The 55,449-nt window shown below is 72.2% G+C and carries 51 protein-coding genes (2 of these 51 cut by a window edge); 18 read left to right on the forward strand and 33 right to left on the reverse strand.

Features of this window, described 5'->3' with window-relative positions; translation table 11 throughout:
• Positions 1 to 868 carry the 5' end (the start) of a glycoside hydrolase family 3 protein gene (locus ACFY1P_RS21375; RefSeq protein WP_390751562.1) on the reverse strand. It extends 1,607 nt beyond the left edge of the window, so 868 of the gene's 2,475 nt are visible here — the first part of the coding sequence; the start codon lies at positions 866 to 868; its stop codon lies beyond the left edge, outside the window.
• A 107-nt stretch (positions 869 to 975) separates the two neighbouring features.
• Here ACFY1P_RS21375 and ACFY1P_RS21380 point away from each other — a divergent pair, with 107 nt between their 5' ends.
• Complete coding sequence (locus ACFY1P_RS21380; RefSeq protein WP_361534200.1) at positions 976 to 1,734, forward strand: MerR family transcriptional regulator; 759 nt, start codon at positions 976 to 978, stop codon at positions 1,732 to 1,734.
• Between the two features lie 12 nt (positions 1,735 to 1,746).
• On the forward strand, positions 1,747 to 1,929 hold the full coding sequence (locus ACFY1P_RS21385; RefSeq protein WP_361534197.1) for a hypothetical protein: 183 nt from the start codon (positions 1,747 to 1,749) through the stop codon (positions 1,927 to 1,929).
• A 155-nt stretch (positions 1,930 to 2,084) separates the two neighbouring features.
• Here the strand turns inward: ACFY1P_RS21385 and ACFY1P_RS21390 are convergent, their stop codons facing one another.
• Positions 2,085 to 3,641 (reverse strand): serine hydrolase domain-containing protein, encoded by a 1,557-nt coding sequence (locus tag ACFY1P_RS21390; protein ID WP_390751563.1) that lies wholly within the window; start codon positions 3,639 to 3,641, stop codon positions 2,085 to 2,087.
• Positions 3,642 to 3,682: 41 nt separating this feature from the next.
• The gene (locus tag ACFY1P_RS21395; RefSeq protein ID WP_390751564.1) at positions 3,683 to 4,366 is read right to left on the reverse strand and encodes a hypothetical protein; all 684 of its coding nucleotides are present in this window, start codon (positions 4,364 to 4,366) and stop codon (positions 3,683 to 3,685) included.
• A gap of 108 nt (positions 4,367 to 4,474) precedes the next feature.
• Between ACFY1P_RS21395 and ACFY1P_RS21400 the strand changes: the two genes are divergently transcribed.
• Positions 4,475 to 5,116 (forward strand): TetR/AcrR family transcriptional regulator, encoded by a 642-nt coding sequence (locus ACFY1P_RS21400; protein WP_390751565.1) that lies wholly within the window; start codon positions 4,475 to 4,477, stop codon positions 5,114 to 5,116.
• Between the two features lie 188 nt (positions 5,117 to 5,304).
• On the opposite strand, the gene ACFY1P_RS21405 is transcribed toward ACFY1P_RS21400, so the two are convergent.
• The gene (locus tag ACFY1P_RS21405) at positions 5,305 to 6,723 is read right to left on the reverse strand and encodes an MFS transporter (RefSeq protein ID WP_390751566.1); all 1,419 of its coding nucleotides are present in this window, start codon (positions 6,721 to 6,723) and stop codon (positions 5,305 to 5,307) included.
• A 110-nt stretch (positions 6,724 to 6,833) separates the two neighbouring features.
• On the opposite strand from ACFY1P_RS21405, the gene ACFY1P_RS21410 reads away from it, so the two are divergent.
• Entirely contained in the window at positions 6,834 to 7,868 is a 1,035-nt protein-coding gene (locus ACFY1P_RS21410) for a GlxA family transcriptional regulator (protein ID WP_390751567.1), read from the forward strand.
• A gap of 37 nt (positions 7,869 to 7,905) precedes the next feature.
• Entirely contained in the window at positions 7,906 to 8,304 is a 399-nt protein-coding gene (locus ACFY1P_RS21415; RefSeq protein ID WP_390751568.1) for a carboxymuconolactone decarboxylase family protein, read from the forward strand.
• Between the two features lie 60 nt (positions 8,305 to 8,364).
• Here ACFY1P_RS21415 and ACFY1P_RS21420 read toward each other — a convergent pair whose 3' ends face one another.
• The 5 genes from ACFY1P_RS21420 to ACFY1P_RS21440 form a co-directional block, all read right to left on the reverse strand.
• Entirely contained in the window at positions 8,365 to 10,329 is a 1,965-nt protein-coding gene (locus ACFY1P_RS21420; protein WP_390751569.1) for an FAD/NAD(P)-binding protein, read from the reverse strand.
• Positions 10,330 to 10,425: 96 nt separating this feature from the next.
• Complete coding sequence (locus tag ACFY1P_RS21425; RefSeq protein ID WP_390751570.1) at positions 10,426 to 11,826, reverse strand: methylaspartate mutase; 1,401 nt, start codon at positions 11,824 to 11,826, stop codon at positions 10,426 to 10,428.
• Positions 11,823 to 12,269, reverse strand: a complete 447-nt coding sequence (locus tag ACFY1P_RS21430) for a cobalamin-dependent protein (RefSeq protein ID WP_361529146.1) — start codon at positions 12,267 to 12,269, stop codon at positions 11,823 to 11,825. Before ACFY1P_RS21430 ends, ACFY1P_RS21425 begins: the two co-directional genes overlap by 4 nt.
• Before the next feature lie 81 nt (positions 12,270 to 12,350).
• Positions 12,351 to 13,568, reverse strand: coding sequence for a stearoyl-CoA 9-desaturase (locus tag ACFY1P_RS21435; RefSeq protein WP_390751571.1), 1,218 nt, complete (start codon positions 13,566 to 13,568; stop codon positions 12,351 to 12,353).
• Positions 13,569 to 13,767: 199 nt separating this feature from the next.
• Entirely contained in the window at positions 13,768 to 14,049 is a 282-nt protein-coding gene (locus ACFY1P_RS21440; protein WP_361529140.1) for a LuxR C-terminal-related transcriptional regulator, read from the reverse strand.
• Between the two features lie 1,005 nt (positions 14,050 to 15,054).
• On the opposite strand from ACFY1P_RS21440, the gene ACFY1P_RS21445 reads away from it, so the two are divergent.
• Positions 15,055 to 15,741, forward strand: a complete 687-nt coding sequence (locus tag ACFY1P_RS21445) for a TetR/AcrR family transcriptional regulator (protein WP_361529137.1) — start codon at positions 15,055 to 15,057, stop codon at positions 15,739 to 15,741.
• A 25-nt stretch (positions 15,742 to 15,766) separates the two neighbouring features.
• Here the strand turns inward: ACFY1P_RS21445 and ACFY1P_RS21450 are convergent, their stop codons facing one another.
• Positions 15,767 to 16,054: a transcriptional regulator gene (locus ACFY1P_RS21450; RefSeq protein ID WP_361529134.1), complete on the reverse strand. Its 288-nt coding sequence runs from the start codon at positions 16,052 to 16,054 to the stop codon at positions 15,767 to 15,769.
• 187 nt (positions 16,055 to 16,241) lie between these two features.
• On the opposite strand from ACFY1P_RS21450, the gene ACFY1P_RS21455 reads away from it, so the two are divergent.
• From ACFY1P_RS21455 to ACFY1P_RS21465, 3 genes are read left to right on the forward strand one after another with little or no spacing between them, the layout of a single operon-like run.
• A complete protein-coding gene (locus ACFY1P_RS21455) occupies positions 16,242 to 17,657 on the forward strand; it encodes an MFS transporter (protein WP_361529131.1) in 1,416 nt (471 codons plus the stop codon).
• Positions 17,658 to 17,692: 35 nt separating this feature from the next.
• A complete protein-coding gene (locus ACFY1P_RS21460) occupies positions 17,693 to 18,664 on the forward strand; it encodes a quinone oxidoreductase family protein (RefSeq protein ID WP_390751572.1) in 972 nt (323 codons plus the stop codon).
• A gap of 41 nt (positions 18,665 to 18,705) precedes the next feature.
• Complete coding sequence (locus ACFY1P_RS21465) at positions 18,706 to 19,488, forward strand: EI24 domain-containing protein (protein WP_390751573.1); 783 nt, start codon at positions 18,706 to 18,708, stop codon at positions 19,486 to 19,488.
• A 13-nt stretch (positions 19,489 to 19,501) separates the two neighbouring features.
• Here ACFY1P_RS21465 and ACFY1P_RS21470 read toward each other — a convergent pair whose 3' ends face one another.
• From ACFY1P_RS21470 to ACFY1P_RS21480, 3 genes are all read right to left on the reverse strand, one after another.
• A complete protein-coding gene (locus tag ACFY1P_RS21470) occupies positions 19,502 to 19,918 on the reverse strand; it encodes a hypothetical protein (protein ID WP_361529124.1) in 417 nt (138 codons plus the stop codon).
• 286 nt (positions 19,919 to 20,204) lie between these two features.
• Positions 20,205 to 20,435: a hypothetical protein gene (locus tag ACFY1P_RS21475; RefSeq protein WP_361529121.1), complete on the reverse strand. Its 231-nt coding sequence runs from the start codon at positions 20,433 to 20,435 to the stop codon at positions 20,205 to 20,207.
• Positions 20,435 to 20,707 carry a hypothetical protein gene (locus ACFY1P_RS21480; RefSeq protein ID WP_361529118.1) on the reverse strand — a complete coding sequence of 91 codons (273 nt, stop codon included), beginning with the start codon at positions 20,705 to 20,707 and terminating at the stop codon, positions 20,435 to 20,437. The genes ACFY1P_RS21475 and ACFY1P_RS21480 overlap by 1 nt, the downstream gene beginning before the upstream one ends.
• A gap of 164 nt (positions 20,708 to 20,871) precedes the next feature.
• Here ACFY1P_RS21480 and ACFY1P_RS21485 point away from each other — a divergent pair, with 164 nt between their 5' ends.
• Complete coding sequence (locus tag ACFY1P_RS21485; protein WP_390751574.1) at positions 20,872 to 21,714, forward strand: helix-turn-helix domain-containing protein; 843 nt, start codon at positions 20,872 to 20,874, stop codon at positions 21,712 to 21,714.
• Complete coding sequence (locus ACFY1P_RS21490; RefSeq protein ID WP_390751575.1) at positions 21,698 to 21,922, forward strand: DUF397 domain-containing protein; 225 nt, start codon at positions 21,698 to 21,700, stop codon at positions 21,920 to 21,922. Before ACFY1P_RS21485 ends, ACFY1P_RS21490 begins: the two co-directional genes overlap by 17 nt.
• 85 nt (positions 21,923 to 22,007) lie before the next feature.
• Here ACFY1P_RS21490 and ACFY1P_RS21495 read toward each other — a convergent pair whose 3' ends face one another.
• Both ACFY1P_RS21495 and ACFY1P_RS21500 read right to left on the reverse strand, forming a co-directional pair.
• Entirely contained in the window at positions 22,008 to 23,873 is a 1,866-nt protein-coding gene (locus tag ACFY1P_RS21495; protein ID WP_390751576.1) for a BTAD domain-containing putative transcriptional regulator, read from the reverse strand.
• Between the two features lie 624 nt (positions 23,874 to 24,497).
• Entirely contained in the window at positions 24,498 to 24,929 is a 432-nt protein-coding gene (locus ACFY1P_RS21500) for a MarR family transcriptional regulator (RefSeq protein WP_361529112.1), read from the reverse strand.
• An 88-nt stretch (positions 24,930 to 25,017) separates the two neighbouring features.
• On the opposite strand from ACFY1P_RS21500, the gene ACFY1P_RS21505 reads away from it, so the two are divergent.
• Positions 25,018 to 26,037, forward strand: a complete 1,020-nt coding sequence (locus ACFY1P_RS21505; protein ID WP_361529109.1) for an NADP-dependent oxidoreductase — start codon at positions 25,018 to 25,020, stop codon at positions 26,035 to 26,037.
• A 43-nt stretch (positions 26,038 to 26,080) separates the two neighbouring features.
• Here ACFY1P_RS21505 and ACFY1P_RS21510 read toward each other — a convergent pair whose 3' ends face one another.
• Both ACFY1P_RS21510 and ACFY1P_RS21515 read right to left on the reverse strand, forming a co-directional pair.
• A complete protein-coding gene (locus ACFY1P_RS21510) occupies positions 26,081 to 26,647 on the reverse strand; it encodes an isoprenylcysteine carboxylmethyltransferase family protein (protein ID WP_361529106.1) in 567 nt (188 codons plus the stop codon).
• Between the two features lie 110 nt (positions 26,648 to 26,757).
• Positions 26,758 to 27,528, reverse strand: coding sequence for an MgtC/SapB family protein (locus ACFY1P_RS21515; protein WP_361529103.1), 771 nt, complete (start codon positions 27,526 to 27,528; stop codon positions 26,758 to 26,760).
• 114 nt (positions 27,529 to 27,642) lie between these two features.
• Between ACFY1P_RS21515 and ACFY1P_RS21520 the strand changes: the two genes are divergently transcribed.
• On the forward strand, positions 27,643 to 28,893 hold the full coding sequence (locus ACFY1P_RS21520) for a pyroglutamyl peptidase (RefSeq protein ID WP_390751577.1): 1,251 nt from the start codon (positions 27,643 to 27,645) through the stop codon (positions 28,891 to 28,893).
• A 289-nt stretch (positions 28,894 to 29,182) separates the two neighbouring features.
• Here ACFY1P_RS21520 and ACFY1P_RS21525 read toward each other — a convergent pair whose 3' ends face one another.
• Positions 29,183 to 30,613, reverse strand: coding sequence for a cytochrome P450 (locus tag ACFY1P_RS21525; protein ID WP_361535478.1), 1,431 nt, complete (start codon positions 30,611 to 30,613; stop codon positions 29,183 to 29,185).
• Positions 30,610 to 31,527 (reverse strand): SDR family NAD(P)-dependent oxidoreductase, encoded by a 918-nt coding sequence (locus ACFY1P_RS21530; RefSeq protein ID WP_390751578.1) that lies wholly within the window; start codon positions 31,525 to 31,527, stop codon positions 30,610 to 30,612. The genes ACFY1P_RS21525 and ACFY1P_RS21530 overlap by 4 nt, the downstream gene beginning before the upstream one ends.
• Positions 31,528 to 31,664: 137 nt before the next feature.
• Here ACFY1P_RS21530 and ACFY1P_RS21535 point away from each other — a divergent pair, with 137 nt between their 5' ends.
• A complete protein-coding gene (locus ACFY1P_RS21535; protein WP_361535484.1) occupies positions 31,665 to 32,144 on the forward strand; it encodes a nuclear transport factor 2 family protein in 480 nt (159 codons plus the stop codon).
• A gap of 56 nt (positions 32,145 to 32,200) precedes the next feature.
• Here the strand turns inward: ACFY1P_RS21535 and ACFY1P_RS21540 are convergent, their stop codons facing one another.
• The 11 genes from ACFY1P_RS21540 to ACFY1P_RS21590 form a co-directional block, all read right to left on the reverse strand.
• The gene (locus ACFY1P_RS21540; protein ID WP_361524359.1) at positions 32,201 to 32,620 is read right to left on the reverse strand and encodes an ester cyclase; all 420 of its coding nucleotides are present in this window, start codon (positions 32,618 to 32,620) and stop codon (positions 32,201 to 32,203) included.
• A 102-nt stretch (positions 32,621 to 32,722) separates the two neighbouring features.
• Positions 32,723 to 35,107, reverse strand: coding sequence for a KR domain-containing protein (locus tag ACFY1P_RS21545; protein ID WP_390751579.1), 2,385 nt, complete (start codon positions 35,105 to 35,107; stop codon positions 32,723 to 32,725).
• A gap of 2 nt (positions 35,108 to 35,109) precedes the next feature.
• Positions 35,110 to 41,070 carry an SDR family oxidoreductase gene (locus ACFY1P_RS21550; RefSeq protein WP_390751580.1) on the reverse strand — a complete coding sequence of 1,987 codons (5,961 nt, stop codon included), beginning with the start codon at positions 41,068 to 41,070 and terminating at the stop codon, positions 35,110 to 35,112.
• Between the two features lie 61 nt (positions 41,071 to 41,131).
• Positions 41,132 to 42,601: an acyltransferase domain-containing protein gene (locus ACFY1P_RS21555; RefSeq protein WP_361524351.1), complete on the reverse strand. Its 1,470-nt coding sequence runs from the start codon at positions 42,599 to 42,601 to the stop codon at positions 41,132 to 41,134.
• A 168-nt stretch (positions 42,602 to 42,769) separates the two neighbouring features.
• Positions 42,770 to 44,143 (reverse strand): NAD(P)/FAD-dependent oxidoreductase, encoded by a 1,374-nt coding sequence (locus tag ACFY1P_RS21560; protein ID WP_390751581.1) that lies wholly within the window; start codon positions 44,141 to 44,143, stop codon positions 42,770 to 42,772.
• 72 nt (positions 44,144 to 44,215) lie between these two features.
• Positions 44,216 to 45,673, reverse strand: coding sequence for an MFS transporter (locus tag ACFY1P_RS21565; RefSeq protein WP_361524345.1), 1,458 nt, complete (start codon positions 45,671 to 45,673; stop codon positions 44,216 to 44,218).
• A complete protein-coding gene (locus ACFY1P_RS21570; RefSeq protein WP_390751582.1) occupies positions 45,667 to 47,001 on the reverse strand; it encodes a wax ester/triacylglycerol synthase domain-containing protein in 1,335 nt (444 codons plus the stop codon). The genes ACFY1P_RS21565 and ACFY1P_RS21570 overlap by 7 nt, the downstream gene beginning before the upstream one ends.
• Before the next feature lie 187 nt (positions 47,002 to 47,188).
• On the reverse strand, positions 47,189 to 47,536 hold the full coding sequence (locus ACFY1P_RS21575) for a LuxR C-terminal-related transcriptional regulator (RefSeq protein WP_361524339.1): 348 nt from the start codon (positions 47,534 to 47,536) through the stop codon (positions 47,189 to 47,191).
• A 227-nt stretch (positions 47,537 to 47,763) separates the two neighbouring features.
• Positions 47,764 to 48,540: an IclR family transcriptional regulator C-terminal domain-containing protein gene (locus ACFY1P_RS21580; RefSeq protein WP_361524337.1), complete on the reverse strand. Its 777-nt coding sequence runs from the start codon at positions 48,538 to 48,540 to the stop codon at positions 47,764 to 47,766.
• A 198-nt stretch (positions 48,541 to 48,738) separates the two neighbouring features.
• Positions 48,739 to 50,451, reverse strand: a complete 1,713-nt coding sequence (locus ACFY1P_RS21585; protein ID WP_390751583.1) for a hypothetical protein — start codon at positions 50,449 to 50,451, stop codon at positions 48,739 to 48,741.
• Positions 50,448 to 51,152: an ABC transporter ATP-binding protein gene (locus ACFY1P_RS21590; RefSeq protein ID WP_390751584.1), complete on the reverse strand. Its 705-nt coding sequence runs from the start codon at positions 51,150 to 51,152 to the stop codon at positions 50,448 to 50,450. Before ACFY1P_RS21590 ends, ACFY1P_RS21585 begins: the two co-directional genes overlap by 4 nt.
• A gap of 84 nt (positions 51,153 to 51,236) precedes the next feature.
• Between ACFY1P_RS21590 and ACFY1P_RS21595 the strand changes: the two genes are divergently transcribed.
• Both ACFY1P_RS21595 and ACFY1P_RS21600 read left to right on the forward strand, forming a co-directional pair.
• A complete protein-coding gene (locus ACFY1P_RS21595) occupies positions 51,237 to 51,803 on the forward strand; it encodes a hypothetical protein (protein ID WP_390751585.1) in 567 nt (188 codons plus the stop codon).
• A 212-nt stretch (positions 51,804 to 52,015) separates the two neighbouring features.
• Complete coding sequence (locus ACFY1P_RS21600; RefSeq protein WP_361524326.1) at positions 52,016 to 52,588, forward strand: class F sortase; 573 nt, start codon at positions 52,016 to 52,018, stop codon at positions 52,586 to 52,588.
• A 39-nt stretch (positions 52,589 to 52,627) separates the two neighbouring features.
• On the opposite strand, the gene ACFY1P_RS21605 is transcribed toward ACFY1P_RS21600, so the two are convergent.
• The 3 genes from ACFY1P_RS21605 to trxA form a co-directional block, all read right to left on the reverse strand.
• Entirely contained in the window at positions 52,628 to 53,053 is a 426-nt protein-coding gene (locus ACFY1P_RS21605) for an OsmC family peroxiredoxin (RefSeq protein WP_361524324.1), read from the reverse strand.
• Positions 53,054 to 53,121: 68 nt separating this feature from the next.
• Positions 53,122 to 53,784 (reverse strand): histidine phosphatase family protein, encoded by a 663-nt coding sequence (locus ACFY1P_RS21610; protein ID WP_390751586.1) that lies wholly within the window; start codon positions 53,782 to 53,784, stop codon positions 53,122 to 53,124.
• Entirely contained in the window at positions 53,777 to 54,178 is a 402-nt protein-coding gene (trxA, locus tag ACFY1P_RS21615) for a thioredoxin (protein ID WP_361524318.1), read from the reverse strand. The genes ACFY1P_RS21610 and trxA overlap by 8 nt, the downstream gene beginning before the upstream one ends.
• A 317-nt stretch (positions 54,179 to 54,495) precedes the next feature.
• Here trxA and ACFY1P_RS21620 point away from each other — a divergent pair, with 317 nt between their 5' ends.
• Both ACFY1P_RS21620 and ACFY1P_RS21625 read left to right on the forward strand, forming a co-directional pair.
• Positions 54,496 to 55,128 carry a DUF4956 domain-containing protein gene (locus tag ACFY1P_RS21620; protein WP_361524316.1) on the forward strand — a complete coding sequence of 211 codons (633 nt, stop codon included), beginning with the start codon at positions 54,496 to 54,498 and terminating at the stop codon, positions 55,126 to 55,128.
• On the forward strand, positions 55,125 to 55,449 hold the 5' end (the start) of the coding sequence (locus ACFY1P_RS21625) for a polyphosphate polymerase domain-containing protein (protein WP_361524313.1). The gene runs 473 nt beyond the window's last position; only the first 325 of its 798 coding nucleotides appear in the window; the start codon lies at positions 55,125 to 55,127; its stop codon lies beyond the right edge, outside the window. Before ACFY1P_RS21620 ends, ACFY1P_RS21625 begins: the two co-directional genes overlap by 4 nt.

A 55,449-nucleotide genomic window follows, 5' to 3' on the forward strand; every position in this document is an offset into this window, starting at 1 on the left:
CACCGGCGCGCGCCGCGAGCAGCAGCACCCGGCGCACGGCGGCGTCCACGAGCGCCTCCGGCACCTCGCCCGCCCGCACGGCCGCCGCCAGCGCGGGGCCGTAGACCGTGCGCGGGCCGGGCATGGCGATGTCCAGGCCGCCGCGGATCGCCCGCACGGTGTCGCGGGCGGCGAGCCAGTCGGAGACCGTACAGCCGTCGAAACCCCATTCCCCGCGCAGCACTTCGTGCTGGAGGTGGTGGTTCTCGGTCATGGTGACGCCGTTGACCTGGTTGTAGGCGGCCATGACGGCCCAGGGCCGGGCGTTTGCGACGATGGCCTCGAAGGGGGCGAGATAGAGCTCGCGCAGGGCGCGTCCGGGGACACGGTTGTCGACGGTGAAGCGCTCGGTCTCGGCGTCGTTGGCGACGAAGTGCTTCAGCGTCGCGCCGACGCCGCCGTCCTGCACGCCCCGTACGTAGCCGGTGCCGATCTCCGCCGTGAGGTGCGGGTCCTCGCTGTACGCCTCGAAGTGCCGCCCGCCGAGCGGTGACCGGTGCAGGTTGACGGTGGGCGCGAGCAGCAGGTGGACGCCCTTGCGCCGCGCTTCCTGCGCGAGCACGCGTCCCGCGCGGCGGGCGAGCCCGGGATCCCAGGTGGCGGCGAGCGCGGTGGGGCTGGGCAGCGCGAGCGAGGGGGCCCCGGCACTCCACCGCACGCCGCGCACCCCGACCGGCCCGTCCGACATGACGAGCGCGCGCAGGCCGATGCCCGGCAGCGCGGGGAGCGTCCACATGCCGTCCCCGGCGAGCAGCCGGGCCTTGTCGTCGAGGCCGAGCGCGCGGAGTGCGGCGTCCACGGCGGGTATGCGGTCACGGTCGTCGGACATGGGTCCTCCGTAAGGTGTCGGGCGGCCCGGGAGGGGCGACGCTCCACTGCGGTCCTTCCCCGGGCCGCGCTTGAACCTCACGTCGCGTGAGGATGCATCGTTGATCCATGACCACTTGGAAAGTGGGTCCGCTCGCCGAGGCCGCCGGGCTGACCGTACGCACGTTGCACCACTGGGACACCATCGGCCTGCTCAGCCCCTCACGACGCACGGTGGGCGGGCACCGGGAGTACACCGAGGACGATCTCGCGCGGCTGTACCAGGTGCTGGCGCTGCGCGGGCTGGGACTCGGCCTGGAGAGCATCGCGGTGTGCCTCGACACCGGCGTGGACCCGGAGCGGCTGGTCCGCGACCACTTGGCGGAGGTGGAAGCGTCCATCGCCGCGCTCGACACGCTGCGGCAGCGGCTCGTACGGCTCGGCGACGCACTCGCCACGGACCGGCCGGCGGCGGGCGGGGAGCTCCTGCTCGACGCGCTGCGGGCGACGGGCGGCACAGGCCCCGAGGGCCGGCGGGCCCTGCGCGAGCACCTGGACGACGACCAGGTGCGGGAGTTGGACGCCCACGCCACCGCCGTGGGGCCCGCCCGGCACTATCTGCTGGAGGTCGAGTGGCCCGAGCTCTACCGCAGGGCCGAACGGCTCCGCACGTCCGGGGTCCCGCCCACCGACAAGAAGGTGCGGCGGGTCGTGGACCGCATGGACGAGCTGAGCGCGCTGTTCACGGGCGGCGACGCGGGGATCTCCGCCGGGGTACGGGGCGCGTGGCGCGACGACCCGGCGGCGATGTCGGGAGGACCCGCCCCCGCGGACGGCTGGCACGACCTGACCACCTACCTCGACGCGGCCCGCCGCGCCCACTCCTGAAGGAACCCCGACATGACTCCCAACTCCCGCACGGCCCTGGCGTCGACGCTTCCCGTGCTGCTGACGACCCCTTTCCTGTGCGCCCTGGCCGCGGCCGGACTGATCCCGTGGGACACACTGGTCGCGATACCGATCGCGCTGGCGGTGCTGGCCGTGCTGACTTCCTGGCGCTTGCGGCGGGGCTCGGCCGGCTGACGCTCGGCTACGCGATGGCCGCGGCGAAGCCGTGTTGCGGGGTCTGGGGCGAAGCCCCCCACGCGGCGGAGCCGAACATCAGACGCAGCCGGGAAGGGGCGGGGCTGGGGAACAAAGCCCCGCCGCAGGCGCAGCGAACCCGCACCCTCAGAAACTCACCCCCCACACCGCCCCGTGGCCCGCACCCCGAAGTGCACATACCGGCTCCCGTCCCCCAACGCATAGAAGACCACCGGAATCCACCCGTCCATCACACCGCGCCGCCCCGCGAACACCGTCTTCGACGGCGAGTCCGAGACCGGCGTCAGATTCCAGACCAGAGGGTCGAACGTGCCCGCCAGACCGTCCGCCCCCTCGTACGTCAGCTGGAGGACGCCGTCGTCGGAGGGGCGGTCGGTGATGGTCATGAGGAAGCCCTCGCGCTTGTACGTGCCGGTGAACGGGGCCGTGTTCACCACCGGCGGCCGCGCGGGCGGGCCGAAGGCCGGCATGGTGACACCGGCGAACTCGGCGGTCAGTTCGCGGCAGAGCGTCTCGAAGACCTTGGGCGCGGCGGCGCCGCCGTTGGTCAGGAGGGCGATGGCGAGGCCCTTCTCCGGGATGGCCCGCAGATAGGCGAGCTGCCCGAACGTAATGCCGTCGTGGCCGAAGCCGCGCGCGCCGTCCCACTCGAACAGGCCCCATCCCAGGCCCCAGTGGGCACCGAGGAACCACTGGTCGGGCACCTCCACCTCGCGGTCGAGCATGGCCGCCACGGCGGCGGGGGAGAGCACCCGCGTGCCGTCCGCCGCCGTGCCGCCGTCGATGAACATCCGGGCGAACCGCACCACGTCGGCGGCGGTGGCGCTGATCCCGCCGTAGGGCCCGGCGGAGCGGGGCAGCATGTTCCACCGCGGGGTGGGGACGGGGTCCTCGCCGGGGTCGCCCATGTGCCCCATCGCGGCCCGGAAGCGCAGCACTTCCTCGGGCAGCGTCATCGTGCGGTCGAGTCCGAGCGGGGCGAGGAGCAGCTCCTTGAGCGCTTCGTCCCAGGTCCTGCCGGTGACGACCTCGATGATCCGGCCGAGGATGTTGTAGGCGGTGCCGGAGTACGACATGGTGGCGCCGGGCGGGTTGGTCATGCCGACGGTCCGCGCGGCCTCGACGTAGCGGGCCAGGCAGTCGTCGGCGCGGCCGGTGTCGTTGACGTAGTCGCCCTCGATGCCGCTGGTGTGGTTGAGCAGCTGGCGCGGCGTGATCGTACGGGACGCCTCCGCGTCGGCGACGGCGAAGCCGGGCAGGACGTCCACGACGGGCGCGTCCAGGTCGAGCTTCCCGGCGTCGGCGAGCAGCACCGCGAGCGCGGCGGTGTAGCCCTTGCTGATCGAGCCGATCTGGAACACCGAGTCCGTGGTCGCCTCGACGCCGGTCCCGGTGTGCAGGACGCCGCTCGCCAGCTCGTGGATCTCCCCGTCGGCGAGCACGGCGAGGACGGCGCCCGGGACGCGGTGGGTGGCGAGCAGTTCGTCGAGCCGGGCCTGCCAGTGGTGGGTGTCGAAGCGCTCGGGCGCGGTCACGCCCAGGGCGCGGTTCACGACCCGGTCCACCTCGCGGTTGGTCCGGTCCATGAGCTTCGCCACCTCCTCGTCGACGAGCCTCGACACCTCCCGGTACACGTTCTTCACCTCCTCGTCCACGACCCTCGACACTTCCTGGTACACGTTCTCGGGCATGACGTCTCCCGTAGTGAGGTGTGAGCGATGAAACGCGGCGATCAGGCCGTACGCCGCGGGCGGGGCGTGCTCTCGCCCCGGAAGCCGAGGACGCGAGGGGCCAGGGTGCGGACAAGGAGGCCGAGGACGAAGCCGTAGGCCGTCACCATGCCGTGCCCGTTCTCCTGGGCGAACCACATGGCCAGGCCGAGCACGGGCGCGGCGATCGCGAGCAGGACGTCCTTGCGGTCGCGGCCGCGCAGCAGGAGGCCGGCGGCCAGGGTCGCGGCGAGGAAGTACGTCGCGCCCGAACTCCCGGCGAAATTGCGGGGGTCGGTGCTGCCGCCGGTCTGGCCGAAGAGCGCGTCGATGTGTTCCGGCAGGAGGATGCCCGCGGCGAACAGGAGCACCATCAGGGGCGCGCCCCAGAACCACTCCGCCAGCGCGGCGACGACGGCGAGGGTGGCGATGTTCCAGGCCCCGCCGAGGAGGCCGCCGTTCTGCATGAAGACCGAGGTGACCACGCGCCACCAGCCCGACTTGTCCGGGTCGCTGTCGAAGGTGTCCATGGCCCCCGACCAGCACAGCTGGGTGACGACCCCGGCGAGCGCGACCCCGGTCAGCGCGACCGCGGCCCAGGGGGTCCGACGCCGGCGCAGGGTGTCCTCGCCGATGAGGGCCAGACCCCCCTTGAACATCAGAACCATCAGTGCCGCCGTGGTCACGTTGAACAGCAGTGCGCCCATCGCCACCAGCCCCCCTCGAACTCCGTGTGGATTGTGCTGGACACGACAGTAGCCGGGCCCACGGGAAGATTCAAACACTGTTTGAAAATTGCCGCTAGGGTGGAGTCCATGAAGCTGACCGCAGACCGGATCATCGACGCGGGCATGGCCGTCTTCGCCGAGTCCGGCTACCACGGGTTGTCCATGCGCCAAGTGGCGGAGCGCCTCGGCGCACACGCCGGAAGCCTCTACTACCACGTGCCCAGCAAGAGCGCGCTGCTCCGGCTGATGGCGGACCGGGTGGCCCGGCAGGCGTACGACGCCGGCACCGCCGCACTCGCCGCCCTGCCCGAAGAGGCCGACTGGAAGGACCGGGTCGAGGCCCAGGCGGTGACCCTGCGGCAGGGCCTCCGCCGGCACACGGGCGGCGCGATCATGTTCGCCGACAGCCCGAAGGTGCTCAGCGCCGGAGCGCTCTCCCTGATGGAACGGCTGCTGCGCACGCTGGCCGACGCGGGCGTCCCCGACGAACACCTCATCGTCGCGGCCGACACCCTGCTCAGCCACATCACCGGCTATGTCCTCCAGGAGCAGAGCGAGTCCCCCACCGCCGCCGTCAGCGCGGAGGACGCGGCCGCGCTCCAGGAGCGCTTCCCCCTGACCGTCGCCGCGGCGGCCGCCTACGGCCAGGACGAGAAGTTCATCCGCAGCGTGCGGATGTTGTGCGCGGGCATCGAGGTGTTGTCCTCAAACGCCGGACGGGCTGGATAACCAACCCGTCCGGCGTTTGAGGACGCGGCCGCAGGGGGCACCTCTGGGGGCACCCCCGGACGGGGTCTGGGGGAGGTAGCTGGGGGAGGCAACGGACCCGCAGCCGGGGGTCTGGGGCACGCGCCCCCACGCGGCGGAGCCGCGCAACAGACGCAGCCGGGAAGGGGCGGGGCTGGGGAAAAGAACCGCTACCCCCGCCGCACCCCCGCCGCCCGAAACCGCCCCGCGACCCCCGCCGCCAGCAGCGCGCAGACCGTCATGAACACCCACCCATGCCGGAACGCCGGCATCGTCGGATGCCCCGAGCCGCCCAGCAGAGCCGTGAGCAGGGCGACGCCCAGCGCCGAGCCGACCTGGCGGGACATCATCAGCGTGCCCGAGCCCACCGAGAGCTGCTCGGCCGGCAGGGCGCTCGCCGCTCCGAAGAGGGCAGGCTGGATGAGGGCGTTGCCCGCGCCGACGAGGATCGCCCCGGGGAGGTAGGCCGCCGCGTAGTGCGGCGTCGGGCCGGCCGCGGCCAGCCACCACACGCAGCCCACGGCGAACACCACACCGCCGGCCACCGCCGAGGTCCGGGCGCCGACGCGGCGGATGATCTTTCCCGAGAGGGCGGAGAGGATCATCACGGTGACCGGGGTGGGCGCGATGCTCAGGCCGGCCCGCAGGACCGAGTAGTGCCACTGGCCGGTCAGGAAGAGGGCGGCCTCGAAGAGCATCGAGGCGAACGCCAGGTAGTAGACGAAGATTCCGGCGGTGCCGACCCGGAACAGCCGGCTCGCGAAGAGCGTGGGGCTGATGATCGGGTCGGGGGTGTGGCGGATGTGGCGCAGGCAGACGAGCAGCAGCACCACGGCGACCACGAAGCAGCCCAGGGTGCCGGGCGCGGTCCAGCCCCAGTCGGGTGCCTCGACGAAGGCCATCGTCAGCGCGCCGGACGAGAGGAGGATGAGCGCCGACCCGAGCAGGTCCAGGCCCTGGGCCGGCTTGCGGGCCACCTGGGGCAGCAGGCGCGCGCCGGCCGCCACGGCCACGGCGCAGACGGGGACGTTGATGACGAAGATCCACCGCCAGTCGATCTCCACCAGCAGGCCGCCCAGCACCGGTCCGCTGCCCGCGGCGACGGCCGCGACCGCCGTCCAGATGCCGATGGCCGTGGAGCGCTCGTGCTCGGGGAAGGCCGGCAGGGCCAGGCCCAGGGAGGTCGGCACGAGGACGGCCGCGGCGATCGCCTGCACCACGCGGGCGATGATCAGCACGGTCAGGCTGGGTGCGACGGCGCAGCCGACCGAGGACAGGCCGAAGAGGACCATGCCGATGAGGAAGCTGGCCTTGCGGCTCGTCTCGTCCGCGAGCCGCCCGGCGGGGATGAGCAGCGCGGCGAGGACGATCGTGTAGCCGTTCAGCACCCAGGACATGGAGGCGAGCGAGGCCTGCGGGAACGACTTCTCCAGGGCGGGGAACGCCACGGTGACGGCGAACAGGTCGAGGATCGCGAGGAACTGGGCGGCCGACGCGACGGTCAGCACCAGCCAGCGCCGGGGATCCGCGGGCGCGACGGCGGCGGGGGCGGCCGCTTCCGCCTTTGACGTGGGGGGAGTTGAGGTCATGGACGTGTCCGTGGTCTCTCCGTGGGTGGGAATCGGGGTGCTTCCCACTGCCGGCGTCCATGACCGCCACTTCGAGTGGCAGATCTGCCATCAGCCGTTAGATTACTGCCATGACTCAGCAGCCCGGCGCGGCCGGTTCCGTGACCGTGGCAGTGACCGACGGCATGCCGGTCCTCGAACTCGCCGTGCCCTGCCATGTGTTCGGAACCCCGCGTCCGGACCTCCACACTCCCTGGTACGACTTCCGGCTCTGCAACCCCACGGAGACCGACAGCACCCCGGCACGGCAGTGGTTCACCACCCACACCCCGTACGGCTACCGCGAACTCGTCGAGGCGGACACCGTCGTCGTCCCCGCCAGCGCCGACGTCCGCGCAGACCCGCCCGCACGGCTGCTGGAGGCCGTCCGGGAGGCGCACGATCGCGGCGCGCGGATCGTCTCCCTGTGCTCGGGCGCCTTCGTGCTGGCGGCGGCCGGGCTGCTGGACGGGCGGCGTGCCGCCACGCACTGGGACCACGCGCCGCTGCTGGCCGCGCGTTACCCCCGTGTCGAGGTCGACCCCAGCGTCCTCTACATCGACGACGGGGACATCCTCACCAGCGCCGGCAGCACCGCGGGCATCGACCTCTGCCTGCACCTGCTGCGCAAGGACCTGGGCTCCCGGGTGGCCGCCTCCGTCGCCCGGCACCTGGTCGTCCCCGCCCACCGGCCCGGCGGTCAGGCGCAGTACATCGAGACGCCGGTGCCGCCGGCCGAGACCGGCAGCGGGCTCGCCCCGCTGCTGCACTGGGCCGCCGAGCGCCTGCACGAGCCCCTCACCACGCCCGAACTGGCCCGGCAGGCCGGCACGAGCGTACGGACGCTGGTGCGCCGCTTCCACCGGTCCACCGGCACCACACCGCTCCGGTGGCTCCAGGCCCAGCGCATCGCCCGCGCCAAGGAGTTGCTGGAGACCACGGACCAGCCGATGGACAGGATCGCCGAACAGTGCGGCCTGGGCGGCGCGGGAAATCTCCGTCTCCACTTCGCCCGCAGCGTCGGCATTCCCCCCACCGAGTACCGCCGCGCGCACCGCTCCGCCGACCGGTCCCCCACCGGCTCTTGCACCAAAGTCGGATACCCCTCACCCCTGCTCCACGGGTAGAAACGTGGGTGACTGCCCACAGGACAAGGGGATCCGTATGCCTGCCACGTCTGCCGAGACACCCGATCCGTACGCGACGGGCAGCCGCATCCGCAGGGAAGTGCTCGGCGACGAGCACGTCGGCTCCCCACTGAGCAACTGGGCTCCGGCGAAGCCCCTCTTCGACCTGATCACCGCGCACAACTGGGGATCGGTCTGGGCGCGCGAGGGTCTGGACCGGCGGACGCGCACGCTCCTCAACCTCGCGCTGCTCACCGCCCTGAACCGGCCCGAGGAGCTGCGGCTCTACGTCCGCGGGGCGCTGCGCAACGGGTGTTCCGTCGAGGACATGGCCGAGGTCGCCGTCCATTGCGCCGCCTACGCCGGCGGCCCGGCGGGCATCTCGCTGATGCGGGCGGTCCACGAGGTCCACGGGGCCCTGCCGGACGACGAGTGAACGGTGAGGGGGCGGGCCCGGGAGACTTCCCCGGCCCGCCCCCTCCCTCCGTCCGTAAGGTCAGCGCGCGGGCGCCGTCAGCTCCGCGTCCCGCCCTGCCGGGGCCGCCGCGCGGCGGATCGTGCCCTGCTTGAGGCAGGACCGGGCGATGGAGTCGCCCTGGAGCAGGGTGCGGGAGTTGACGTGCGGACGGGCACCGATCGCGGTGACCCACTGCACCGACTCCACCGGCGGGCCGTAGGAGAAGCGGGCCGGGTGGGGGGTGCCCTGGCGGTCGATGACCTGGAAGGTCACGTCGGTGACGTCCAGCCCGCCCGTCTCGTATCCGGGCCCCGTCGCGTCGGGGATGAGATGGGCCCGGCACCCTCCCGAGGAGAGCAGCGACGCCAGCAGCGGGTCGGTGGCCCGGCGCACGTCGGTCACGGGCAGATGGGCCTCCACGAGCGCGGTCACGCTCACCGCCGCGCCCGGCACCTGGGGCGAGTCGACGACGAAGGCGCCCGACGCCTCGTCCGCCGTCACCCGCATGTCCGGGCCCAGCAGCCGGACGACCCCCGCCTCGACCAGGGCGCGCAGCTGCCGGACCCGCGTGGCGGGCGGGCCGCTGGCGGCGTAGTTGTTCAGCCCGCTGAACCAGCGGTCGATGTGGTCCCGGTAGGAGGCGCCGCTCAGGCCCCGGTGGGAGATCACCTGCCGCACCTCGTCGCGCAGGTCGCGCATGACCGCGGCGGCCGCCTTGACGGCGCTGGTGGCGGGCCCCAGGTCGGAGTGCCGCAGGTCCTCGTCGAGGACGCCGAGTATCCACTCGCGGAAGTCGGCCGGGCCCTCGAACTCCCGCCGGTCCGCGGGGCGGTCGAGCACGTCCCAGTCCCAGCGCAGCTCCGGATCGGGCACCAGCTCGCTCAGGAGCGCCTCCATCTCCGGGGATCCCCACGCATGGCACGGGTACTCGGCGAGCAGCCGGGCGTGCCCGGCCGGGTCGGCGGACCGGAGCAGCGCCTGGTAGTAGTTCCAGGCGACCTCCTTCGACACGAGGGGGAAGAGGTCGCGCATGAAGTCGGTGCGGCCGGTGCCCGCCCCGCCCCTGAGCCGGGCGATCTCCTCGGCCGACAGGAACCTCGCCTGGTAGCGGGGCACGATCTCCTGGCGGACCTCCGCCCGGGCGCGGTAGGGCACGCCGCGCCCCGATCCGGCGTGGACGACCGGCTCGTCGCCGCTGGGCACGTACGTCAGCCCGCCGTCCGCGCGGGGGACGAAGCGGCCGCCCCGGCCCTCGGTGAGCAGGGCCATGTAGTCGTAGAAGTTCAGCCCGAGTCCGCGCAGGACCACGGGCCGGCCGGCGCCGATCGGTGCCAGGTCGGCCTCGGCCGGGCTGCTCGGCGGCACGTAGTGCAGGCCGTGCCGGGAGGCGAACTCGGCGAACTCGGCCTGCTTGTCGGTCGGTGCGACGTCGTAGTGGCCCTGCGCGAGGATCACGGCGTCGGCCTCCAGCGGGAGGCCGCGGCCTTCCAGGGACACCCGCTGGGTGCCGTCCGGGGCGTCGGTGACCGAGGTCGCCCGAGTCCGGTGCACCTGGACGCGGACGCCGGCGGGCGCGTCGCGCGCGATGCGGGCGAAGGCCCAGCCGAGGTACTCCCCCTGGAACGCCCGGGAGGCGTACGACCACGGTGCCATGTCCGCGGCCTCGGCCTTCGTCTCCTCGCTCACGTCGGTCACCTGTCCCTCGGCGACCATGCGGGCCCACTGGTACTGCGTGGGGCCGGACGTCAGCGGGCCCTCGCAGGTGACGGTCCTGTCGGTGAAGACGGTCACGTCCCCGGAGACGGTGTTCATCAGCAGCCGGCGTGACTGGCCGGCCTGCCACACCCGGCCGCCGCCGGGTGGATGGGGATCGACGACGTGCACCTCGACCGGTGTGGTGCCCACGAGTCCGGGGGCGTTGGCGCAGATCCGCTCCAGGGCCACGGTCCCCCTCGGCCCGGCACCGACGATGCAGATGCGCAGGGGTCCTGCTTCCGTTGACATACGAGCTCTCCTAGCTGAAGCACGAGGTGAAGGCCGGCGGGGTGCGGCCGGTGTCGGTCCGGGTGGCGTCGCCGTGGAGGACGAGGGCGGGAGCGGTCACCCGGATTCCTCGCCCTTCGCTTCCCGGAAGAGGGCGGGGAAGTAGTTGATGTCGTCGGTGAGCCCGGTGAGCAGGGAGCCGATGACGGGGTCCGTGCTGTCGGCGCCCTTCAGCAGGTCGCTGTTGTGCCGCCGGGTGCGGTCGCCGAACGGGAGGGAGCCCGTGGACAGATAGCGGATGGCGCCCTCGGCGTCGCGCTTGGGGATGATCTCGGACTTGGCGTAGCGGCTGGCGCTGAAGGGGATGTCGAGGCGTCCGGCCGCGAAGGCGTCGATCACCGCGGTCGTCGTGTCGGGGGCGGCGAGCACGGGCTCGACGATGTCGGCGACCTCGGCGAGTATCCAGGCGAGCTCGTCGGCGACGCGTTCCTCGTCGACGGTGATGAAGCCCAGGAGCGGCGAGTTGGCGCGGTCGGCCAGCCGCAGGCCCTCGACGTTCGCGCGGGTGTCGGGGATGCCGAACGCTTCCTGGTAGGTCTTGGTGATGAGCTTGGACGCGCCGCCGAGCCTGGCGACGAGCGCGCCGTAGAAGATCAGGTCCTCCGCGTTGCCGCGCCGCTTGGGGAAGACGCCCATGAATTCGTGGAGTACGGCGTGCACCTCCACCCCCGGGGGCAGATAGGTGCGGGCGAGGGCGGGGACGGCCCGCAGGGCGGCGACGTCCTGGACGAGGTGGCCGCTCTGGGGGTACGAGACGGAGATGCAGCGCACGCCCGCGCGGGCGGCGAGGACCGCTTCGAGGACGCTGATCGCGAGGCTGATCGAGGGCGGGACGAGGACGGCGGTCAGCGTGCCGAAGAGTTCGCGGTCGACGACCAGGCCGAGATCGCCGAGTTCGCCGCAGACCTCGTCGACGGCCTGCCACGCGGCGAGGGACTCCGCCAGCGGGACGGCCTTGGAGTACGGCAGGTTGTAGGAGATGCCGCCGCCCTCGAAGGAGGTGATGCCGGAGGCGACGGCCACGTCGAAGAGGATGCGGGCGTCGGGCGAGCCGTGGCGGATCTCCAGCGGGGCGGCGACGGACTCGTTCATGTCCCTGCCGCGCTGATAGCCGTGGCTGACCAGGGGATAGCCGTTGAGGTCGGCGGGCGCCCGGTTGAGGGAGCGCAGGGCCTGCTCGAAGCGTTTGAGGCGGGTGTGCGAGTCGATGGTGAGGGTGAGGATGTCGGGGGCCGCCTGGTCCTCCAGTTCGCGCAGGAGGGCCTTCATCTCCTCGTGGCCGCCGACGCCGCAGCGCGGCTGGATGGCGACCCGGCCCGCTTCCCGGGCGTCCCCGAGGACGCGGGCGGCGGTGGGCTTACCGAGGGAGGTGATGTAGTCGACGGACTCCGCGAGAGGCGGTAAGGCCTCCGTGCCGGCGCCGCCCGGGCGCCCCGGCAGATAGCTGACCTTGGTCATGAGGCCACGAGCAGGCGCTGCCGCTCCGCCGTCCGGCTCGCACGCAACTCGTCGAGCGCGGGCAGCAGTTGCTCCGGGTCGCGGAGGATGCGGTCCACGCCCAGGGCGTGCAGGCGCTCCAGGTCCCTGGGGTCCTTCCTGCTGCCGACGGAGAGGTTGCCCCCGACGATGACGGGGCAGGTGATGCGGCCCGCCGCGCGCGCGGCGGGGAGGTCGCGGAGATCCTCGTGGGCGTGGCCGTTGAGGCTGCCGATGATGACCGCCTCGGCCTCGGGGTGCCGCTCGCACGCCTCGGCGAACTCCTCGACGGGCGTGCAGGTCCCGAGGTTCTCGACCTCGAAGCCGAGCCCGCGCAGGGCGTGGGCGATGAGGTGGTTGGCGACGGCGTGGCTGTCGCTGGCCGCGACTCCGAGGATGACGAGGCGGCGTTCGCTGTGCGACATGGGGGTGCTGCTCCTTCGGGTGCGTGACGGCTTTCGTGCGAGACGGTTCCGTGCGGGTGGGGGCGGCGGGCCGGGCGCGGGTCAGTCGTCGAAGGCGGCGAAGAGCTCGCGCTTGCTGACCGAGCGCAGCCGGGTGACGTCGTACTCCTCGGCATCGGCGGCCGCGAGGGAGTCGAAGACGTAGCTGACCGCCGGGATCAGACCCCATACCTCGTGGTAGGCGGGCCAGCCGGGGTGGCCCGCGTCGGCGTCCCGCTGCCGGGCGAAGAGGTAGTCCGCCCAGTCGCGGCTGGACGGTGCGCGGTGGTGGTAGTCGTGGACGACGGTGTCCCCGGTGAGGACCAGATAGCGCGCGGGCGCGTGGACGAACGCCATGCGCAGGGCCCAGCGGGCCCAGGCCACGGCGCGCCGTCCTGCGGGCAGGGCCGGGCCGGGGGCGGGTTCGCCGATGAAGATGGCGTTGGTCAGCGAGGCGAAGTACGACCGGCCGCGCCTCACTTCGGTGCCGACCGGCGGGAAGGTGTGCTTCACGCACAGGCGCAGGGTGTTGCTGACCTGGAACAGCGGGATCAGCGGGACGAACCAGACGACGAGCAGGGCGTCCCACGTCCCGGTGGCGATCGTGGCGGCGGCCACGATGCCGTACAGCGCCACCGAGGTGACCTTCTCGCTGGTGGCGGACTTGTTCCAGAAGGAGCGGGTCCGGGAGTACGCGAAGGCGAGGTGGAAGCGCGGGGAGACGAGCTTGGCCAGCACACGGCGCCACATCTGACGGCGCGTCATCCCCGGGTGCAGGTCCAGGCTGACGAGGAACGCCTGCACCGTGGGGTCACGCAGGGTCATGTGGTGGGCGGCGTGGTGGTCGCTGACGTGCTCGCGGCTGTACCGCTCGAAGTTCTGGATGACCAGCAGGCTGGAGGTGGCCCGGCCGATGACGGCGTCGAGCCTGCGCTTGCGGTACATGTTCCTGTGCGAGCACTGGTGGTAGACCATCATGCGCAGGTTGCGCATGCCGTGCAGGGTGACGGCCCAGCCGGGCAGCAGCAGGAAGAGGTACCAGGACCCCAGCGCCCACCCGGTCGCGCCGACGGCCGCGCCGGCGAGCATCGCGGCGACCGCGGCGGCGAGGTGGAAGGTCGGCGACCAGCCGAACGGGCGTTGCCCGGCGAGGGGCTTGCCGGTGAGGACGGTGAGCGGCGGCTGGAGGAACCCCGGCAGGCCCCGCATGGTCTCCCTGGGGTCGGGGGCCGCGACGGCGGCCGGGCCCGCCTGTCGCGGATGGGCATCGGTAACGGACACAGGTTCTCCTGGATCGATCCGGGCCTGTCGTTCCTCGGCTTCCTGGAACGGCTCCCCGGCGCCTTCCGGAGAGCGGACAGGGGCGGCGACCGCGGGAATCGACGTCGCTGAGCATGGCTGACACCCCGCCCCCCGCCCTTGCGGCGGGAGCCGGGGCGGAACGTCCGGCCGCCGCCCACAAGATTTCTATCGGACGGCCTCAACCGGCGGCTATTGGTCTTTCGTTGAAGAGCTGATGCGCGTACGAGACCAGACCGGCCTGCAGCCGGGACTCGACGCGGAGCTTGCAGAGAATCTGCGCGACGTGCGCCTTGACCGTACCTTCGGTAACCCTGAGCAGCCCGGAAATACCGCGGTTCGAATAACCCGCTCCCAGCAGCAGGAACACCTGGGCCTCCCGGTCGGTCAGCAGGCCGACGCGCCGACGCTGTTCGGACCACGACTTACGGTCGACCGTTTCGGCGTCACGTATGCCCTCCACTGGAACACACCCCCCAGTTCAGTGCGGCGACAGAACACACGCCGACGGTAGATCAATCTTGTACTCGGATCGGCATTTGCCCCTGTCAAGGGTTCGCAAAAAGTGTGCACCATGCATGGAAATTTCCTTCGATCACCGGACAGAGCGTCACATAACGCACCCCAAATGGCCCTGGAACGGCGGGAGTTGGGGTTAAATTTGCGCTTGAGTCCATCTTTGCATTCGCCTCGCCGACCATTCCGAGACCGCTTCGGCCGACACCATCACCGGCACGGATCGCCGACCACCGGGCGCATGACTCCGACCAATTCAGGGGGCTGCCCGATCGGCAACTACCGCGAGGCGGACAGACACCTCCGAGCGGACGATTTCGCAGTACAGCGACCCTCCTCACCACCCTTCGCATTCCGGCGAATTCCACTGAGAGACCTCTCTCCGAAGGCGCGCATGACAAAATTGCGGAAGGCTCCTCCCCTTCAGGTAAAGCAAAGCAAAAGGCATCAGGGAATGACCCTTCCAGCGATTTCCGACGGCCGGACGGATATCTGCACCGGCCCGGTGCGGATATCCGCGGCGCACAGGCAGGGCGCCACCCCCTGAGGACCTCACGAGGGGCGTATTCCAGCCGAATTCCACGACACCCCTCCGGAGGGGCCCGCCGACGCCGCTCAGGACCGCCTTCCAGCACGTCGGCCCGGGAGCCGGACGCGCGATGGCGGAACCCCGCGGCGCGGCCACGAAAACCCTCGAACCCCTGGTCAGGCAGCCGGACCCCCGCAGCCCCGGCACGCACGACCGGCGCCCGGACTGACCGGACATCAACGGTGCGAAGCGGCCCTGTGACGCAGAGTTGACCTCTGATATAAGTTTTTCCCCTGGTCCGCCCCGCGGGGGTCCCCCGCACGTCACCGCGCCCTATGGTGTGCCCGCGGCCCCGCCCCGCACCGGCCACGCGTCCGTGGGGGCGCCCAGGGCGGACGCCGCCCTCGTGAACGGAGAATGACGATGGAGAACGTCTCCTGCGGACTCGTGCGTCCCCCGGGCCGTCGGGAGCGCAACAAGCAGAAGGTCCGCCGGCGGCTGTACTCCTCGGCCCTCACCCTGTTCGCGGAACAGGGCTACGAGCACACGTCCATCGACGAGATAGCCGAGCTCGCCGACGTGGCCCGGGGGACGTTCTTCAACTACTTCCACCGCAAGGAAGACCTGATCGGCGAGTGGGGCCGCGAGCGGCGCGCCCTGCTCCGGGAGCGCCTGGACGCCTCGGCGCCGACCGGCGGGCACGAGGGCACCGAGGCGCGGCTGCGGCGGTGCATGACCGCGCTCGCCGACATCAACGAGGAGGAGCGCGCGACGACCATCGCCATGCTCATGGCCTGGGTCAAGGCCGGGCGGCCGCTCCTCGAAGAGCCGTACGCGTGCGAGGTGTTCACCGAGATCATCGAGGCCGGTGTCGCGCACGGCGAGCTCGGCCCCGGTATCTCGCCACCGCAGGTGGGCAACTTCGTGCGCGACGCCTATCAGGGGGTGCTCTACCGCTGGGCGCACGCCGGGGGCACGGGGGTGAGCCTGCACGCGGAGCTAGAGTCCGTCCTGCAGATCCTGCTGCACGGGATCGTGGGGCCCGGTCGGCCTGCCGGGGCGTACGCGTACGACGCGTACAGGGTCCAGGTCCCGCACGGCCTCGCCTGAGGCGGCCGCCCCACCTGCCGTCGGCTCACGGGCAGTCGGTGATTCCCTCGCGCAGGACCAGGTCCAGCAGCCCGGGGAAGAAGACGTCGAACTCCGCCTTGCGCAGCCTGTTCAGGCGGCGCGAGCCCACGTCCCGCTGCTCGATCACGCCCGCCTGGCGCAGCACCGCGAAGTGATGGCTGCGCGTCCCCTTGGTGACGGGCAGGTCGAACGTGCCGCAGGCCCGTGCCCAGTCGGTCTCGCCGGCCAGCTCGCGCACGATCGCGCGCCGCACCGGATCGGACAGGGCCATGAGCGCCTCGCCGAGGGTCACGTCGGCGGGATGGACATGCGAGAGATTCCGGGCACGGCGCGACAGGGCGCGCCCCTCACCCGGTGGCTGGTCCCCATCCGTCGTACCGGGCAAGGGGGTTGACGAAGTGTTTGACTCGGGTCTTACATTCACAGTGATCGACCTCCCTCAAACACTGTAGACGTCCCAGGAAGCTCGGTGGTGTGTCATGCCCGGCCCTTCGCTGTCCCGCCAGGACACGGTCACCGGCCCCGCGCCACCGGACACCGCGGCCCCGCCTGTCGGCGCGCTCGCCCTCTTCGCCGTCTGCCTGGGCTTCTTCATGGTCCTGATGGACAGCAGCGCCCTCAATGTCGCGCTGCCCGCCATCCGGGAGGATCTCGCCGGCAGCCTGGCCGGCCTGGAGTGGATCCTCAACGGCTACACCATCACCCTGGCCGCCTTCCTGCTCAGCGGCGGTGCGATCAGCGACCGCTGGGGCGCCCGCCGGGTGTTCGAGGTCTCCCTGCTGGGCTTCGTGGTGACCTCCGCCGCGTGCGCGGCCAGCACCGGCCTCGGCTTCCTGATCGTCGCCCGAGTGCTCCAGGGCGTCACCGCCGGCGGCCTCCTGCCCGCCTCACTCGCCGTGATCGCCCGGATGTACCCGGACCCCGCCCGGCGGGCCAAAGCCCTCACCATCTGGGGCGGAGTCAGCTCCCTGGCGCTCGTGTTCGGCCCCGTGCTCGGCGGCGTGCTGACCACCGCAGTCGGCTGGCGCTCGGTCTTCCTGATCAATGTGCCCGTCGGACTGCTGGCCTGGTGGCTGACCAGGCTGCGGGTGCCGGTCTCCGCCACCCGGGAGGCGGCGCTGGACCCGGTCGGACAGACGCTGGTCGTCGCGGTCGTCGGCTGCGGCATCGGCGCGCTCATCGAGGGCGGCGCCCGGGGCTGGAACGACGCCGTGACCTGGGTGCTGCTCGCGGTCACCGGCTGCGCCGCGGTGGCGTTCGTCGCCGTCGAGCGCCGCGTGAAGGCACCCGTACTGCCCCTGGACCTGCTCGTCCGGCCGCGGTTCGCCTGCGGTCTGGCCATCGGCGCGCTGTTCCAGTTCGGCGCCTACGGCGCGCAGTTCGCGCTCTCGCTGCGGCTGCAGAACGCCTGGGGGCTCGACGCCCTCGGCGCGGGGCTGTCCTTCGTGCCCTTCGCCACCCTGTGGGCCTTCGCCTCGTTCGTCCTGGCCCGCGCGGTCACCCGCACCGGCCCGCGCCCGCTGCTGATCTGCGGCGCGCTGGCCGCCGCGGCCGGCGCCTGCGCGCTGCTGCCGCTCGGCGGACACCTCAACTGGTGGGTCTTCTTCTGCGGCAGCGCCCTGCTCGGGCTCGGCGCGGGACTCATGGGACCGAGCCTGCCCGCCGTGGTCCTCGGCGCACTGCCCGCCGACCGGTCGGGCCTGGCCTCCGGCGCGCTCAACGCCCTGCGCCAGGTCGGCGGCGCGGTGGCGATCGCCCTCTTCGGCGTCCTCCTCGAAGGCTCCCCCGGGCCGACGGGACTGCGGATCTGCCTCGGCGTCGTCGCCCTCGGCTTCCTGCTCACCGTCGCGGCCGTACCCGCCGCCCTGAAGTCCCCCAAGGCCGAACGCCCCTGACCACCCCCGCTCCCCGCACCACCCGGGAAGGAACCATGCGCGCGATCGTCGTCACCCAGCACGGAGGCCCCGAGGTCCTCACCCTCGCCGAACTGCCCGACCCCGCACCCGGGCCCGGCGAGGTGGTGGCCCGCCCCTCGGCCGTCGGCGTCAACTTCAAGGACATATACGAGCGCGAAGGCCGCGCGAAGCCCGCCCCGCCCTTCATTCCCGGCTCCGAGGGCGCGGGCACGGTGACGGCCGTGGGCGAGGGCGTGACCTCCCTCGCGCCGGGCGACCGCATCGCCTGGTGCGCGGCCCCCGGCAGCTACGCCGAGCAGGTCGTGGTGCCCGCGCGGGCCGCCGTCCCGCTGCCCGCGGACATCACGGACGAGGACGCGGCGGCGCTGCTGCTCCAGGGCCTGACCGCGCACTACCTCACCACCTCCACCCACCCCGCGCGCGAAGGCGACACCGCCCTGGTGCACGCGGCCGCCGGAGGCGTCGGCCGGCTGCTGACCCAGGTGCTCACCCGGCACGGCGTACGGGTCGTCGCCACCGCCTCGACTCCGGACAAGGCCGCGGACGCACGGCGACTGGGCGCCTGGCAGACCCTGGTCACCACGGGCGGCACCGACATCGCCGCGCGCGTACGGGAGATGACCGGCGGCCGCGGTGTCGACGTCGTCTACGACGGCGTGGGCCGCGACACGTTCGAGGCGGGCCTGAAGTCCCTCCGGCCCCGGGGCACCTTCGTCCTCTTCGGCGAGTCCTCGGGTCCCGTCGACGGCTTCGCCCCCCGCCTGCTCGCCGCCCACGGCTCGCTCTTCCTCACCCGCCCCACTCTCAACGACCACGCGACCGACCCGGCCGAACTCCTGGAGCGCGCCTCGGAGTTGTTCGCGTGGTTGCGCTCCGGTGCGATCGGCGTCCGCGTCGGCGGACGGTACGCGCTGGAGGAGGCGGCGCGGGCGCACGGCGATCTCCAGGAACGGCGCTCCACGGGCAAGCTCCTGCTCACCCCGTGAACGGCGCTGACCAGCGCTGACCAGCGGATACGCTCTGCGCCATGCGAGACCTTGCAACAGGCATGAGCTATCTGGTCCAGGGCCAGCGGTGGGTGGGGCGCGAGCGGCGGCAGTGGGGGTTCGGGCTGCTGCCCGGGCTGATCACGCTCGTCGGCTACGCGGCGGCGATCACCGCCCTCGTGCTGTACGCCGACGACGCCGTCGCCTGGGCCACCCCCTTCGCCGACGGCTGGGACTCGCCCTGGCGGGCGGTCTTCCGGGGCGCCCTGACCGCCCTCCTCTTCGGCGGCGGTCTGCTGCTGGCGCTGATCTCCTTCACCGCGGTCACCCTGCTGGTGGGCCAGCCCTTCTACGAGTCGCTGTCCGAGAAGGTCGACGAGGCGGAGAGCGGCGGCCCGGCCCCTTCCTCCGGGCTGCCGCTCCGGCGCGAATTGTGGATCTCCGCCCGGGAGAGCGTCGCCGTGCTGGTCCGGGCGTCCCTCTGGGGCTTGCTGCTCTTCGCCCTGGGCTTCGTCCCGGTCATCGGCCAGACCGTGATCCCGGCCGTCGGCTTCTGCGTCACGGGCTTCTTCCTCACGGAAGAACTCACCGCGATCGCCCTCCAACGCCGCGGCGTCCCCCTACGGCACCGCCTCCACCTCCTCCGCTCCCGCAAACTCCTCACTCTGGGCTTCGGCGTACCGCTGGCTGTGCTGTTCGTGGTGCCGGTCGTGGCGGTGTTCGTGATGCCGGGGGCTGTGGCGGGGGCGACCCTGCTCGCACGGGACCTGCTGGGTGAGACGGCGGGGGCGGGTTCGGAGGACGGGGCGGTGGCGGTGGCTTGAGGCAGGTTCTCCATTACACGTAGGTGTCGAGTGCGCGCACTGCTTGAGCCATCAGATCCGGGTCATCAAGCATGAAGCGGCCGATGTGTGCTCGCTCGTGTCCGTACATGGTGTCTTTCAGCTCTACCGTCCCGTGCCGTTGCAGCGTCCATGCGACATCGAGGAACTCCCGGCAGCCCCGTTTGGGGATCAGACTGCTGCTCCAGCCCGCGCAGATCAGCCAGCACGCGTGAGCATGTTCGGGTGGCTGGCCGTAGACGCGGGTGGGCTGATGCCGAGCTGCAACGTCCATCAGGGACGGCTCGCTGTCCTTCCTGCCCGGGATCGCCACGGTACCGACGACCGCCGACAAGCCCCCGTCGGAGGTCGCATACCCGATCAGGCAGTACGTTGCCGGGTCCCAGGTGTGGAGTAGCGGTGCGATGGTCACTCTGCCGGTTCCGGTAACGGTTAGAGCCATGTGTGTCTCTCGGGTCAGTGCAGCCGGGCCCGCCATCACGATCCCATAGCCAGGGGCGCAACCATTGCTGGCCAGCTCCTACTTGACGATGTTGTCACCGCGCCCCTGGTTGGGGGTCCTACGTGGTGCCGGCACAGGGACCGCCCCTGTTCCGTCGTGCGGTGGTGCACCCGCCCGGCCTGTTCAGCCACGATGACGACCGGGCGGGCGTGGTTCCCGCTCCCCGCCGGGGAAGGCCGTCCGGCAGGGAGCGGAGTCAGTGGCCGCCCGGCGCCGCCATGGCGTGGCGCTTGATGCGGTGGTCCGTCAGGACGTTGTCCACCTTCCGCGCTCCGGCGCCGTCGCCGCACTCAAGGCAGGCGTTCCGCGCCTTGACCAGGTGGACGCAGGTGTCACAGTCCACGTAGTGGACGGAACCGACTGCCGACGTGTGCGGCATGGACACGACGGGCGAGGAGCCATACGCGGGGCTGAGTGGCCGGGGCATCAGCACGGCAGCTCCCGCTTCTCCTGCACGACGTAGGGGCCGACGCGGAAGACACGGCGCCCCGGCTTCCGCTCGCCCTCGACTCCGGCCGCGCGCTGCTCGTCGGGGGTGGCGGGGCGCACCTGGTGCGGCGTGGCGGGCCACTCCCTGCCCCCGCTGGGGGCCCGCAGGTACAGGATGCCGTGCAAGCTGTCGTCCATCATCTGCCCCACTCGCTTGTGCCGCGTGTCCATCAGCCACGCGCCACGGGGGTAGGAAATCGTTGTCGTCATTTCGTTCGAACCTCCGCGTGTTCCGCTCACCTGGAGCGGGCAACTCCCTTGAGGAGTAATAGAGTTGCGCGCCCACCCCGAGCCTGCTAGCCGCTGATGTCCCGGCTGGCGCATCGGGAGAACAAAGGGCCCTAACAGGCACAATCCAGGATGGAGTTGCGCGCATGCCGCCAAGGCCACGCGAACTGACCCCCGACCGGTCAGCCCGGCATCTCTTCGGCGCGAGGCTTCAGCGCCATCGGGAACAGGCCGATCTCTCGCTCGAGAAACTGGCATCTATCGTCAACAGCAGCAAAAGCGCCCTAAGTCGGGTAGAGCATGCGGAAGTTATGCCACCGCCGGAACTTGCAGGCAGCTTGGATGCCGCCTTTGGCACGGACGGAATCTTTGAGGAGCTCTACCGCCTGGCGGTCAAAGAGATTCACCCCGATCAGTTCCAGCGACGCATGGCGTTGGAGGCGCGCGCCCGGCGGGTACGGGAGTACAGCGGGCAGATCCTGCCGGGCCTGTTGCAGACCGAGGAGTACGCCCGCACGCAGTTCAGGATTCATGACATGAGAGCGACGCCGGAGCGCATTGAAGAGCTGGTCATCGGCCGCATGCATCGGCAAGCCATACTGCGCGAGAAGCCAATGGTCGACATGGGCTGGGTACTGGACGAGTCGGTTCTGCGTCGGCCGATCGGCGACCAAGCAGTGATGCGCGCCCAGCTGGCCCGTCTCATCAGCCTGACGTGCACGGCTACCACGACTGTCCAGGTAATGCCTTTCTCTGCCGGGTATCACGGTTTGGTGGGTGGCACGCTCACGCTGCTGACTCTGGAAGACGGCACGCAGGTGGCATACGAAGAGGCCACCAGCACCGGCACACTCATCGAGGACCAAGAGTCGTGCGACCGGTACCACCAGTCATACGATCTGCTGAGCGCTTGCGCGCTATCGCCGTCTGACTCGGCTGATTTCATCAGGTCTGCAATGGAGGCACTACCCAATGAGCACGACCGTTGACCTGTCTCAAGTGGAGTGGGCCAAAAGCAGCTACAGCGGCAATGGGGGCGGCAGCTGCGTCGAATGGGCCCCAAAAGTCGCAGCGGCCTCCGGCGTCGTCCCCGTCCGGGACAGCAAGAACCCTGAAGAGCCGGCGCTCGTCGTCCCGTCCTGCGCCTGGTCCTCGTTCGTGTCGATGGTCAAGAACGAAGCACAGCAAGCCATGTAGGCTCGCCCCGGAAGCCCCGGCCTGCCCATCAGACAGGCCGGGGCCTTCTCGCAGCCGGGGCTAGTAGGAGAAAGCCAATGGCCCGTCAGTCACGGCCCCGCACGAACGCCCGCAGCAGGCCCGGGAAGCGGTACACCCCCAACCCCGGCGCGTCCAGCACCCCCGCGTCCACCAGTGACTCCAGCAGCTCCTCCGCCTCCCACACCTCCATCCCCAGACACACCGCCGCCGAGGCCGGCGTGACATCGGCCGCGTCCGCCCCCGCGAGCAGCCGCAGTGCCCGCGACTGATCCGCGTCGAGCCGGTCGCAGTCCGTCGCGAACACCGACCGAAGTGCCGTGCCGCCGCACCTGAGTTCCGCGAAGAGGCGGCGCTCGTCGGCCAGTCGGTCCGCCAGGTGCGCCACCGTCCACACGGGCCGTTCCGCCAGCCGGGCCGCCGCGCTGCGCAGCGCCAGCGGAAGCCGGCCGCACAGCTCCGCGAGCCGCGCCCAGTCGGTGTCGGGCGCAGTGTGCCGCTCCCGGCCCGAGGCCAGGACGAGCAGGTCACGGGCGTCGGCGGGGGACAGCACGTCGATCGGTACGTGGTCGGTGATCAGCGGCATCGGCAACGGCCGCCGGGCCGTGGCGATCACACCGGCCGTAGGCGTCCCCGGCAGCAGGGGCGACAGCTCGGCGGACGAGACCACCCCTTCCAGGACCACCAGCATCCGGCGGCCGGCCAGCAGCGAACGGAAGGCGGCGGCACGCGCCCCCAGCCCGTCCGGGATGTCCTCGGCACGCATCCCGCACGAGAGCAGGAACTGCCCGAGCACCGCGGCCGGTTCGGTCAGCGGACCCTCCAGGCGCGCGTGCAGCTGGCCGTCGGGGAAGTGCTCCGCCACCCGGTGGGCCACCTCCAGGGCCAGTGCCGTCTTGCCCACCCCCGCCGTCCCGGACACCAGGCACACCGGCACGCTGCGCCGGTCGGGCGCGGTGAGCGCGGCGGCCATGGCGGCGGCGGGCGCGTCCCGGCCGGTGAGGTGCCGCAGGGCGGGCGGCAGTTGGGCCGGTCGCGTCCTGCCCTCGGGGGCATACGAGGGGGCATACGAGGGGGCGTACGAGGGGGCGTACGAGGGGGCGGGGCGCGCGTCGTCGTCGCGCTCGCCGTCGAGGATGCGCCGGTGCAGCTCCCGCAGCTCCGCACAGGGCTCGATGCCCAGCTCCGAGACGAGCGCGCTGCGGGCCTCGGCGAACGCCCGGAGCGCGTCGGCCTGCCGGCCCGAGCGGTGGAGCGCCCGCATCAGCAGGCCGTGGAGACTCTCGCGCAGCGGGAACCGCGCGGCGGCGGCCGCGAGTTCGGAGGTCAGCGCGGCATGGCGGCCCAGCTCCAGCTCCAGGGCCCAGCGCTCCTCCATGACGCCGATGCGCTGCTCCTCAAGGGCCGTGCGGTTCTCCTGCGCCCAGGGACCCGCGATGCCGCTGAGCGGTTCGCCCCGCCACAGCGACAGGGCCCGCTCGAAGAGGGCGGAGGCACCGTGGAGATCCCCCGTGCCGCGCCGCTCCCGGGCCTGCTCGACGGCGGAGGCGAAGGCGTGGACGTCGACGCCGCCCTTGTCGATGTGGAGTTCGTAGCCGCCCCGCCCGGAGGTGAGGACGCGGGCGTGCGAGCGGGGGGTGCGCTCGGGCTCGAAGACCTTGCGGAGCCTGCTGGCATAGGTGGACACCAGGCCGGGCGCGCACCCCGGTGGACGTTCGCCGTACACGCCGTCGATGAGCCGGTCCCTCGGCACCGGCCCGCCCTGGGCGGCGAGCAGCGCGAGGACGGTGCGCTGCTGCGGAGTCCCCAGGTCGATCTCCGCCTGCCCGCGCCAGGCGCGGACCGGCCCGAGGAGGCTGATGCGCAGATCGGCGCGACCGCGTCCGTCGTCGAAGGAAACCGCGTGCGTGGGGGTCACTCGGACATTCACCATGGACCGGTCATATCCATGGGCGATCAACGGTCGATGAATGGACAGGTGTCCTATACATACGACTGTTCACTCACGCGGGGCCGTCGCGAGACACACGAACACGTGGGCGACACACTTCGCCCCTCTCACCCGCATTGGCGATTTCCCTCTGTATGGGGCGAGTTGGGAGTCAAAGGCGATAATGTCCTCGGCGGCGCCCCCGCGTGGGCGCCCCCCTTCAAGGAGGAGCCGACGAGGTTGTCGGGTTCGCGGAGGACCCGGACACAGGGTTCCTCCGGAGCGGTCACCGGCCTATGACCGCGCACCGAAAGGGGGGCGCCTGATGACGGACCGCCACCGGAAGAAGCCTCTGCATGAGCGAATTGCTGCGGTGATCCGTGAATTCGTGAGGTGGATGCTACGGAAGTGACCGACCGCCCCTAGAAGACTTAGGGACGCCCGGTCGAGAACTTCTACTTCCGGGGCCCTCGTCACGGAAGGCCATCCGTGGCGGGGGCGTAATCGTACGCGCGCCGGCAAAACATCAACCGGACTGGAGCCCGCACACCCCGCCGGTCTCCCGGCCGGGCGGGCATCAGTTTAGCGGCGATGCCCCCGGCGTGCACGGCCCATCGGGGTACATCTCTAGGCGGGATCTTCGCCCAGCATCCGCTGGAGGAGGTCGCGCAGCACCGTGCGTTCCTGTGTCGACAGCCCGGCCAGCGGCTCGCGCGCGAAGTTCAGTGACTCGCGGAGCCGCGCCGCCGTGGCCGTGCCCTCGGGGGTGGCGGCGGCGAGCTTGACGCGCCGGTCGTCCGGGTCCGGGCGGCGCTCGGCCAGCCCACGGGACTCCAGGCGGTCCACGATCCCGGTGATGTTGGAGGGCTCGCACCGCAGCTGCTGGGCGATCCGCCGCATGGGCTGTGGCTCACCGGCGAGCAGGGCCAGCACCTTCGCCTGGGCTCCGGTGAGGGAGTGCCGGGCGGCGGCTTCCTCGTACTCCTCGTGGTAGCGCGCCACGACGGTCGCGATGAGGTCGACCACTTCGCGGGTCAGTGCGTCAGATCGGGGGACCATGCGCTCCAGGTTACTCCGTTGCTTGACAACATGAAATATCGAGGAGCATGGTTGTTTCAGTTACTGAAACATTAGGAGGCAGCGTCCCATGTCCGCAACCCCCGCCACCGGTCGTGAATGGCATCTCGTCGCCCGCCCGCACGGCTGGCCGAAGCCCGAGGACTTCGCGCTGCGCGAGACCGAGATCACCGAGCCCGGCGAGGGCCAGATCCTGGTGCGCAACATCCACCTCTCCGTCGACCCGTACATGCGCGGCCGGATGAACGACGTGAAGTCCTACGTCCCGCCGTTCGAGCTCGACCGCCCCATGGACGGCGGCGCCGTCGGTGAGGTCGTCGCCTCCCGCTCCGACGCCTTCGCGGTCGGCGACCACGTCCTGCACGGCCTCGGCTGGCGCGAGTACGCCGTGCTGGACGCCAAGCACGCGGTGAAGGTCGACCCCGCCGTCGCCCCGCTCTCCACCTACCTCGGCGTGCTCGGCATGACGGGCCTGACCGCCTACGCGGGACTGCTGGAGGTCGCCTCCTTCAAGGAGGGCGACGCGGTCTTCGTCTCCGGCGCGGCCGGCGCGGTCGGCAGCGAGGTCGGCCAGATCGCCAAGCTCAAGGGCGCCTCGCGCGTCATCGGCAGCGCCGGCTCGGACGAGAAGGTCCGGCTGCTGACCGAGGAGTACGGCTTCGACGCCGCCTTCAACTACAAGAAGGGCCCGGTCGCCGAGCAGCTCAAGGCCGCCGCCCCCGACGGCATCGACGTCTACTTCGACAACGTCGGCGGCGAGCACCTCGAGGCGGCCATCGGCTCCCTCAACCTGCACGGCCGGATCACCGTCTGCGGCATGATCGCGCAGTACAACGCCACCGAGCCGACCCCCGCCCCGCGCAACCTCGCGCTGGTCATCGGCAAGCGGCTGCGCATGCAGGGCATGCTCGTCAACGACCACCGCCACCTCCAGCAGCAGTTCGTCCAGGAGGTCGGTGCCTGGGTGCGCTCCGGCGAGCTCAAGTACCGCGAGACGGTCGTCAAGGGCATCGAGCACAACCTCGACGCGTTCCTCGGCATGCTGCGCGGCGAGAACACCGGCAAGATGATCGTCACCCTCGACGCCTGAGCCTCCCGGGCCCCGCGAGCCACGGCGGCTCGCGGGGCACCGCTCACCAGACCCCCGGGATCAGCCTGCGGGTACGGGCGGCGTACGCGCGGTAGTCCTCGCCCAGGGCGTCGAGCAGCATGCGCTCCTCCACCCGGATCCGGTACGCCATGGCCGCCAGGGCACACACGGCGAACACGAGCCAGGACAGCGCGTTGCCGACCAGGACGGCGAAGCCCAGCAGGCCCAGCAGCATGCCGCTGTAGGAGGGGTGCCGCACCCACCGGTAGGGCCCGGAGCTGACCAGCCGGTGCCCCTGCTGGATGTGCACCGTGGCCCGGAAGAAGCGGCCCAGCGCGATGATCGACCACAGGCGCAGCGCGATGCCGGCCCAGACGACGGCCAGCACCACGGCGCGCAGCACCTGGCCGTGGGTGGGATAGGACAGGGCCGTGACCGCGTGGCGCGTGAACATCGCCGCCGCGACCCCGCCGCCGAACAACAGCCAGATGACCAGGAGGCTGCGCCACTCGCTCCGCTCGGTGCGTCCGCTGCGCAGCCGCTGCCGGGCCTGCAGCGCCAGCTCCGCGGCCGCCCAGGCCCAGGCCGTGCTGATCAGGGCCGTGCTCATGGGCTGGTGCATCACATCGCCTCCGGGCCTCCGGGCCCCCGCACCACAAGGGTCTCACCGCCCCGCCCGGCCGCCGCCCGCCGCCGCGGGCGACGGCGGGCACATGCGTCTCACTCCGCGCTGTCCGGGTGCGAGCGCAGCCCGACCCCCAGGACGCCTTCCCAGTGGGTGAGTTCCTCGACCAGGGGCAGCGCGGAGCCCTTGCCCTCCAGGCTCAGGACGACGTCGGCCTCCTTGATCCTGCCGCGCTCGCGGTGGTCGCCCCGGTCCTCGGCCTCCGCCTCGACGTGGACGTCGGTGACGCGGAAGCCGCGCTTGGTGCACAGCTCCAGCACCCGGCCCAGCAGCCCGCGGCGGGTGCGGTAGGACAGGCGCAGCTCGACCGGGCCGACGTCGGGGGCGACCGACATCCGCTTCGTCACCATCGGATAGCCCCGCACGACGAGGAAGTGCACGACGGTCGCGGCGACGCCGAGCAGCGGCAGCCCGCCGCCGCAGGCCATGCCGATGGCGCAGGCCAGCCAGATCGTGGCCGCCGTGGTCAGGCCGCGCACGCCGTCGCGGCGGACGAAGATCAGCCCGCCGCCGATGAAGCCGATCCCGGAGACGATCTGCGCGGCGACGCGGGACGGGTCGAGGCCGACGCCGGGGATCCCGGCCACGGCGTTGAAGCCGTGGATCGAGACCTCCATGAACAGCGCGCTGCCCACCCCGACGAGCGTGTGGGTGCGCAGCCCGGCGCTCTTCTGCTGTAACTCGCGTTCCAGTCCCACGAGCGAGGAGAGGAGCAGCGCGATGCCCAACTCCACGAACTGACGGATCCCTTGGCCGCTCGCTGTATCGAACAGCGGTGGCGCGGCGACGTACTCGGCTATTCGCATCCGTCAATTGTGGCCTGAAATCGCCGTTGCGTGAGCGGAGTTGCCAACCCTTCTACCGCCCATGCCCGCGCAGTGGTTGTCTGCTGGCCCATGAGACGCAATGGGAAAGCATGGATGTCGCTGAGCGCCGCGCTTCTGGTGTGCGCGGCCGCCCCGTACCCGGCCCTCGCGGCCCCCTCCGCCGCCCCTTCGGCCACGGTCGAGGAGCGGCGGCTCGCCGGTCCCGTGCCGGGGGAGATCCTGCGCGAGAGCGGGTTCGCCGACGTGGCCCCCGGTTTCGGCCGTGATCTGGCCACCGCCCGTACGCCCGCGCAGGCCGAGCGGGTGGTGGTACGTGACGGGCGGCGGCTGTGGCGGCGGGCCGTGGACCGGGTGCAGGGGCGGGGCCCGGCCGGTGGTGCGCTGAGCCGGGACGACGACCGGCCGCTGTACTGGGCGCGGCTGGGCATGACGCGGACGCTCCGCGAATGGAAGCCGGCCTTCCAGTTGTCCGGAAAGCAGCGCACGGACCTCATCGCCGCGGTCGAGCGGACCTCGCGCGGACAGGACACCGTCGACCTGCCGCCGGGGCGCGGCGTGAAGCGCGTACTGATCACCGGCTTCGACCCGTTCGAGCTGGACGACGACGCGCGGCGCTCCAACCCCTCCGGCGCGGCGGCCCTCGCCCTCGACGGCACGACCATCCGGACTCCCGGCGGGCCCGCGCGCGTGGAGGCGGTCGTCTTCCCCGTGCGCTGGGCGGACTTCGCGGACGGCACGGTCGAGCGGACGCTCCTGCCGCACTTCCGGCCGGGGCCGCGGCGCGTCGACCTCTTCACCACCATCAGCCAGGGCCGGCCCGGCCGCTTCGACGTCGAGCGCACCAACGGTGCCTGGCGCGGCGGCTATCCGGACAACGCGGACGTCTCCCGCACGGAGACCGTGCCCGTCCCGCCGGGGATCCCCACCGTCCACCCGCAGCCGCAGTGGACGTCGACGACCCTGCCGTACGCGGCGCTCACGACGGCCCGGACCGGCCCGTACCCCGTCCACGACCACACCGCCGTCACCGAGATCCCGGCGGGCGGCACGGCCCCCGTCGTCCGCCCGGACGGCCCGACCCCCGGCTCCACGGCCCGCGAGGGCGGCGGGGGCGACTACCTCTCGAACGAGATCGCCTACCGCGCGACGCTCCTGCGTGACGCGCTGCGGTTGCGGGTGCCGGGTGGGCATCTGCACACGCCGGTCCTTGCGGTTCCGGTGGCGGGGCGGGTGAGCGATCCGGACTTCGTGCGGGATCGGGTGGCGATTGTGGGGCAGGTGCGGGAGCTTTTGGGGGTGGCGGTGGGTGGTACGGCGGCTGTGGCGAGGGCTCGGACGCACTGACCGCGCGGCGGTTTATGTTCCCCAGCCCCGCCCCTTCCCGAAACCGGGGAGACCCTGGCCCCCCGCAACACGCTTCGCGCGTTGTCCTCAAGCGCCGGACGGGCTGGTTTCAGCCCGTCCGGCGCTTGAGGACGCGGCCGCAGGCCGCCCCCGCCGCTGGGGGCGCCTCTGGGGGCACCCCCGGACGGAGTCTGGGGGAGGTAGCTGGGGGAGGCAACGGACCCGCAGCCGGGGACCTGGGGCACGCGCCCCAGCTTCGGGAAGGGGCGGGGCTGGGGAAAAAGCCCCCTCACCCCTCCCCGTGCCGCACCGGGCAGGTGAGCGGCGCGGACTCCCCCGTCGACGGCGAAGGCCGCACGTCGCGTGAGTGCACGTGGACCATGACGTCGCGCAGCGGGCGCAGGGAGATGACCGGGGAGCCGTACTGGAGGGAGTCGCCGGGGACGCGGCTGATCCGGAAGCGCTGGTTGATCATCGCGACGATGGTGCGCAGTTCGAGCAGGGCCATGAAGTTGCCGACGCACTGCCGCGGGCCCGCCCCGAAGGGGAAGTAGGCCATGCGCGGGCGCTCCTTGACGGCCTCGGGGGTGAAGCGCTGGGGGTCGAAGGCCATCGGGTTGTCCCAGTAGCGGGGGTTGTGGTGCGACACCAGCGGCGAGAGCAGGATCGAGGAGCCCGCCTCGATGCCGTAGCCGTCGAGGGTGTCCGGGCCGACGGCGGCGCGCGGGAAGATCCAGATGGGCGGGTGCATCCGCAGGCTCTCGTCCACCACCATCCTGGTGTACGTCAGTTCCTCGGCGCTCCGGGCGTCCGGCAGGGTGCCGCCGAGCACGCGGCCGATCTCGCCGTCGACCTCCTCCTGGATGTGGGGGTGCTCGGCGATGGCGATCAGGGTCCAGAAGAGCGAGACGGCGGTGGTCTCGTGACCCGCGAGGTAGACGGTGAGGAGCTCGTCGCGGATCTGCTGATCGGTCCAGGGACGGCCGGTGGCGGGGTCCTCGGCCTGCTCCATCAGGGAGATCAGCGGGCCCTCGCCGGTGCGCGCGTAGCCCGCGCGGACGTCGGCGACGATCCGGTCGAAGACGCGGTGGATGCGGGCGATCTTCCGCTGCCGGTCGGTGGGCACCCAGGAGGGCAGCATCTCGGAGGCCGTGCCGCGGCGGAACATGACCTCGACGACGTCGTCGACGATGAGCTTCAGCACGCGGGAGGACGGCTTGATGTCGTAGGCGAACAGCGAGCGGCTGAGGGTGACGAGGGTGAGCCGGAGCATCTCCGTCATCAGGTCCACGGGCTCGCCGCGGGCGGCCTTGCCCTCCCACTCGTCGAGCATCTCGGTGGTGGCGCGGGCGATGTTGGGGATGATGTCGGCGACGGCGTTCTTGAGGAACACCGGCTGGACCGCGCGGCGGTGCCCGCGCCAGAACTCGCCGTCGGTGGTGAGCAGTCCCTTGCCCATGACGACGCCGAACTGCTCGTAGAGCGGGCCGCGTACGTAGTTGCCGTTGTTCTCCACCAGCACGCGGCGCACGGCTTCGGGGCTGGTGACCTGATGGACCGTCATGGGCCCGAGGCGCATGCGCACGACCTCGCCGTGGTCGCGCTGGAGGCCCAGCAGGAATTCGGCGGTGTTGCGGCGCCAGGAACCGAGGCTGCCCAGGACGGGCACGCCCTTGGGGCCGGGGGCGGTGGCGGTGGGGCGGACGGTGGTGGCGGTCATCGTGCGTCCTTACGGGTGGTGGCGGTCCGTACGGGCCGGGGCGGGATCGGCCGGGTGCTCTTCCTCGGCACGGGGAAGGCGCGCCGCACGAAGAGGTTGTCGAAGACGGCGTCCGGTGCCAGCCGCCGCAGCGCGAGGGTGCTGTGGGCGAGGAAGCCGACGGGGTAGCGGGCGCGCGGGTGGCCGCTGCGGACGGCGCGTTCGATCGTGCGGGCCACGTCGTCGGCCTGGATGGTGAAGGTGCCGGCCAGCGTGCGGCGGCTGCCGGTGTAGATGGCGTCGAAGTATTCGGCGGTGCGGCGGCGGAAGTCCGCGTAGACCTCGCTGACGGGGCGGAAGTTCGCCACGTACGTCGTGCCGAAGTCGGTGGTGCGGACCGGGCCCGGCTCGATCAGCACCACGCGGACGCCGAAGTCGGCGACCTCCAGCCGCAGGGCGTCGCTGAGCGCCTCGACGGCGTGCTTGGACGCCTGGTAGAGGCCGCCACCGGGGACGGCGTAACGGCCGAAGATGGACGAGACGTTGACGATGGTGCCGGTGCCCGCGGCGCGCATGCCGGGGAGGACCAGCTGGCTGAGGCGGGCCAGCCCGAAGACGTTGGTCTCGAACTGCCGGCGCATGTCCTCGATGCCGACCTCCTCGACGACCCCGGAGACGGCGAAGCCCGCGCTGTTGATCAGGGCGCCGACCGCGCCGTACTCCGCCTCGACGGCCGCGACGGCCGCGCGCATGCTGTCCTCGTCGGTGACGTCCAGCGCCAGCGTCCGGATGCCCTCGGCGGTGAGCTCGGCCAGGGTCTCGGGCCGGCGGGCGGTGGCGTACACGACCATGCCGGCCCGGTGCAGCCGCCGCGCCGTGGCCCGGCCGATACCCGATGAACAGCCGGTGATCAGCACCGGAATCGGAGACGTCATCAAACTCTCCCGCCTTTTCTCGCACCCCACTGCGAGGTGTGTTCCCGCAAGGGTTCTCGTGGTATCAATGAGGGCACCGCAGGGCGGCATTCAGGGTTTCCGAAAAAATATTCCGAAGGACCCGGGGAAGGATCCGCATGTATCACCGAATCGTTGCCGCGAAACTACGCAAAGCCTTTGCTCAGATCGATTCCGGGGACTGGCAGTCCATGGTGGACACACTGGCCCCTGAATTCACTTATGTCTTCTACGGGGAGCACGCGCTGTCCGGCGAGCGGCACACCCGCGAGGCGATGAGCCTGTGGTGGCAGCGGGTCTTCCGGCTCATCCCGGAGGCCCGTTTCGAGCCGCTGGAGATCATCATTTCCGGCGGTCCCTGGCTGACCAAGGTGGCCACCCGGGTGAAGATCGGCGGCCCGCTCCCGGACGGCACCCGCTACGACAACGTCATGACGCAGTTCCTCTATCTGAAGTGGGGCCGGATCACCGAGATCCACACCCTGGAGGACACCGTCGTCCTCCAGCGCGCCCTGGACGCCATCGCCGCCTCCGGGAACGCCGAGGCGCACGCCGCGCCCATCACGGACGCGGACGCGCGCGCCGCCTCGCGGGGCTGACGCGCGGGTCCCGCGGCCCCGGCACCACGCGGTCGTGGTGCCGGGGCCGGGCGCGGTCAGCCCAGGGCGCCGAGCTGCTTGGCCAGCTCCAGGCCGTCCAGCGAGAACCAGCTCTCCACGATGATCCCGTCGCGGAACTCGTCGATGACGATCCCGCTCACGGAGAACTCCCGGCCGATGGCCGGCACGCCCTCATAGGGCTCACCGGTGTGGGTGCCGCTGGCGGTGAACCGGCTGACGACCTTGTCGCCCTCCAGGATCCAGTCGTCCACCACGACCTTGAGGTCGGGGAAGGACGCGCGCTGGAGCCGCACCCACTCCTTGAGGTGCTCCACGCCCTCCTTGCCGTTGGGCGCGGTGCCGTGGCTGATGTGGTCGTCACCGGCGCCCTCGTAGATGACGTCGAGATTTCCCTTGTTGAGGCACTCCTCGTAGTAGCGCTCCAACACCGCCTTGTTCTGCTGCAACGTCGACATACGAACCGCTCCAATTTCTCTCGATAAAATCCGACGGTTATTCCATGGGCATACGGCGACGACTCCGCAATGCCATGACGGTGGCATTGCCCGCTGGTTATGTCAACCGTTTCCGAGCGGCCCGGGAAAACCGGAGACCGTGAGCACGGGAAGCCCCGACTCCACGCTTTTCGCGCGCCATACCCCGAGGGCCGGATCGCCCTCGACGACGGAATTCCCCTGCTCCTCGGAATGCAGGGTGACGCGGCCGACGACCAAGGGGTCGACGGCGACGGAGAGCCCCGCCCGCGCCTTCGCGCACAGCCGCACGACGTTCTCCAGGACGGAGACGGCCAGCGCCGTACGCGGCACGCTGGGCGTCGCCCAGAGGTCGTTGGAGGCGCACGGCCGCGTCTCCGCCGACCAGCGGCCGTCGGGCAGTTGCGTCCAGGCGGCGGCCGGGACCACCGAGGAGCGCCAGCGCAGCATCGGCGGCCCGGAACTCCACGTGGTCGTCCGCGCGACGTCCGGCCGCGGTGGGGCGGGCGAGCGCGTGTCCCCCGGTTCGTAGACGACCCGCAGGCTCGCCCGCGGCCCGTCGGGGCCGTCGTCCGGCCGCCGGAAGGACACGTCGACAACCCAGGTGCGCCCCTCGCGGGTGCCGGTGATCTCCCGCTCCCAGACGGTGGTGGGGCCGTCCAGGCGCAGCAGCTCCAGGGGGACGACGATCTCTTCGAGGCAGTCGACGCGCAGCGCGGGGAAGTCCTCCGGGACGATCCACTCGGCGCCCCGGACCGCGCTCTCCAGCAGCAGGCTCACCGGCACCGCCTCGACGCCGTCCATGAGGAAGTCCATCAGGACGGGCGCCCGTTCGCGGTCGAAGGTCACGCGCGAGACCATCCGGCTGTGCGGCCGGTAGGTGACGACCTCCCCCAGGTGGTAGATCTTCGGGAAGGTGTCGGTGAAGCCGGGCAGGTCGGGCACGATGGGGTAGCCGATGGCCTGGCCCGGGTCGATCGCCGCGCCCAGCGGGCCCACGAAGGTGACCTCGCCGTCGGAGCCGGCGGCCAGCTCCGCCTGCCACTTGGCGAGGCCGTCGGTGACGTCGATGGCGGCCATGTAGCGCAGCGTCGCCGAGAAGTTGGCGATCAGGCCGATGCGGTCCCAGGTCGGCCAGGCGAGCGTCATCACGGGGAAGCCGGCCCGGCTGCTCGCCCAGCGGCCCAGCCGCGCCAGCCCCTCGTTGGCCGCGGCGTATTCGAGCTGGCCGACCATGCCGCCCAGCCGCCCGGTGAGGGAGCCCACGTTGCAGAAGAACTTCAGCGGGTGGCCGCGGAGTTCGCCGAAGAGGTTGGCGAAGCCCTCGATCTTCGTGCGGACGGTCGCGAGGACCTCGTCGTCCGTCTTCTTGGGCAGCCGTGCCGCGGTGTCCACCCCGGCGTTGTGCACGACTCCGGTCAGCGTGGCGCCCTCGCGGGCGACGAGCTCGCGGACCTGGTCGCGGTCGGTGAAGTCGCACCGGGCGTAGTCCACGCGCAGCCCGCGCGCGCGGGCGCCGTTGACGTTGACCGCGAGCTCCCACAGGCGGCGGATCCGGGCGATGTCCCGCCGGGTGCCGGCCGGCGGGCGGCCGCGGTTGTCGGCCCACACCTGCTTCTCGTAGACCTTCAGTTCGGCCTCGTCCATGCCCGACCACGGCTCGTCGCCGGTGGGGAAGGGCTCCCGGCCGGTCACCACGACCCGCAGGCCGTGCCGCTCGGCGAGGGTGCGGGCCAGCTCCCAGCCGATGCCCCGGCCGCCGCCGGAGATCAGCACGCTGTCGTCGGGGCCCAGTTCGACGACGGGCTCACCGGCCGGACGGGCGGAGGGGGTGAGGGTCAGGCGCTGGCCGTCGCGGTAGCCGACCTCCAGCTCGCCCGGCCTGCCCAGCTCGGCGGCGACGATGCCGGGCAGTTCGTCCACCGCGGACAGGGCGATGTCGACGACGCGGGCGTTGCAGTTGGGGAACTCCCGGTGCAGCGTCTTCGCCAGGCCCGCCCAGATGCCGCCCAGCGGCTGCGCGAGATCGTCCTGCGGGTGGTGGCCCATGCCGCCGCCGAGATAGGTGACGGCGAGGTAGAACAGACGGCTCGCCGAGGTCTCCTGGGCCCAGTCGTCGTAAGTCTCGCGCAGGGCGCCGACGGTGCTCAGCAGCGGTTCCCGCCAGACCTCCGCCGAGCCTGCGTCGCCGGGGACGCGGCCGACGGTGAGGTCGACGATCGCGTCCACGGGCCCGCCCGGCGCCTGTCGGCGTACGAGGGCGCCGCGCTCGGCCAGGGCCCGCTCGACGGCGGTGGCGGTGCCGGCCTGCTCCTCCTCGTCCGCGAGGAGCAGCACGCGCATCCCCGTGAGCCGGGCGGGCTCGCCGGGCCGCTGCGGCAGGTTGGTGAGCTGCCACACCATGCGGGTCATCGGCTGGACCGCTGTGTCAGTCGCGGCGGGCCCGGCCGTCATCTGTGGGGACTCCATGGTCATGTCCCTTTCCGGTCGGGCGCGTCGAGGGCCACGGCCTCGCCCGTGCGGGCGTCGACGTAGCCGATCAAGGTCGCCTGGAGGTCCTTCATCTGGAGGAGCATGCGGCCGTCGGGCCGGGTCGCGACGAAGCGGTTGTCGACGCGGTCGGCGGCCAGGTCGAAGCCGGGCGGTGTGGCGTAGAGGTCGATCCGGTCCTCGCCGGTGGACAGCACCTGGTCGTTGGCCTCCTCGTAGAGGTCGATGCGGCGGATGGCCAGCGGTGCCGCGACGGGCACGAGGTGGCCGTCGACGAGGTCCAGCACCCCGACCCGCGCCAGGCCGTCCAGCAGGACGCACGGGACGGTGAACCGCGCCCACGCGGGGTCGTCCTCCGGGAGCGCCAGGGCGTAGCGCCCGCGCTTGCCCTGCGGGTGGATGCGGGTGTCGGCGGTGGAGACGAAGGGACCGGTCAGCTTCACCGGCGAGCCGGGCTGGTGGTACGGGTCGGGCACCGGGGTGTCGTCGGCGGTGTCCCAGTGCTCCCAGCGGGGCGCGGCCGGGAAGGCGTCGGCGAGCAGGACGCGGGCCGCGAAGTGCACCCGGTCCGCGATCAGGACGGCCCCGCTCGGCGCGACCACGTCCTCGGTCACCAGGACCTGCACGACGGTGGCGTCGCCCTGCTCCCCGGTGATCTCGGCCTTGATGCGCTTGGGCCGGGCCGGCAGGTCGCGGTAGACGCGCAGGAAGTGCTCGAACCGCAGGTCCTCGAAGGCGATGACGTGCTTGCCGGGCACCAGGTGCCGGGCGGCCTCCGCCGCGAGCTCGGTGACGAAGGTGCCGGGCAGCGTCGGTTCGCCGCGTACGGTGTGGTGCTCCAGATAGCCGTCGGTCTCCAGGTCGAAGCGGCACTCGAACACCGCGGACTTGGCGTCGGACTCGACCACGCGGCGCAGGAAGAAGCCGGGGTCGCGGCCCGTGAGGTAGCCGGGGTAGAAGGTCTCCACCGTGGCCTGCTCGGCCTCGCCCAGGTGCACGACCGAGGGCCGCCGCACGGGGGCGTGGAGCTCCCGCACGAAGTGGTGGACGCCTTCGGGGACCGGCATGTTGCTGTACGAGCCGGCCCGCTCGTAGTACGCCTTCGTCAGCTCGTTGGCGCCCATGCCGACGCTGGCCCACAGGGTCCAGCCGATGGTGACCTCGGCGTGGTCCGTGGTGGCCGCGGCGTAGGTGGAGGCGCTGCCCAGGAAGTCGTTGGCCGAGGCGTAGTCGGCCTCCCCGAGCTGCCCGAAGTAGCCGAGCAGGGAACCGAAGTTGCACCACAGGCGGGGCGGCGCGGAGCGCAGCGCGTGCTTGAGGTTGAGGTAGGACTCGACCTTGAGGTCGCGGATGGAGGTGAACTCCGCGAAGTCCTTGTCCCTGATCAGCGCGGAGCGCTGGAGACCCGCGGCGTTGACGAGCAGGTCGACGCGGCCCTGCTCGGCGAGGATGCGGCCGATCGCCTTCTCGACCTCGGCGCTGTCGCGCATGTCGCAGGTCAGATAGGTGACCCGGTCCGCGCCGCTGTGGGCGGCCATCGCGTCGAGGTTCTGCCGGGCGGTGCGGGCGTTGACCATCCGGTCGAATTCCTTGTTGATGCCCGCGACCGTCCGGCCCCCGCGCCCCGCGAGCTCGGAGGAGATGAACGCCTTGCGGCCCGCCGCGAACTCCTCGTCGCTCCCGGCGTAGACCGAGGGCGGGTAGGTGTCGAGAGAGTTGCTGCCGAACACGTAGATCCGCGGGGCGAATTGCTCCGCGAGTGCCTTGAGCACCTCGGCGGTGATGCCCCGGGCGCCGCCGGCGACGACGACCACGGAGTCGCGGCCGAGGGCGAGCGGGGTGTCCGCGCCCAGGTCGTTGGGCTCGTCCTTGAGGCGGTACACCTGGCGGACGCCGTCGGCGTCGACGACGACGGGGAAGTCCCGCAGCGCCCGGCTCTCCGCCTCCACCCGCTCCACGGCCTCGCCGACGTCGGTGGCCGAGGTCAGCAGGGCGAAGCCGGTGGCGTCCGGGAGCTCCAGGCCCGCGGTCTTCAGCAGGCCGGTGAACAGGCCGGAGAAGGGGTGCGGGGTGCCGTCGGACACCGCGCCCTGGAGGAGGACGACGAGGGAGGAGCCGGGTCCCGACAGGTCCTCGTAGGCGTGCTGCACGGCCAGATAGGCGGCGCTGTGCAGGGCGAGGAGCGCCGGGGAGCCCTCGGTGAGCGCCTGTCCGGGGGCCACCGCGCGGCTCAGGTCGCTGAACACCCGCAGCTGGGTGACCGGCTTCCCGGAGCTCGCCAGCGCCTCGCGTACGGCCTCCGGCGTGACCTCCGGCAGGTGGTGCCAGCCGGGGCGCGGGGTGTCGAGCGGGGTGGTGGACAGGACCGTGAGCCCGGTGGCGTCCGGGCCCGCCGCGCGGGCGAGGAGGCCGGGCGCGTCGGTGACGACGGCCGTGCCGGCCGCGAGGAAAGGGATCGCCTCCCGTACGGTCACGGGCGGCGCCGCCTCCAGGACGGGCACGTGGCGGCGGACGCGCAGCGGTGTGCCGGCTTCCGTGCGCTCCTGCGAGAGGAAGCCCTCGGGGAGCGTGCCGGATATCGCGCCGGTGGTCGCGCCGGTGGTCGCGCCGGTGTCCTGTGCCGGGGCGGAACCGGCCTTGTCGGCGGCCTCGGCGGGCTCGCCGGGGACGGTCAGCCGGAGCCGGGCACCCGCCGCGTTGCCGTCCTCGTCGCAGGAGAGGACGACCGTGCCCGCGGGACCGTGCAGCGCCTTGAGGACGGCCAGTCCCCCGGCCGCGCCCAGGTAACGGGCGTTCTCGGGTGCCGAGGAGCCGCACAGCAGGGTGTCGCGGTGCGTCTCCGTGCCGCCGAGCGCCTCGTCGACGTACGCGAGGACCGGCAGGCCCGCGCGCTCGGCGCGCTCCTCGGTGGTGAGGGCGAAGAGGAAGCCGCCTTCGGCCAGTTCCGTCGCGTGCTCCGGGAGGAGCTCGCCGATCAGGGACCGGTATTCGGGCAGGCTGTTGCCGTTGATGCCGCCCGCCAGCGCGAAGTCCAGCTCACCGGTGCGCAGGTAGCGGCTCGCGGAGGTGATCGACGACAGGGCGGAGGCGAAGCCGGAGTCCATCGTCATGTTCGGGCCGTGGAGGTCGAAGTAGTTCGCCACACGGGCCGAGATGATGTTGGGCATCTGCCCGGGGAAGGAGTCCTCGTTGGACTCCGGGATCATCGAACGCACCTGCTCGCGCAGCCGGTCGAGGATCTGCGGCACGGCGGCCGAGCCGGCCCGCGGCGAGTCGGCGAGCGCCCGCTCGACGTCGTCGAGGTAGCAGCGGTTGGCGTAGAGCATCGCGGCCCGGGTGGGGCCCATGTGGCCGACGAAGACGCCGGTCTTGGCGGCCTGCTCGCTCCAGAAGTCGGGCATCTGGTCGCGGAGCTGGTGCGCGCACTCCAGGATCATCAGCTGGCAGCGGTCGAGGGCGCGGATCGTCTTCGGAGGAAGCCGGACCTTGCTGAAGGGCGGCGGCGGGTAGTCGGCGCCGAAGCTGTCGAGCGGCTTGCGGCCGCCGGAGAGCCAGTCGGCGACCTCGTCGCGCCCGTCGAGGCCGGGCAGGTGGGCCGACCAGCCGACGATGGCGACCCGGCTCTCGGTGTCCGGGGTCTTGGTGACGGGGGTCTCCGCCACCTCGGCGGGCGGCAGCGGCTCGGAGACGATCAGGTGGGCGTTGGTGCCGCCGAAGCCGAAGCCGGAGACGGCCGCGAGGCGGGGCCGCTCGGCGCTCTCCGGCCACTGCCGCGGCTCGGAGGTCACCTCCAGCTCGGTCTCGTCGAGCCGGAAGTCGGCGCGGGGGTTGCTGAAGCGGAACTGCCCGGGGATGGTGCGCTCCTCCAGGCCCTTCAGGTTCTCGATGAGCGAGACCACGCCGGCCGCCCAGCCGGTGTGCCCGATCAGGGACTTGTTGGAGGTGACGACGGTGGGCCGGGAGGTGCCGAAGTGCTCGCGCAGGGTGGTGAACTCCGCGAGGTCGCCCGCGGGCGTGCCGGTCGCGTGCGCGTTGATCCACTGCACGTCGTCGCCCTCGACCTCACCGGCGTCGAGCGCGCGCCGCACGGCGAGGCTCTGGCCGTCGGAGTTCGGGGCGTAGATCGCCTTGCCCTTGCCGTCGGAGGACGAGCCGAAGGCGCGCAGCACACCGAGGACACGGTCGCCGTCGCGCCGCGCCTTGCTCAGCCGCTTGAGGACGACGAGGGCGGCGCCGTCGGCGAAGATGACGCCGTCGGCGCTCTCGTCCAGGGCGTGCACCTTGCCGCTCTTGGAGAGCCCCTGGAGCTTGGAGAAGAGCACCGTGCCGCGCGGCGCGAGGGCGAACGCCCCGCCGCAGACGGCGATGTCCTGCTTGCCCATCAGCAGGCCCTTGGCCGCGATGTCGATGGCGTAGAGGGACGAGGAGCACGCGGTGTCGACCATGTGGAGCTCGGTGGACGGCGGGAGGATGCCCTCCATCGCCAGCTCGCCGACCCGGTGCGGCAGGAAGCGCGCGGGGTCCTGCCCGCCGCGCCGGTAGCGCCGGGCGAGCGCCTCGTCGATGTCGTCGCGCAGGCCCTGCCGCTCCCCCGCCGGCACGTCGAGGTCGTCGACGATGCCGTGGGTGAGCCGGGTCAGGCTCTGCAGGACCCCGGCCTCCTCCAGGTGCTGGCTGCCGTCGGGGGTGTAGCCGATGACGAAGGAGGCGCTGTCGGTGGGGCTGTGGCTGACCCCGTCGAGCGCCTGCACCAGGCTGTGGCGCAGCCACTGCGTGGTGAGCTCCTGCTCGTCGGCGCCGCCGGGCATGCCGTCCAGGGCGCCCTCGGCGGGGGTGAAGCCGGTGATGAAGACGCAGTGGTCGGCGTACGCCTTGTCCTCGGCCGCCAAGTCGGGCGAGTGGAAGCTCTCGTGCTGCCAGCGGTCCTGGGGGACCTTGACGAAGAGCTCGTCCCCCGTCATCCGCAGCTTCCAGAACTCCTCGGGGCTGTTGGCCCCGGCGACGGCCATGCCCATGCCGACGATGGCGATCGCGTCGTCACCGTCCTCGGGCTCGGCCTCGACCTCAGGCACGGGCTCGGGCTCGGGCTCGGGCCGTACGACCTCAGCCGTCTCCCGCTCCGCCAAGTGCTGTGCCACCGGCTGCTGTTCGGCCGTTTCGAGCGCCGGCGGGGAGAGCAGGGACGCGCCGAGGGTGAGGCCGCCGTCGGCCAGGATGACCTGGCCGGTGATCCACCGGGAGTCGTCGGAGGCGAGGAAGGCGACGACGGACGCGAACTCCTCCGGCGTGCCGAGCCGCCCCAGCGGCGTGGCCCGCGCGATGACCTCCTGCATCTCGGCGGCCCGGGGGAACTTGTCCGCCACCGCGCTGCTCAGCATGGCGGCGGAGGCCGTGTTGACCCGGATGTTCAGCGGCGCCAGTTCGACCGCGAGGTAGCGGGAGGCGGCCTCGGCCGCGGCCTTCGCCGGGGCGCAGGCGAGGTAGTTGGCCATCACCATCTGGGAACCGCCCAGCGCGGAGACCGTGACGATGGAGCCGCCGCCCGACCTGCCCATCAGCGGTGCCGCGGCCCGCGCGCAGCGCAGTCCGCCCTTGAGGTTGGTGTCGAGGGCCTTGTCGAGGTGCGCGTCGGTGGTCTCCTCGAGCGGCAGCAGGGCGCCGTCGGCCGCGTTGTTGATCAGGATGTCGAGGCGGCCGTGCAGCCGGTCGATCTCCGCGAACATCCGGTCGACCTGGTCCTGCCGCGCCACCGAGGCGCGGACGAGGTCGACCCGGACGCCGTCGGCGACCAGCTCGTCGCGGGTCTGCTTGGCCTGGTCGTGCGAGTGGAAGTAATTGAGGACGATGTCGGCACCGCGTGCGGCGAGTTCCCGCACGATCGCCTTCCCGATCCCCTTCGACCCGCCGGTGACCAGGGCCACCTTGCCGGTGAGGTCTTTCATGGAGCCATGTCCTTACTCACGTTTAGCGAGGAAACGAGCGGGGCTGTGGGCCGTGCGGTGGTCAGGCCGCGCCGGCGTGCTCGCGGGCGCCGCTCAGCTCGGCGAGCACGAAGTCGGCGATCGTGTCCATCGTGTTGTAGTTGGAGAGGCGGAAGCCGGACTCGCGCGGCGGCAGGCCGTAGCGCTCGGAGACGCGGGAGAGCAGCTCCACCTGCTTGACGGAGTCGACGCCCAGCTCGGCCTCCAGCTGCACGCCGCCCTCGAAGACCTCCTCGGGGTACTCCAGGGCCTCGGCGTAGAGGGCGCGCAGGGCGGCGAAGACCTCGTCGCGGTCCGGCCCGTCGCTCGCGGCGGGCGCGGCGGCCGCCTTGGGCGCGGCAGGGGCGGCGGGCGCGGCCGCGGGCGCGTTCTCCCGCTGGAAGGCGGCGAGTTCGTCGCGCACATAGGCCAGGACGTCGTCGCCGTGCTTCGCCCAGTACGCCTCGAAGACGTCGGCCGGCACCGTCGGGGCCAGCAGCCCGCCGAGGGTGGGGGCCCCGGCGGCGTGCGCGAGGCCCGCCTCCCGCAGGACGTCCAGGGTGGCGCCGAGGGCGAGGCGGCCGCCGCCGTCGAGGGCGAGCGTGGACAAGGCGCGCACGTCGGAGCCCTGGGTGAGCCGGGTGACGAGCTTGGTCAGCGCGGGGCGCCCGCCGGCCTCCACGAAGGTGGTGACACCGGACTCCTGGAGGTGGCGCACCGCGGTGGCGAACCGGACCGGCTTGACGAAGTGCTCCGCCAGCAGGTCGGCCAGGGCGTCGTCGGGCTCGTAGTAGCGCTGGAGGATCGGCGAGTAGACCGGGCGGCGCAGCGGGTGCTGGTCCAGCTTGCGGACGTACGCGGCGAACTCCGGGACGGCCGGGGCCAGGGCGGGGGTGTGGAAGGGGAAGGGCGCGTCGATCTCGATCGCGTTGATGCCCAGCTGCCGGGCGATGGCCGTGACGCGGTCCAGGACCTTGTCCGGGCCGCTCACCACGGTCTGCTCGTCGTGGTTCTCGGTGGCGACGGCCAGCAGCGGCTCGTCCACCAGGTCCAGCAGCAGGCGGACGCGGTCGGCGCCGGCGGTGAGGGCCACCATGCGGCCGTCTATGCCCTGCTGCCGCTGGATGACCGCCACGCGCTGCGCGACGATGCGCACGCCGTCCTCGACCGAGAAGGCGCCCGCGGCCACGAGGGCGGTGATCTCACCGAGGCTGTGGCCCGCGAGGACGTCCGGCTCGACGCCCTGGGCGGCGAGGATCTCGTACGCGGCGAGGCCCGCGGCGTAGATGGCCACCTGTGAGACCCACGGGTCGTCGGCGAGCAGCTCGCCGAGGTCCGCCTTCTCCTGGCCGAACAGGGTGTCGGTGATCCGCCGCGCGAAGAGGTTCTGCGTCTCCGCGTCGATCTGCTCGAATACCCGGCGGATCTGGGGGTAGCTCTCCTTGGCCGCGCGCAGCGCCGCGCTGTCGAAGCCGCCCTGGCCGGGGAAGAGGAGTGCGGTGTTCTGTGCCATGCCGATGTCTCCGTTGCTTGTGTTGGTGCGGGTGGTTCCTTGGTGCACACGGCTGCGCCGCGTGTCCTCAATCGCCGGACGGGCTCGGATCGGCGGACCGTGGTCCGCGGCCTGCGGGCATCACGTGGCTGAGGACAGGGGCCGGGGCGGAACCCGGGAAAAGAAGAGCTAGGCCGCCTGCCGCTGCGGCGCGGCCAGGAGGTAGTCGCCCATGGGGCCGAGGTTTTCGGCTATCAGGCGGTCCGCCAGGCGCGCCGCGGGCGGTACGTGCCGCGGCAGGCCGCGGGCCAGCCACTGGACGAAGCGCAGTTTCCAGCCGGGGCCGGGGCCCGGTTCGAGGTGGTCAAGGAGCGCGTGGATGTTGCGCGCGGAGTAGAAGTGCGCCGGATCGACGACGGTGGCGAACATCCCGACCATGTCCCGCCCGTGTGTGGGGCTGCGGCTCATGGCGCGGATGAAGGCGATCTCCTCCCGCGTGTGGTTCGCGATCACCGCGTGGTCGCAGGTGTAGCGGTAGTGCCCGGTCACCATCTCGTCGCGCCGCCGCTCGTAGCGGGCGAGCGCGTCCGGCAGCGGGGTGCGCCCCGACAGGCCGGAGTCGATCGCCTCGGCGAGGAGTTCGGCACCCCGCAGCCCGTAGGTGATGCCGGAGGCGGTGATCGGGTCGCGGGTGTAGCCGGCGTCGCCGACGAGTGCCCAGCCGGGGCCGTGCGAGCGGCGCAGGAAGTTGGGGACCGCGCCCGTCAGCCACTTGTCGACCCGCTTGGTCTCGCGCAGCAGCTGGGCCCGCTCGGGGTCCACCTCGGCGAACGCGGAGATGACCGTACGGTCGCGCTCCTCCTCGCTGCCGGCCTTGAAGTCGCCGACGGGCAGGGCCACTCCGACGATGGTCAGGCCGTCGTGCGTCGGCCAGGTGAAGGTGTGCTTGCCCGCGTGGCGGTAGGTGCGGACCTTTCCGTCGTGCGGGATGCCCTCCCAATAGGACCAGTGGCTCTTGTTGAGCACGGGCTGGGTCGCGTACTTCTCCGCGCCGACGAGGCGGGCGACGGTGGAGTTGGAGCCGTCGGCACCGACCACGAGGCGGGCGTGCTCGACGGCGGTGACGCGGTCGCCGGACTCGCCGCGCACGCCGGTGACGGTGCCGTCCTCGTCCTTGAGGAGTTCGCGCAGCGAGAAGCCCTCACGGAACTCGGCACCGGCGGCGATCGCCGCTTCCAGCAGGATGCGGTCGAGTTCGGCGCGGTCCGGGGAGTACGCCTCGTCCACGCCGTCGACGGCCGGGAGGCGGGCCATCAGCTGCGCCGGGCCGCTCTTGAGGCCGTACTCGTGGATGGGCGGGCAGCCGGTGGCGGTCAGTTGGCCGAGCAGGCCCCAGTTCTTCAGCCGGAGGATGCCCGGCGGGTGGACCAGGTTGGTGGCCGCGGCCTTCCCGCCGGGGAAGGTGGCGCGGTCGAGGAGTAGGACCTTGTATCCCGCTTTCGCGAGCAGCATCGCCGTGGAGGCGCCGCCGACCCGCGCTCCCACCACAATCACGTCGTACATGTACGTCCCCCAAGTCGTGCGGTTTTCCGGCTGGTTGCCGAAGAACCGGTGGTGCTTTTCCTGCCGCCTCTCTCAGCGCGGGTTCTCCACGAGCTCGCCGTCCCTCGGCAGGCCCGTCTCCTGGGTCCCGCCCTGTGCCGCGACGTGCTTGCCCCGGGAGCGGCGGGGGGCGGTGAGGATGGCGAGACAGCCCAGGGCCGCGAAGCCGGCGCCCACCCAGGAGGCGGGGACGAGGCCGTCGACGAACTGCTGCGGCGTCCCGTATCCGCCCTGCGCGGTGAAGACCGAGGTGAGGACGGCGACTCCGAAGACGCCGCCGAGTTCACGGAAGGTGTTGTTGGCTCCGGAGGCGATGCCCTGGTCGCGCGGGGCGACGATGTTCATCGCCATCTCGGCCACGGGCGCGAAGAACAGCCCGAGGCCGATCCCGCCCAGCACCAGGCCGGGCACCTCGTCGGAGTAGGCGGTGTGCGTGCCGACCACGGAGGCGAGCCAGGCGAGGGCGACGGCCTCGGCCAGCAGGCCGAGCGCGACCACGAGGCGGTTGCCGATCCGCGCGGTGAGCAGGGCGGCGATCGGGGCGATCACGACCGGCATGGCCGTCCAGGGCAGCATCCGCACGCCCGCCCCCAGCGGGGAGAAGCCCTGGATGTTCTGCATGAACTGGGTCAGCAGGAACACGAGCCCGAACATCGCGGCGAACATCATCAGGCTGGCCACGTTGACGGCGCTGAACGAACGGTTGCGGAACAGCCGCAGCGGCAGCATGGGGTGGCGGGTGCGCGCTTCCCAGAACACGAAGGCGATGAGCAGCACCACCCCGCCGATCAGGGAGACCAGCACCTTGCCGCTGGTCCAGCCGTCGTCGGTGGTGCGCACCAGGGCGAAGACCACGCCGAACATGCCGAGGATGACCAGCACGGTGCCGCCGATGTCCAGGGAGCTCTCGGGGTGGGTGCTCTCGGCGAGCTTCCACGCGCCCAGCAGCAGCACCACGATGCCGATCGGCACATTGATCCAGAAGATCCACTGCCAGGAGATCTTCTCGACGACGGTGCCGCCGATCACGGGGCCGAGGGCGACGGCGAGGCCGCTGAGCGCGCCCCAGATCCCGAGAGCCATGCCGCGCTTGCGCTCGGGCACCGCGGCGGTCAGCAGGGTCAGGGTCAGGGGCATCACGATGGCCGCGCCGAAGCCCTGGACGGCGCGGGCGGCGATCAGCTGCCCGGAGGAGTCGGACAGGGCGCAGGCGGCGGACGCCGCGGTGAAGACGACCAGGCCCACCAGGAACATCCGGCGGCGCCCGAAGCGGTCACCGGCCGCGGCACCGGCCATCAGGAACACCGCGAAGGTCAGGGTGTAGGCGTTGACCGTCCATTCGAGGTCCTGGAGGCTCGTGTCGAGGGACTCCCGGATGGCGGGCAGCGCGGTGATCACGACGAGGTTGTCGAGCGCTGCCATGAAGACCGCGAGCCCGGTCACGATGAGGGTCCAGACGGGATTTCCGCGTGGACCTGACCGACTCAGCATGAGGGACCCTTCGTATGAGTGGACGGCGTGGAGGCGCCGGTTAAGGGGGCGGTGGCCGCGGCGGTGGGCCCGGACGGCGCGGACAGGGTGTCCAGCGCCTCGCGCCACAGGGCCGCCAGCCGGTCGGCCCCGGGCAGTCTGCGGTCGTAGAGGAAGCTCACCCGGACCCGGGAGCCGCAGGAGAGCAGCGTCACGGAGAGGGCGTTGCCCGGCAGGAGCACGCCGAGCGGTATCGCGTCGATCACGGGATCGCCCTTGAAGGACAGGAATTTCGGCTGGCGGTAGTTGGAGGCGTAGAGCGGGGAGGAGCGGGGGCTGAGCAGGCGCCTGACGGTCCATCGGGTCAAGGGCGCCGGCAGCAGGGCGACCAGCGCCCTGCTCGCGGGCCGCAGGCCCCGCGAGCGCATCCGGTGGGTGCCATCGACGAGCTCCGCGAACGCCGCGTCGGTGCGCAGCCCCTGGCCGGGGAGCGCGACGACGGCCGTGGTGAGGTGGTTGCCGGGCGCCGCCTCCTCGCCCGTGCGCCGGGTGCTCAGGGGCATCCGGACGGGTACGGGCGACGCGCGGAAGACGGACCGCACCCCGCCCTTCTCCCCCGTGGCGCTCCAGGTGGCGAGCGCGCCCCAGAGTGCCATGAGGAAGGCGTCGTTGAACGTGCCGCCGAACCGCTGCCCCAGCAGGCCGAGTTCGCGCTGGGTCGCGGTCGTGCTGCACACGGCGAGGTGGCCGGGGCGGGGTTCGGGGGCCTTGGGCCAGCGCCGGACGGGCAGCAGTCCGCGCACCAGCCCGGCGCCCACGCTCAGCGTCCCGCGGACCAGTTCGTCGGGGCACGCGCCGAAGAGCGGCCCCTGATCGTCCCGGCCCGTCCGCTCCGGTTCCGTACCGTCGCCGAACAGGGACCCGACGACGTGCACGGCACCCATGCCGTCCTCGGTGCTGTGGTGGACGCGGTAGCACACCGCGTACTCCTTGGGCGCGTAGCCGTGGACCAGGTGGAGGGACCACATCGGTCCGCCGCCGCGCGGCAGTGGCAGTCGTGCGAGGGCGGTCAGCACCTCGTCCAGCGTGGTACCCGCGGGGAACTCCTCCTCCCTGAGGTGGTCGCGTATGTCGAAGCAGGCACTGGGCACTTGGTACGCCCGGCCCGATGTGGTGGTCGTCCGGTAGGTCAGCCGTGGCAGGCCGGGCAGCCTGGCCACGAGGTGGTCGCGGAGCTCCGCCAGTGGGGGCGGGCTGCCGCGGAACCTCAGGAACTGGCCGTGGGTCAGGCCGGGTTCCCGGCCCATGGAGAGGAAGACCTCGTCGATCGGGTTGAGTGGGCGTTTCAATTCCGCTCCCAGTCGAGCACTTCGGGGGACAGGGCGCCGGTGCCGTGCGGGTGCGCGAAGGGCATGGAGCCGCGGAAGTCTGTGGCGGCAGCCGGAGTCCTGGAAAGCCGATACTCCGCGGAAGGTTTTTCCGGGCCGGTATTCGAGCACTCTCCCCCGTGCTCTCCGAGCCGCCGTGCAAATGACTCTAGCGAGCGGCGATCATCCGGGGGACTGTACCTTGGTACAGGAACCGGTAGGTGTGGGCCACCAGACCGGCCTGCAATCTGGATTCCACGCGCAATTTACTGAGCACCCGGGCCACATGAAACTTGACCGTGCGCTCCGTCACATCCAGCCGTTGCGCGATGCCGCGATTCGAGAACCCCTCGCCGAGGAGCTCGAAGACCTCGAGCTCACGCTCGGACAGCAGGTCGACACGCTCCGACTCCCGCTGCCAGGGCGTCACTTCGACGTGGTCAACGGCCGTGCGGGCGGCGCGGGACGCGCCGTGCGCGGCCGAGGCGTGCGGACACGTGGCAACGGTGCAGGACACGGGAATTCCCCCTTTTCGACGGAGCTCGGGTGTGCGGACACCGGCTTTCGTGGACCCAGTATCAAAGGCTCGCGGCACGGCCTGTCAAGGAATCCCGGGGCTCTCCCGCGGGGCGAGAAACGGGGCCGCGCTTTCCGCTTTCCCGCCTCGCGAGAAACGGCATTTCAGGAGCGCGGTGCCGCGTTTCCCGCGCCGATTTCGCAACGAAAAGTTAACCTTGGGGAAACTCAGTAGGAGCTGGCGGTCTCCGCCGACCAGGCGCCGTGGCTGCCGGCCCGGCTGAAGCCGTCGGCCGCCCGCTTGGTGGCGCGGGCCAGGCCCGGCCAGCACGGCAGGCAGTCCTTGGGCTTGAGCACCGCGACGGCCCCCATGATGAGCCCGTCCCAGCGCACCGGGGCCGCGCAGCCGAGCCACCCGGCCGCGCACTCCTCCACGTCGAGGGCGACGCCCTGGCCCCGTACGTCCTCCAGGGACAGCAGGAGTTCGGCGTTGTCGCGGTAGGCCCCCGGGCCCGCGCCCGCCGGGGCCGGCTCCTCCAGGACGGCCTCCTGGATGATCCCGGGGAGGTGGGCGAGCATGGCGCGGCCCGCGGCGCCCGTGCGCAGCGACTGGGAGACCTCCAGGAAGGTCCGGTGGCCGATGCCCAGTTCGGAGAGGTCGGAGTCGCCGACGGCCATGTCCAGGCACTGCTTCCTGGCCCCGCCGAAGGGCGCCAGCGCGAAGAGGAAGACCAGCCCCTCGTCGGTCTCCGCGCGCAGCTCCTCCAGGAGGGCGTGCGAGACGCGGGTGTTGGGGGCGTGGGACAGCGCCTTCAGGCCGAGCCGCGCGGCGCCGGAGCCGAGCCGGTAGAGGCCGCGGCCCTCGCGGGCGAACGTGCCGTCGTAGACACCGGACTGGAGAATGCGGTGGACGGTGGAGTCGTCCAGTCCGGTTATCTCGGCCAGTTCACCCGGGCCGTGCACCTGTCCCTCGATCTCGGTGAACGCCCGTTGGACCCGGAACACCCGGTCAGCATGGGTACTTCCTCCTATAGCGCCGCTCCTGCCCATGAAGTCCACTACCCCCCTGGTTGTCCTCACATGGTGATCAACCACGGTCAACAGGCTAACCACTTCCGGCCGCGAACCAGGAGTTCGTCCGGGCGCGACGGACAAGCGGAACGTGAAACGGAATCTTTGCCCTGGGCTGCGGCGGGGCAGTGGTCAGTGCCTCACCAGCCGGTCCGCCGACCTCGCCGCGAAATACAGCAGCCCGGCGCTCAACAGCAGGGCGACCAGGGCCACATCCCCCACCGCCCCCGCGCCGGGAACGCCCTTCGGGGCCGTCCGCAGCGCGAGGGTGAGGCCGCCGGCCGAGACCAGCGGCCCCGCCGCGTACCAGCCGAGGAAGAGGAGCATCCCCGGGTCGCCCACCGGCGTGCTCACCCCGGTGAACATCAGGCTCGTACGGGCCGGCCCGCGGCACGCCGCGAAGACCGCCGCGGCCGCGAACGGCACCGCGCACACCGGCATCAGCAGCAGGGCCCACGGCGCGCCCGCCACGGCGAACGGCACGGCGGCCAGGGCCGCGAGCAGCGCGCCGACGAGGGCCGGGACGACCGCGTGCTGGAGCATCAGCACACGGAAGCGGAACGGTGACCACGCGGCGCGTCGGACATCGTCGGTTTCCAGCCTGGCCGGTTCGGCGAGCGCGCCCACGGCGACATAGCCGAGCAGCAGGGCCACGACGAGGCACAGCGTGGCGTGCCCGCCGCCGAGCCGCGTGCCGAGGGCGGCCGCCGCGGTGGCGAAGGCCGTCCACATCAGCGCCTTGGCGAGCCGGGCGGGCGCGCGCAGCAGGGCCTGGAGGTCCCGCCAGGGCACCACGAGGTACTTCGAGCGCGGCAGCGGCAACCGGATCCGGTGGGTCCGGCCACCGGCCGTGGCGTCCAGCAGGGCGAGCTTGGCGGCCCTGAGCTCCACGGTCCACATCACGGACGACACCGTCTGGGCCGTCGCGGCCCGGCGGCGCAGCTGCGCGGTCGGCACGCGCGCGGCGTCCCGGTGCCCCTGGAAGAGGCCGGCGGCGGTGAGGAGGACGAGCGGAACGAGCGCGTACGGCCAGGCCGGTGCCCCGCCGCCGGTCGCGGCGACCACCGGCTGCGCCGCCCACCCCCACGGCCCCGACCACAGCTCGGCCCGCTCCAGCACGCCGAGCCGGTGCCCGTACCCCGCCAGCGCCACCTGGGCAGCGAGCAGCATGAGCACCACGACGGCGAGGGGTGTGCAGCGGCGTACGGACCGGGCGAGCGCCGCCCGGCGCTCCACCGCCATGCCCGCCGACACGGCCAGCAGCGGCAGGCAGACGGCCGCGGGGAGGAGCGCGAGCAGCGCCGTACCGAGCGACGCCAGGCTCATCACCCGCAGCACCACGGCCCCGGCGAGGGCGAGCAGCAGGCCGGGCACGACCGCGAGTCCGGCGGACAGCCAGAACCACGGCCGCAGCACCCTCGCCCGGCGTACGGGCTGCGCGAGCAGCCAGCCCACGGATGGGCCGGGCACCACGACCGGCCCGCGCCACAGGGCGTCCCGGGCGGCGGCCAGGGCGAGCGCGGCGGTCAGCAGGGTGAACAGGGCGGGCAGGGTGCGCTGCACGTCCGCGCCGAGGCCGCTGTAGTCGGCGCCCAGCCGGATCTGCCGCAGGAAGTGGTAGGCGTAGCCGCTGCCGTAGCCGAGGAGCGCGAGGACGACCGTGTAGATGACGACGGCGAGGTCGCGGCCCTTCCGCCGGCGGTGCGCGCGCCGCTTCTCCCGCAGCCAGGCCAGGGTCTCGGCGGTGCGGTCGTCCTCCTCCTCGGTCCAGGTGGGCTCGGCCTCGTCGTCGGTCCAGGTGGGCTCGGCCTCGTCGTCGGCCCGGCCGGTCTCCCGCACGTTCATCCCCGCAGCCCCAGCTGTGCCAGCACCTCCGCCGGCGGGCCCTCGGCGATCACCCTGCCGTCCTCCAGCGCGACCATCCGGTCCGCGACCGCCTCGGCCAGCTCCGCCTGGTGCGTGGCCAGCAGCACGGCGACGCCGTCCGCCTTCTCGCCGGTCAGCAGCTCCGCGAGCCGGACGCGGGCGTCGGGGTCCAGCCGCTGCTCGGGCTCGTCCAGGACGAGGAGGTCCCGCGGGCGCACGAGCGCGGCCGCGAGCAGCAGCGACTGGAGCTGGCCGGAGGAGAGGGAGGCGGGGAGCGCCCGCGCGTGGTCGGAGAGCCTGCGGTCGGCGAGCACGTGGTCGATCCACGCCTGCGCGTCGTCCACGGCGTGGGCGACGGCGACGAGTTCGAGGTGCTCACGCACCGTCAGGTCCGGATAGGTGGCCACGGTGTCACCGACGACCGCGACCCTGGCCCGCACCTCGGGGTCGTCCTCGCTGACCGGGCGCCCCGCGAAGAGGGCGGTGCCGCGGGTGGGGGTGTCGCGGCCGCTCGCGATGCGCAGCAGCGTCGACTTGCCGGAGCCGTTGTGCCCGAAGAGCGCCGTGCAGCTGCCCGCCTCCAGGTCGAGGTCGAGCGGATGGAGCGCCTGGCGTTCCCCGTAGGTGCGGCCGACCCCGCGCAGCCGCAGCAGCGGGGGGCGGTCGGGGTGCTCGGGCATCGGACCTCCGGTACGTGGTGGGACTCCCGCACGACCTTAACCAAGCGGGCCGAACGCCCTTCGCCCGGCGGCGGGTGCGCCACGATGGACCCCATGAGTGATGCGCCTGACTTCGGTCCGCCGGACTTCCAGCTGGTTCTGCTGCGGAGGATGGCCGACCACCAGCCCGGCCTGGTCGAGGACGCCCTGCGCGAGCTGGGCACCGACCGGTCGGCGATGCGGGAGGCCAATCGGCGCTGGCAGGCGATGCTGCGCTCCCCACGCCGACGCGGCGCGGCCGCGCGCTACCGCTCCGTACTCGGCCCGCCGGAGACGGTGGGCGAGCGGCACGTCGGCGACCTGTCCTTCGAGGCGCTGACGTGGCCGGTGCCGCTCTGGCCCGACCTGCGCTTCGAGGTCCTCACCGCGCCGGGCGGGGCCGTCTGGAACGAGTGGCTGATCCGCGCCCCGGGTGCGGTCGGGCCGTCGCTGCGCACGGCCCGGGATCTTCGCCCTTGGTCCTGCACGGTGGACGAGGTCGCTCGTGCTTTCGCTCCGGCGCGGCCTATGGAGGGGACGGCGCCTACGCGATGGCAGTTGGCGTTCTCGACGCCGGAGGGGGAACGGGTCGCGGAGTTCACATGGGGGTTGTTCCAGCGGCTGATCGGGTAGCGACTGGGGCTGCGGGCCGGTGGGCGCCTGCGGAGCCCCCCACGCGGCGGAGCCGCAAATCAGACGCAGCCGGGAAGGGGCGGGGTAGGGGAACAAAGCCCGCCGCAGGCGCCCACCGGCCGGAACCAAACCCCGGCCTCATCCTTACGGCGGAGCCCACCCTGACCGTTCAACCGAAGCCGCACCCCCCGCCCCGTACATAACGTGACCCCATGCCCCACATCCGCCCCCGCCCCCACCTCATCGCCCTGACAGCCCTCACCACCCTCGCCACCACCAGCTGCTCCCTCCTCGCCGGCAGCGACCGCGCCGAAGAGATCACCGGCACACCCGCCGCCGCGGAGGAACCGTCCCGGATATCCATCCCGGACATCGGCGTGCGGAGCCGGCTGCTGCGGCTCGGGCTGAACAAGGACGACAGCGTGCAGGCGCCGCCGCAGGAGAAGGGGATGACGGCCGGCTGGTACACGGGCAGTGCCAAGCCCGGCACGCCCGGGGCCGCCGTGATCATCGGGCACAGCGGCACCCGGGACGGCAAGGCGGTCTTCCACGACCTGGGCAAGGTCAACAAGGGCACCGCCATCGACATCGAGCGCGGCGACGGCAAGGTGCTGCGTTTCTCGGTGACCGGCACGGAGACGGTCGACAGGAACGCGTTCCCGAAGCGGAAGGTCTACGGCAGCACCTCGGACCGCGTGCTGCGGCTGGTGACGTGCGCGGGCGACCCGGACTCCGAGGGGCACCCGGCGCGGAACCTGATCGTCTACGCGACGCTCCAGGCATGAGGCCAGGGGCCGGAGGCGCACCGCCTCCGGCCCCCCGGCTCAGGCGAGCTCGGCGGTCAGGGTGATCGTCGTCCCGGCGAGCGCCTGGCTGACCGGGCAGTTCTTCTTGGCGTCCTCGGCGGCCGCGGCGAAGGCGTCGGCGTCCAGGCCCGGCACCTCGGCGCGGACGGTGAGGTGGATGCCGGTGATGCCCTCGCCCGGCTGGAAGGTGACGTCCGCCTTGGTCTCCAGGCGGGTGGGCGGCGTACCGGCGCCGGTCAGGCCGTGCGAGAGGGCCATCGAGTAGCAGCTGGAGTGGGCGCCCGCGATCAGCTCCTCGGGGCTGGTCTTGCCGTTGGCCTGCTCGGCGCGGGACGGCCAGGACACCGGCTGGCTGGCGATGCCGGACGAGTCGAAGGTGACGGTGCCGCTGCCCTTGAGCAGTTCGCCTTCCCAGACGGTGTGCGCGGTGCGGGTCGTAGCCACGATGTCGTTCCTCCACGGAAGCAAATGGGTCATATGAAGATCGGGGGCGGTCCCCCGACCGCCACCGATCATGGGCCGGTCGGCGCTCCCGGCCCGGTTCCGACACGCTCCTCGCGCGGCCCCCGGCCGAGGTCCGCGGGCGAGGGCAGGTTCCAGGCGACGAGGGCGGGACGTCCGTGCTCGGTGCCGATGCGGCTGACAGTAGCGGTGTCCAGCCGGAAGAGGGCACCCGCGGTGGGCGGCAGGCCGAGCCTGCGGGCGGTCAGCACGCGCAGGAAGTGCCCGTGCGCGACCAGCGCCACGTCACCGCCGTCCGCGTCGGACAGCAGCGGGGCGACGCGGGCCAGCACCCGGTCCGCGCGGGCCCCGACCTGCGCGGCCGTCTCCCCCGGGTGCCCGGCGGCACCCGGGGGCACGCCGTCGTCCCAGAGATACCACCCGGGACGGCTGCGGTGGATCTCGTCGGTGCTGATGCCCTCGTACCCGCCGTAGTCCCATTCGTGCAGGTCGGGGTCGATCTCGGGGTCCAGGCCCGCGAGCTCGGCGGTCCGGACCGCCCGCTTGAGCGGGCTGGCCAGCACCGCCGCGATGTGCCGCCCGGCCAGCAGCGGACGCAGCGCCTCCGCCTGGCGCTCACCGTGCTCGGTGAGCGGGATGTCCGTGAGCCCGGTGTGCCGCCCGGAGCGGCTCCACTCGGTCTCGCCGTGCCGGACCAGCAGGAGCTCACTCACCGGGCTGCTGCTCCCCGCCCTGCTCGGCGGCCTGCGCCTGGGCGACGGAGGCCCGTACCTCGTCCATGTCCAGGGCGCGGGCCTGCTTGATGACGTCCTCCAGCGCGGGCTCGGGCAGCGCGCCGGGCTGGGCGAAGACGGCGATGTTGTCGCGCACGATCATCAGGGTCGGGATCGACCGGATCTCGAACGCGGCGGCCAGCTCGGGCTGGGCCTCGGTGTCGACCTTCGCGAAGACCAGGTCGTCGTGGCGCTCGGCGGCCCCTTCGTAGACGGGGGCGAAGTTCCGGCACGGGCCGCACCACTCCGCCCAGAAGTCGATGAGCACGAATCCGTTGCCGGAGACGATCTCGTCGAAGTTGTCCTTGGTGAGCTCCACCGTGCTGCTGCTCATGCGTGAACTACCTGCTTCCGGTTATCGCGGTCAAGTACCCCAGCACCGCCAACCAGGCAGCACCGGGCGCTATTCCTCCCGTACCCGTGAGGTGGGTCTTAACCCTGGTGGACGGGTGGGACGCAGCCCACAAGAACGCCGAACGCGTCACGGCCCGGCGCGGTTCCGGACAGTACCGTTCCGGGCCCGTCAAGGACGCGCATTGTTCACCCACGAGCGAGCACTTGTTCACCCAGAGTTCTCCGTGTCCCGCGTTTCCCGATCTCCCCGGGAGACACGGGGAGACCCGGCCACCACTCACAGAGAGCAGTGAAGCGATGGACTCCTACCGGCACCTCGCGGCACACCTGGGGCTCGACCTCGTCGCCGTCTGCCTGCTCACCTTCGCGGTCTACTATCCGCGCCACCGGCGCCGCGACCTGGTGCCGGCCTATCTCGCCCTGAACGTCGCCCTGTTCACGGTCGTCGCCGCCCTCGCCGAAGTGGGCGGCACCGGCGGCACGGCGCTCGGCTTCGGCCTGTTCGGCGTGCTGTCGATCATCAGGCTCCGCTCCGACTCGGTGCAGCACGAGGAGGTCGCCTACTACTTCACGACGCTCGTCCTCGGGCTGATCTGCGGCCTGCCGCACCTGGCCTTCGGCCTGACCGCCGGGCTCAGCGCGGTGCTGCTCCTGGTCATCTACGCGGCCGACCACCCCCGGCTGCTCGCCCGCACCCGCCGCACGATCGTCACCCTCGACGCCGTCCACGGCGACCCGGCCGCCCTCCGCGCCGACCTCGCCCGGCGGCTCGGCGAACCGCTCAACTGGACGGTCACGGAAGTGGACTTCGTACGCGACCTGACCGTCGTCGACGTCCGCTACCGCGAGCCCGAGCACCACGCGGGCGTCCGCCGGGCCGCGCCCGCAGAGCCGGCCCGCGACGCGGCGCCCGCCTGGGAGTCGGTGTGAGCACCACGGCCGTACGGGCCATCACCGAAGCCGCCCACGCCACGGCACCCGTCTCGCTCGCGGAGGTCAACGAGCGGTCCGCGCTGCTCGCGCGCTTCGACCGCAGCTATCTCGTGCCCGCTCCGGTCTTCCTGCGGATGGCCGGGCGGCTGACCGACCCCCGGCGGCCCGGCGGCCCGTTCCGGGCCCTGACCATCGACGGCGGGCGCGCCTTCCGCTACCACTCCGTCTACTACGACACCCCCGGCCTGCGGTCCTTCCACGACCACCGCCAGGGCCGGCGGCTGCGCTTCAAGGTGCGCGAGCGGGTGTACGAGGACA

Origin of the sequence: Streptomyces sp. NPDC001407, from assembly GCF_042895325.1 — a bacterium.
In the GTDB taxonomy this organism is placed as follows: Bacteria; Actinomycetota; Actinomycetes; order Streptomycetales; family Streptomycetaceae; genus Streptomyces.

Excerpts from the sequence above, each read along its gene's own strand:
- ACFY1P_RS21390 (WP_390751563.1), bottom strand. The coding sequence starts at position 3,641 with ATGCCCGAGAACGTGTACCAGGAAGTGTCGAGGGTCGTGGACGAGGAG.
- ACFY1P_RS21380 (WP_361534200.1), top strand. The coding sequence starts at position 976 with ATGACCACTTGGAAAGTGGGTCCGCTCGCCGAGGCCGCCGGGCTGACC.
- ACFY1P_RS21395 (WP_390751564.1), bottom strand. The coding sequence starts at position 4,366 with ATGGGCGCACTGCTGTTCAACGTGACCACGGCGGCACTGATGGTTCTG.
- ACFY1P_RS21445 (WP_361529137.1), top strand. The coding sequence starts at position 15,055 with ATGGAGAACGTCTCCTGCGGACTCGTGCGTCCCCCGGGCCGTCGGGAG.
- ACFY1P_RS21475 (WP_361529121.1), bottom strand. The coding sequence starts at position 20,435 with ATGCCCCGGCCACTCAGCCCCGCGTATGGCTCCTCGCCCGTCGTGTCC.
- ACFY1P_RS21480 (WP_361529118.1), bottom strand. The coding sequence starts at position 20,707 with ATGACGACAACGATTTCCTACCCCCGTGGCGCGTGGCTGATGGACACG.
- ACFY1P_RS21495 (WP_390751576.1), bottom strand. The coding sequence starts at position 23,873 with ATGGTGAATGTCCGAGTGACCCCCACGCACGCGGTTTCCTTCGACGAC.
- ACFY1P_RS21600 (WP_361524326.1), top strand. The coding sequence starts at position 52,016 with ATGCCCCACATCCGCCCCCGCCCCCACCTCATCGCCCTGACAGCCCTC.
- ACFY1P_RS21595 (WP_390751585.1), top strand. The coding sequence starts at position 51,237 with ATGGACCCCATGAGTGATGCGCCTGACTTCGGTCCGCCGGACTTCCAG.
- ACFY1P_RS21590 (WP_390751584.1), bottom strand. The coding sequence starts at position 51,152 with ATGCCCGAGCACCCCGACCGCCCCCCGCTGCTGCGGCTGCGCGGGGTC.
- ACFY1P_RS21405 (WP_390751566.1), bottom strand. The coding sequence starts at position 6,723 with ATGACCTCAACTCCCCCCACGTCAAAGGCGGAAGCGGCCGCCCCCGCC.
- ACFY1P_RS21565 (WP_361524345.1), bottom strand. The coding sequence starts at position 45,673 with ATGCTGAGTCGGTCAGGTCCACGCGGAAATCCCGTCTGGACCCTCATC.
- ACFY1P_RS21490 (WP_390751575.1), top strand. The coding sequence starts at position 21,698 with ATGAGCACGACCGTTGACCTGTCTCAAGTGGAGTGGGCCAAAAGCAGC.
- ACFY1P_RS21535 (WP_361535484.1), top strand. The coding sequence starts at position 31,665 with ATGTATCACCGAATCGTTGCCGCGAAACTACGCAAAGCCTTTGCTCAG.
- ACFY1P_RS21520 (WP_390751577.1), top strand. The coding sequence starts at position 27,643 with ATGTCGCTGAGCGCCGCGCTTCTGGTGTGCGCGGCCGCCCCGTACCCG.
- trxA (WP_361524318.1), bottom strand. The coding sequence starts at position 54,178 with ATGAGCAGCAGCACGGTGGAGCTCACCAAGGACAACTTCGACGAGATC.
- ACFY1P_RS21460 (WP_390751572.1), top strand. The coding sequence starts at position 17,693 with ATGCGCGCGATCGTCGTCACCCAGCACGGAGGCCCCGAGGTCCTCACC.
- ACFY1P_RS21425 (WP_390751570.1), bottom strand. The coding sequence starts at position 11,826 with ATGACCAAGGTCAGCTATCTGCCGGGGCGCCCGGGCGGCGCCGGCACG.
- ACFY1P_RS21420 (WP_390751569.1), bottom strand. The coding sequence starts at position 10,329 with ATGTCAACGGAAGCAGGACCCCTGCGCATCTGCATCGTCGGTGCCGGG.
- ACFY1P_RS21485 (WP_390751574.1), top strand. The coding sequence starts at position 20,872 with ATGCCGCCAAGGCCACGCGAACTGACCCCCGACCGGTCAGCCCGGCAT.
- ACFY1P_RS21545 (WP_390751579.1), bottom strand. The coding sequence starts at position 35,107 with ATGGAGTCCCCACAGATGACGGCCGGGCCCGCCGCGACTGACACAGCG.
- ACFY1P_RS21510 (WP_361529106.1), bottom strand. The coding sequence starts at position 26,647 with ATGAGCACGGCCCTGATCAGCACGGCCTGGGCCTGGGCGGCCGCGGAG.
- ACFY1P_RS21500 (WP_361529112.1), bottom strand. The coding sequence starts at position 24,929 with ATGGTCCCCCGATCTGACGCACTGACCCGCGAAGTGGTCGACCTCATC.
- ACFY1P_RS21530 (WP_390751578.1), bottom strand. The coding sequence starts at position 31,527 with ATGACGTCTCCGATTCCGGTGCTGATCACCGGCTGTTCATCGGGTATC.
- ACFY1P_RS21560 (WP_390751581.1), bottom strand. The coding sequence starts at position 44,143 with ATGTACGACGTGATTGTGGTGGGAGCGCGGGTCGGCGGCGCCTCCACG.
- ACFY1P_RS21465 (WP_390751573.1), top strand. The coding sequence starts at position 18,706 with ATGCGAGACCTTGCAACAGGCATGAGCTATCTGGTCCAGGGCCAGCGG.
- ACFY1P_RS21555 (WP_361524351.1), bottom strand. The coding sequence starts at position 42,601 with ATGGCACAGAACACCGCACTCCTCTTCCCCGGCCAGGGCGGCTTCGAC.
- ACFY1P_RS21515 (WP_361529103.1), bottom strand. The coding sequence starts at position 27,528 with ATGCGAATAGCCGAGTACGTCGCCGCGCCACCGCTGTTCGATACAGCG.
- ACFY1P_RS21385 (WP_361534197.1), top strand. The coding sequence starts at position 1,747 with ATGACTCCCAACTCCCGCACGGCCCTGGCGTCGACGCTTCCCGTGCTG.
- ACFY1P_RS21620 (WP_361524316.1), top strand. The coding sequence starts at position 54,496 with ATGGACTCCTACCGGCACCTCGCGGCACACCTGGGGCTCGACCTCGTC.
- ACFY1P_RS21430 (WP_361529146.1), bottom strand. The coding sequence starts at position 12,269 with ATGTCGCACAGCGAACGCCGCCTCGTCATCCTCGGAGTCGCGGCCAGC.
- ACFY1P_RS21585 (WP_390751583.1), bottom strand. The coding sequence starts at position 50,451 with ATGAACGTGCGGGAGACCGGCCGGGCCGACGACGAGGCCGAGCCCACC.
- ACFY1P_RS21525 (WP_361535478.1), bottom strand. The coding sequence starts at position 30,613 with ATGACCGCCACCACCGTCCGCCCCACCGCCACCGCCCCCGGCCCCAAG.
- ACFY1P_RS21400 (WP_390751565.1), top strand. The coding sequence starts at position 4,475 with ATGAAGCTGACCGCAGACCGGATCATCGACGCGGGCATGGCCGTCTTC.
- ACFY1P_RS21540 (WP_361524359.1), bottom strand. The coding sequence starts at position 32,620 with ATGTCGACGTTGCAGCAGAACAAGGCGGTGTTGGAGCGCTACTACGAG.
- ACFY1P_RS21410 (WP_390751567.1), top strand. The coding sequence starts at position 6,834 with ATGACTCAGCAGCCCGGCGCGGCCGGTTCCGTGACCGTGGCAGTGACC.
- ACFY1P_RS21415 (WP_390751568.1), top strand. The coding sequence starts at position 7,906 with ATGCCTGCCACGTCTGCCGAGACACCCGATCCGTACGCGACGGGCAGC.
- ACFY1P_RS21455 (WP_361529131.1), top strand. The coding sequence starts at position 16,242 with ATGCCCGGCCCTTCGCTGTCCCGCCAGGACACGGTCACCGGCCCCGCG.
- ACFY1P_RS21505 (WP_361529109.1), top strand. The coding sequence starts at position 25,018 with ATGTCCGCAACCCCCGCCACCGGTCGTGAATGGCATCTCGTCGCCCGC.
- ACFY1P_RS21550 (WP_390751580.1), bottom strand. The coding sequence starts at position 41,070 with ATGAAAGACCTCACCGGCAAGGTGGCCCTGGTCACCGGCGGGTCGAAG.